Annotated in this window: 51 protein-coding genes (2 of these 51 cut by a window edge); 14 read left to right on the top strand and 37 right to left on the bottom strand. The window is 31.4% G+C overall.

Features of this window, described 5'->3' with window-relative positions:
- The 5 genes from FHK87_RS25040 to FHK87_RS25020 all read left to right on the top strand — a co-directional run.
- Positions 1-397: the 3' end of a M57 family metalloprotease gene (locus tag FHK87_RS25040; RefSeq protein ID WP_140597627.1), read on the top strand. The gene continues 458 nt to the left of window position 1, outside the view; only the last 397 of its 855 coding nucleotides appear in the window; its start codon lies beyond the left edge, outside the window; the stop codon is at positions 395-397.
- A gap of 593 nt (positions 398-990) precedes the next feature.
- Complete coding sequence (locus FHK87_RS25035; RefSeq protein ID WP_140597626.1) at positions 991-1665, top strand: TetR/AcrR family transcriptional regulator; 675 nt, start codon at positions 991-993, stop codon at positions 1663-1665.
- A gap of 3 nt (positions 1666-1668) precedes the next feature.
- A complete protein-coding gene (locus FHK87_RS25030; protein WP_140597625.1) occupies positions 1669-3339 on the top strand; it encodes a peptidase domain-containing ABC transporter in 1671 nt (556 codons plus the stop codon).
- Between the two features lie 5 nt (positions 3340-3344).
- Positions 3345-4700 (top strand): HlyD family secretion protein, encoded by a 1356-nt coding sequence (locus FHK87_RS25025; RefSeq protein WP_140597624.1) that lies wholly within the window; start codon positions 3345-3347, stop codon positions 4698-4700.
- Position 4701: 1 nt separating this feature from the next.
- The gene (locus tag FHK87_RS25020; protein WP_140597623.1) at positions 4702-6105 is read left to right on the top strand and encodes a TolC family protein; all 1404 of its coding nucleotides are present in this window, start codon (positions 4702-4704) and stop codon (positions 6103-6105) included.
- Between the two features lie 63 nt (positions 6106-6168).
- On the opposite strand, the gene FHK87_RS25015 is transcribed toward FHK87_RS25020, so the two are convergent.
- Both FHK87_RS25015 and FHK87_RS25010 read right to left on the bottom strand, forming a co-directional pair.
- Positions 6169-7296 carry an acyltransferase family protein gene (locus FHK87_RS25015; RefSeq protein WP_140597622.1) on the bottom strand — a complete coding sequence of 376 codons (1128 nt, stop codon included), beginning with the start codon at positions 7294-7296 and terminating at the stop codon, positions 6169-6171.
- 139 nt (positions 7297-7435) lie between these two features.
- Entirely contained in the window at positions 7436-8356 is a 921-nt protein-coding gene (locus tag FHK87_RS25010) for a helix-turn-helix domain-containing protein (protein ID WP_140597621.1), read from the bottom strand.
- A 354-nt stretch (positions 8357-8710) separates the two neighbouring features.
- Here FHK87_RS25010 and FHK87_RS25005 point away from each other — a divergent pair, with 354 nt between their 5' ends.
- Positions 8711-10522, top strand: coding sequence for a M61 family metallopeptidase (locus FHK87_RS25005; protein ID WP_140597620.1), 1812 nt, complete (start codon positions 8711-8713; stop codon positions 10520-10522).
- 64 nt (positions 10523-10586) lie between these two features.
- Here FHK87_RS25005 and tssO read toward each other — a convergent pair whose 3' ends face one another.
- The 6 genes from tssO to FHK87_RS24975 form a co-directional block, all read right to left on the bottom strand.
- The gene (gene tssO / locus FHK87_RS25000; protein ID WP_140597619.1) at positions 10587-11099 is read right to left on the bottom strand and encodes a type VI secretion system TssO; all 513 of its coding nucleotides are present in this window, start codon (positions 11097-11099) and stop codon (positions 10587-10589) included.
- A 22-nt stretch (positions 11100-11121) separates the two neighbouring features.
- The gene (locus FHK87_RS24995; protein WP_140597618.1) at positions 11122-12279 is read right to left on the bottom strand and encodes a hypothetical protein; all 1158 of its coding nucleotides are present in this window, start codon (positions 12277-12279) and stop codon (positions 11122-11124) included.
- Positions 12280-12392: 113 nt separating this feature from the next.
- Positions 12393-13382 carry a PKD domain-containing protein gene (locus FHK87_RS24990; protein WP_140597617.1) on the bottom strand — a complete coding sequence of 330 codons (990 nt, stop codon included), beginning with the start codon at positions 13380-13382 and terminating at the stop codon, positions 12393-12395.
- Positions 13383-13517: 135 nt separating this feature from the next.
- Positions 13518-14537, bottom strand: coding sequence for a PKD domain-containing protein (locus tag FHK87_RS24985; protein WP_140597616.1), 1020 nt, complete (start codon positions 14535-14537; stop codon positions 13518-13520).
- Between the two features lie 13 nt (positions 14538-14550).
- Positions 14551-16386: a type VI secretion system baseplate subunit TssF gene (locus FHK87_RS24980; protein WP_140597615.1), complete on the bottom strand. Its 1836-nt coding sequence runs from the start codon at positions 16384-16386 to the stop codon at positions 14551-14553.
- Positions 16387-16392: 6 nt separating this feature from the next.
- Entirely contained in the window at positions 16393-16824 is a 432-nt protein-coding gene (locus FHK87_RS24975) for a GPW/gp25 family protein (RefSeq protein WP_140597614.1), read from the bottom strand.
- Positions 16825-17311: 487 nt separating this feature from the next.
- On the opposite strand from FHK87_RS24975, the gene FHK87_RS24970 reads away from it, so the two are divergent.
- From FHK87_RS24970 to tssD (FHK87_RS24950), 5 genes are all read left to right on the top strand, one after another.
- Positions 17312-17917 carry an NlpC/P60 family protein gene (locus tag FHK87_RS24970; protein WP_140597613.1) on the top strand — a complete coding sequence of 202 codons (606 nt, stop codon included), beginning with the start codon at positions 17312-17314 and terminating at the stop codon, positions 17915-17917.
- A gap of 44 nt (positions 17918-17961) precedes the next feature.
- Positions 17962-18888, top strand: coding sequence for a hypothetical protein (locus FHK87_RS24965; protein WP_140597612.1), 927 nt, complete (start codon positions 17962-17964; stop codon positions 18886-18888).
- 1 nt (position 18889) lies between these two features.
- Positions 18890-19753, top strand: coding sequence for a TssN family type VI secretion system protein (locus tag FHK87_RS24960; RefSeq protein ID WP_140597611.1), 864 nt, complete (start codon positions 18890-18892; stop codon positions 19751-19753).
- 248 nt (positions 19754-20001) lie between these two features.
- Positions 20002-20388, top strand: a complete 387-nt coding sequence (gene tssD, locus FHK87_RS24955; protein WP_140597610.1) for a type VI secretion system tube protein TssD — start codon at positions 20002-20004, stop codon at positions 20386-20388.
- Between the two features lie 157 nt (positions 20389-20545).
- Positions 20546-20941, top strand: a complete 396-nt coding sequence (gene tssD, locus FHK87_RS24950; RefSeq protein ID WP_140597609.1) for a type VI secretion system tube protein TssD — start codon at positions 20546-20548, stop codon at positions 20939-20941.
- 215 nt (positions 20942-21156) lie between these two features.
- Here tssD (FHK87_RS24950) and FHK87_RS24945 read toward each other — a convergent pair whose 3' ends face one another.
- From FHK87_RS24945 to FHK87_RS24925, 5 genes are all read right to left on the bottom strand, one after another.
- Complete coding sequence (locus tag FHK87_RS24945; protein WP_140597608.1) at positions 21157-22509, bottom strand: DUF5458 family protein; 1353 nt, start codon at positions 22507-22509, stop codon at positions 21157-21159.
- Between the two features lie 15 nt (positions 22510-22524).
- Positions 22525-22974, bottom strand: coding sequence for a hypothetical protein (locus FHK87_RS24940; RefSeq protein ID WP_140597607.1), 450 nt, complete (start codon positions 22972-22974; stop codon positions 22525-22527).
- 67 nt (positions 22975-23041) lie between these two features.
- Positions 23042-25522, bottom strand: coding sequence for an ATP-dependent Clp protease ATP-binding subunit (locus FHK87_RS24935; RefSeq protein WP_140597606.1), 2481 nt, complete (start codon positions 25520-25522; stop codon positions 23042-23044).
- A gap of 316 nt (positions 25523-25838) precedes the next feature.
- Complete coding sequence (locus tag FHK87_RS24930; protein WP_226294420.1) at positions 25839-28019, bottom strand: TonB-dependent receptor; 2181 nt, start codon at positions 28017-28019, stop codon at positions 25839-25841.
- Positions 28020-28086: 67 nt separating this feature from the next.
- Positions 28087-28401: a DUF6660 family protein gene (locus FHK87_RS24925; RefSeq protein ID WP_317133562.1), complete on the bottom strand. Its 315-nt coding sequence runs from the start codon at positions 28399-28401 to the stop codon at positions 28087-28089.
- A gap of 153 nt (positions 28402-28554) precedes the next feature.
- Here FHK87_RS24925 and FHK87_RS26470 point away from each other — a divergent pair, with 153 nt between their 5' ends.
- Both FHK87_RS26470 and FHK87_RS24920 read left to right on the top strand, forming a co-directional pair.
- A complete protein-coding gene (locus tag FHK87_RS26470; RefSeq protein WP_226294419.1) occupies positions 28555-28722 on the top strand; it encodes a hypothetical protein in 168 nt (55 codons plus the stop codon).
- Positions 28723-28728: 6 nt separating this feature from the next.
- Entirely contained in the window at positions 28729-29232 is a 504-nt protein-coding gene (locus FHK87_RS24920) for a tetratricopeptide repeat protein (protein WP_140597604.1), read from the top strand.
- Positions 29233-29340: 108 nt separating this feature from the next.
- On the opposite strand, the gene FHK87_RS24915 is transcribed toward FHK87_RS24920, so the two are convergent.
- From FHK87_RS24915 to FHK87_RS24800, 24 genes are all read right to left on the bottom strand, one after another.
- Positions 29341-31005 carry a PD40 domain-containing protein gene (locus tag FHK87_RS24915; protein ID WP_140597603.1) on the bottom strand — a complete coding sequence of 555 codons (1665 nt, stop codon included), beginning with the start codon at positions 31003-31005 and terminating at the stop codon, positions 29341-29343.
- A gap of 111 nt (positions 31006-31116) precedes the next feature.
- Complete coding sequence (locus FHK87_RS24910) at positions 31117-31782, bottom strand: response regulator transcription factor (protein WP_140597602.1); 666 nt, start codon at positions 31780-31782, stop codon at positions 31117-31119.
- Entirely contained in the window at positions 31757-33757 is a 2001-nt protein-coding gene (locus FHK87_RS24905) for a tetratricopeptide repeat-containing sensor histidine kinase (protein ID WP_140597601.1), read from the bottom strand. The genes FHK87_RS24910 and FHK87_RS24905 overlap by 26 nt, the downstream gene beginning before the upstream one ends.
- A gap of 215 nt (positions 33758-33972) precedes the next feature.
- Positions 33973-35232, bottom strand: a complete 1260-nt coding sequence (locus tag FHK87_RS24900) for a DJ-1/PfpI family protein (protein WP_140597600.1) — start codon at positions 35230-35232, stop codon at positions 33973-33975.
- A gap of 11 nt (positions 35233-35243) precedes the next feature.
- Positions 35244-36314, bottom strand: coding sequence for a DJ-1/PfpI family protein (locus FHK87_RS24895; RefSeq protein WP_226294418.1), 1071 nt, complete (start codon positions 36312-36314; stop codon positions 35244-35246).
- A gap of 158 nt (positions 36315-36472) precedes the next feature.
- Positions 36473-37411 carry a GlxA family transcriptional regulator gene (locus FHK87_RS24890; RefSeq protein ID WP_140597598.1) on the bottom strand — a complete coding sequence of 313 codons (939 nt, stop codon included), beginning with the start codon at positions 37409-37411 and terminating at the stop codon, positions 36473-36475.
- Between the two features lie 155 nt (positions 37412-37566).
- Positions 37567-38607 (bottom strand): toxin-antitoxin system YwqK family antitoxin, encoded by a 1041-nt coding sequence (locus FHK87_RS24885; protein WP_140597597.1) that lies wholly within the window; start codon positions 38605-38607, stop codon positions 37567-37569.
- 18 nt (positions 38608-38625) lie between these two features.
- On the bottom strand, positions 38626-39054 hold the full coding sequence (locus FHK87_RS24880; RefSeq protein WP_140597596.1) for an FEKKY domain-containing protein: 429 nt from the start codon (positions 39052-39054) through the stop codon (positions 38626-38628).
- Positions 39055-39278: 224 nt separating this feature from the next.
- Positions 39279-39686, bottom strand: a complete 408-nt coding sequence (locus FHK87_RS24875) for a DUF3592 domain-containing protein (RefSeq protein ID WP_140597595.1) — start codon at positions 39684-39686, stop codon at positions 39279-39281.
- Positions 39687-39701: 15 nt separating this feature from the next.
- Positions 39702-40067, bottom strand: a complete 366-nt coding sequence (locus FHK87_RS24870; protein ID WP_140597594.1) for an Imm51 family immunity protein — start codon at positions 40065-40067, stop codon at positions 39702-39704.
- Positions 40068-40265: 198 nt separating this feature from the next.
- Positions 40266-40877 carry a hypothetical protein gene (locus FHK87_RS24865; protein WP_140597593.1) on the bottom strand — a complete coding sequence of 204 codons (612 nt, stop codon included), beginning with the start codon at positions 40875-40877 and terminating at the stop codon, positions 40266-40268.
- Between the two features lie 35 nt (positions 40878-40912).
- On the bottom strand, positions 40913-41269 hold the full coding sequence (locus FHK87_RS24860) for a hypothetical protein (RefSeq protein ID WP_140597592.1): 357 nt from the start codon (positions 41267-41269) through the stop codon (positions 40913-40915).
- A gap of 117 nt (positions 41270-41386) precedes the next feature.
- Positions 41387-42136: a DUF1266 domain-containing protein gene (locus FHK87_RS24855; protein ID WP_140597591.1), complete on the bottom strand. Its 750-nt coding sequence runs from the start codon at positions 42134-42136 to the stop codon at positions 41387-41389.
- Between the two features lie 213 nt (positions 42137-42349).
- Complete coding sequence (locus tag FHK87_RS24850) at positions 42350-42898, bottom strand: hypothetical protein (protein ID WP_140597590.1); 549 nt, start codon at positions 42896-42898, stop codon at positions 42350-42352.
- Between the two features lie 27 nt (positions 42899-42925).
- Positions 42926-43807 carry a hypothetical protein gene (locus FHK87_RS24845; RefSeq protein ID WP_140597589.1) on the bottom strand — a complete coding sequence of 294 codons (882 nt, stop codon included), beginning with the start codon at positions 43805-43807 and terminating at the stop codon, positions 42926-42928.
- A 136-nt stretch (positions 43808-43943) separates the two neighbouring features.
- Positions 43944-44459 (bottom strand): hypothetical protein, encoded by a 516-nt coding sequence (locus FHK87_RS24840; RefSeq protein WP_140597588.1) that lies wholly within the window; start codon positions 44457-44459, stop codon positions 43944-43946.
- A 334-nt stretch (positions 44460-44793) separates the two neighbouring features.
- Positions 44794-45546, bottom strand: a complete 753-nt coding sequence (locus FHK87_RS24835) for a hypothetical protein (RefSeq protein WP_140597587.1) — start codon at positions 45544-45546, stop codon at positions 44794-44796.
- 246 nt (positions 45547-45792) lie between these two features.
- Positions 45793-46521, bottom strand: coding sequence for a LytR/AlgR family response regulator transcription factor (locus FHK87_RS24830; protein ID WP_140597586.1), 729 nt, complete (start codon positions 46519-46521; stop codon positions 45793-45795).
- 249 nt (positions 46522-46770) lie between these two features.
- Positions 46771-50100, bottom strand: a complete 3330-nt coding sequence (locus FHK87_RS24825) for a starch-binding protein (RefSeq protein ID WP_140597585.1) — start codon at positions 50098-50100, stop codon at positions 46771-46773.
- Between the two features lie 335 nt (positions 50101-50435).
- Positions 50436-50984, bottom strand: a complete 549-nt coding sequence (locus tag FHK87_RS24820) for a YbhB/YbcL family Raf kinase inhibitor-like protein (RefSeq protein ID WP_140597584.1) — start codon at positions 50982-50984, stop codon at positions 50436-50438.
- An 82-nt stretch (positions 50985-51066) separates the two neighbouring features.
- The gene (locus tag FHK87_RS24815) at positions 51067-51912 is read right to left on the bottom strand and encodes a helix-turn-helix domain-containing protein (protein ID WP_140597583.1); all 846 of its coding nucleotides are present in this window, start codon (positions 51910-51912) and stop codon (positions 51067-51069) included.
- Positions 51913-52162: 250 nt separating this feature from the next.
- Positions 52163-53578, bottom strand: a complete 1416-nt coding sequence (locus tag FHK87_RS24810; protein ID WP_140597582.1) for a tagaturonate reductase — start codon at positions 53576-53578, stop codon at positions 52163-52165.
- A 14-nt stretch (positions 53579-53592) separates the two neighbouring features.
- Positions 53593-55050 (bottom strand): glucuronate isomerase, encoded by a 1458-nt coding sequence (uxaC, locus tag FHK87_RS24805; protein WP_226294417.1) that lies wholly within the window; start codon positions 55048-55050, stop codon positions 53593-53595.
- 4 nt (positions 55051-55054) lie between these two features.
- Positions 55055-56083, bottom strand: a complete 1029-nt coding sequence (locus FHK87_RS24800; RefSeq protein ID WP_140597581.1) for a LacI family DNA-binding transcriptional regulator — start codon at positions 56081-56083, stop codon at positions 55055-55057.
- Between the two features lie 346 nt (positions 56084-56429).
- Here FHK87_RS24800 and FHK87_RS24795 point away from each other — a divergent pair, with 346 nt between their 5' ends.
- Positions 56430-57671 carry the 5' portion of a TonB-dependent receptor gene (locus tag FHK87_RS24795; RefSeq protein WP_140597580.1) on the top strand. 1635 nt of this gene lie beyond the right edge of the window, so 1242 of the gene's 2877 nt are visible here — the first part of the coding sequence; the start codon lies at positions 56430-56432; the stop codon falls past the right edge of the window.

The following is a 57671-nucleotide window of genomic DNA, read 5'->3' as shown; positions in this document are numbered from 1 at the left end:
TGCAGCGACCACAAACGCTGATATGGTAGTTTATAATGCAGGAAGTTCTGATGCTGGTGGTCAGGCAGAATTCCCTAGTGGTGGAAGACCAGGTAAATTTATCCAGATATTTGGAGGTATGGATCGATTTAATAGTGATGTTAATGAACATGTTGCAGCTCATGAAATGGGGCATGCATTAGGTTTTAGACATACAGATTATGCCAGAAGAAGATGTGACAATATCAATGAAGGACAAAGTTCTTTTGGTGCAATAGCTATCCCGGGAACTCCAAGTGGTAATCAGTGGGGTGGTAGCAATATTGATTCAAATTCTATCATGATCTCTTGTTTCGATAGCGGAGAAGATGGAGAATTTAGTAATTTTGATATTGTAGCATTAGAATTCTTATATTAAAAAATATTTGAGCATAAACTTTTCTATATAATAGAAAACCATCCCAAATTGGGATGGTTTTTTCTTAGATATGGCACGTAATTATCTAATATACTAAAATTACCTCTCTCTTACCTAAAGCATTTTATAAGTCTACTTTTACCAGTGCGAGACTATAAAACAACTTTTTTCAGTCCTCTCAATTTAATGTGATTTTGGTATTTTCATTAGCATTTTTTCTAATGTTAGTAATTACTGCACGGTCTCCAATCAAGCTTTATAATTTGTTAATCTGCTTTTTGATGATAACATTTATTTTAGCAAAATAAATATGTCACTATTCTTTACTAGTAGACGTGTTTATTGTTAATAAACCTTCAATTTTTATATTTTCTTAATTTGTATTTAAAAGTTAATTACTCTTCTTTTAAATTATAAAATTGAATTAATGTTAATTTTTTAACAATAAAAGTAATTTATATTTAATTTAAAGACCAATTATGTATAAAATTATGAATTATTCACATAACTTAATAATTCGACTTGGTTAAATAAAAGTTAAACTATTAAAATATGATAGTATTACTTTTATTTTTGCTTCAAAGTTTTTTAGAATGAAATACATTTTACAAGATCTAAAAGTTAAAATAAACGATAAGATTTATATCAAAGATCCCGAATCATCTGCTTTGGGGAAAAGAATTATAGAAAATAGTATCATAATGATACAGGAGATAGGGTTTGAAAGTTTTACATTTAAAAAGCTTGGAGAGAAGATAAAATCTAATGAAAGTTCTATCTACCGTTATTTTGAAAATAAACACAAACTACTATTATATCTTACGTCTTGGTATTGGGGATGGTTAGAATATCAATTGGTTTTTGCAACGAATAGCATCTCTAATTCTGAAGATAAATTAAGAAAAGCAATAGAGATTATAACCAGAACTATCGAAGAAGATTCTTCATTTTCTCATATTAATGAAGTTCTTTTAAATAAAATTGTAATCAACGAATACTCAAAGTCGTATTTAACCAAAGAAGTTGATGAGGAGAATAAAGAAGGTTACTTTTCTTTTTATAAAAGATTGGTAATACGTCTTAATGATATGATCAAAGAAGTTGATACTACATATCCATATCCTTCGAGTTTGTCAAGTACTATTATCGAAGGGGCACTGCATCAACACTTCTTAAAAGATCATTTTCCTTCGTTAACAAATTGTAATGAAACTATAACTCCAACAACATACTTTACTGATCTTGTGTTTAATTCAATAAAGAAATAGCTCATGGCTAAAAACATACTTACAGCCTGGCAAAGGCTAATAGGTTTATTACGACTAGACCAAAAGGATATCTTACAAACATTTTACTATGCAATATTTGCAGGATTGGTAAATTTATCATTGCCTTTGGGAATCCAGGCAATTATTAACCTTATTCAAGGAGCTCAAATAAGTACCTCGTGGGTAGTTCTTGTTATTCTGGTAACTATGGGTGTGGCTTTTGTAGGGCTCTTGCAGCTCATGCAAATCAGGATTATAGAAAATGTACAGCAAAAAATATTTACAAGAGCTTCTTTTGAATTTTCTTATAGATTTCCAAAAATTAAAATGAGCGAATTGAGAAGTTACTACCCTCCTGAACTAGCCAATCGCTTTTTTGATACATTAACGGCTCAAAAAGGGTTAGCAAAAATATTAATAGATGTTCCAGCAGCTTTGATACAGATTATTTTTGGATTGATGCTATTATCATTCTACCATCCCTTTTTTATCATCTATGGTTTACTATTGATTGTGCTTATCTATGTGTTATTTAAATTTACGGCGCAAAAAGGTTTAGAGACGAGCTTAAAAGAGTCAAAAAGTAAATATAAAGTAGCACATTGGATACAAGAGGTAGCAAGAACAATAGTTAGTTTTAAACTTTCTGGCCAAACGAATCATGCATTAGATAAAAATGATATTTTGGTGACAGAGTATCTTTCGGCAAGAGAAAGCCATTTTAAGGTTTTAATTATGCAATTTATCCAAATGATAGGTTTCAAAGTGTTGGTTACTGCAGGATTATTACTAATAGGAGGTATTTTGGTATTAAATCAGGAAATGAACATTGGGCAATTTGTAGCAGCAGAAATTATAATAGTTTTAGTAATAGGTTCTGTAGAAAAACTTATTGTAAGTCTGGAATCATTCTATGATGTTTTGACTTCTATGGAAAAATTAGGTCAAGTAGTTGATAAAGATTTAGAACCACAAGAAGGAGAATTACCTTTTGCCGAAGGAGAAAATTATACAGTAGAACTATCAGACGTAACCTATACAATACCAGATCAGAATTATAAGAAAATTCTTGATAATATTTCGCTTACTATTAGTCCTGATTGTACTATATTAATTCAAGGGCCAAATGGATCCGGTAAAACCACTTTGTTACGTCTAATTGCCGGTTTAATTGAACCTACAGAAGGTAATATTTATGTGAATGATGTAAAACTGAAAGGAATAAATCTTAATTACTATAGATCACATTTGGGACAATCCTTAACTGAAGAATCTCCTTTTGAGGGTACTTTGTTAGAAAATATAACTTTTGGCGATACTACAGTCCCTCAAGAAGATATTAGATGGGCGGTAGAAAAAACAGGATTGACAGAATTTGTAAAAGAACAACCTAAGGGATTACAAACAGTTATCTATCCCGAAGGAAAACATATTTCTTATACGATTGCAAAAAAAATTGTCTTGGCTAGAAGTATTGTAAAAAAACCAAAACTATTAATCCTAAAAGATCCATTAGATCAATTTGACGAATCAGAAACCATTAGAATCATGGACTTTTTGACAGATGGATCAAATCCTTGGGCACTAGTTGTTGTGAGTCAAAATGAAAAATGGATAAAGCGTTGTGGTAGAATAATTAATCTAGCAGATGGTCGAATAATAAATGAAAAATAGGGAAGATGTTAAACATTGCAAATGATAAATCAGATATAAAAATAGATCTTTCTAAGTATAAAGCTACTCAGAAAATCTTTCATAAACGTCACTATAAATACTTTAATAGATTCCTTAAAGTATTTTCAGGAATTGTTCTAATAACATTGTTTTTGCCCTGGACTCAGATCATTTCTGGAAATGGATTTTTGACAACGCTCAAGCCTGATCAACGACCGCAAACAATACAATCTCCTATTCCCGGGCGTATTGAAAAATGGTATGTAAGAGAAGGAGATTTTGTAAAAAAAGGAGATACAATATTGTTCATTTCAGAAGTTAAAAATGAATATTTCGATCCGAATTTGGTAGAGCGTACTGGTCAACAAATCAAGGCAAAGTCAATGGCAGTAACGTCATATGAAGAAAAAGTAAAAGCTTTAGGAATTCAAGCAGATGCTTTGATGAATGAAAGAAACCTGAAACTAAAACAAGCAAGGAATAAATTGTTGCAGTCTAAGTTAAAAGTACAAAGTGATAGTATAGACCTAGAAGCTGCTAAAACAAATATTGCTATTGCTCAAAGACAATATGATCGGGTTGTTCAGCTAGAAAAAGAAGGACTAAAGGCAGTGACAGACCTCGAAGAAAAACGCCTTAAATTACAAGAAGGACAGGCCAAACTAATATCACAAGAAAATAAACTGCTTGCCAGTAAAAATGATGTTATCAATGCTCAAGTAGAGATCAATAGAGTTCAGGCAGAGTATACAGATAAAATTTCTAAATCCAGAAGTGATAGGTTTACGGCTCAATCGAATCAATTTGATGCAGAAGCCCAAGTAACAAAATTAGAAAATCAGTATACAAATTATGAGATGCGTAACGACATGTACTATATCAAGGCACCACAAAGTGGAGTTGTAAATAAAGCACTAAGGTCAGGAGTGGGAGAGACTTTTAAAGAAGGAGATCAACTGGTTAGTATAATGCCATCAGATTATGAATTAGCCGTAGAAACTTTTGTAAAACCATTAGATTTACCCCTGGTACATAAAGGAGAGAAGGTACGTATTCAATTTGATGGTTGGCCGGCAATTGTTTTTAGTGGTTGGCCTAATGTGTCTTATGGTACTTACGGTGGAGAAATAGTTGCTATAGAGACATTTATTAGTGATAATGGTATGTATAGAGTATTAATAGCGCCGGATCCAAATGATCATGAATGGCCAAAAGATATTCGAGTAGGATCAGGAGCAAATACATTAGCACTATTAGAAGATGTACCGATATGGTACGAATTATGGCGACAACTCAATGGTTTTCCACCTAATTATTATCAACCTGCTACTGCATCAGCAAAAAAAACTGAAAAGAAATAAAATGAAGAACCACTTACTGTATGTTTTAATCTTTGCAGCTACTTCTCTTTTTTCTCAACAGACAGATAGTATTCCTCTTAATTTTAAGGAATATTTGGGGTATGTGAAAAAATATCACCCTATCGCCAAGCAAGCAGAATTAAATATTGATATTGGGCAAGCTAATCTTATGAAGGCAAGAGGTGGATTTGACCCAAAATTAGAAGTTGATTATGATAGAAAAGAGTTTAAAGGCTTAGAATATTATGATTTGCTTAATGCAACCTTCAAAATACCAACTTGGTATGGTGTAGAGTTCAAAGGTGGGTTTGAGCAAAACGATGGAGAATTTCTTAACCCTCAAAACTCTGTGCCAGAAGATGGTCTCTTTAACGCAGGAGTATCGGTTTCTGTAGCGCAAGGATTATTGATCAATGAGCGAATGGCTACATTGAGAAAAGCCAAGTTTTTTAGAGAACAAACTAAGGCGGATAGAGATCTTTTGGTCAATCAAATTCTTTATGATGCTTCTTTAGCGTATTTTGATTGGTTACAGGCATATAATGAAAAAGAAATTTATGAGAATTTTCTATCTAATGCCCAAATACGTTTCGAGGGGATCAAAAGAAGTGCAATGGCAGGAGATAAAGCTGCTATAGATACCGTAGAAGCAAAAATTGCATTTCAAAACAGAGCATTGAGTCTCGAGCAAGCAAAAGTAAAGCTAACTAAAAGATCTTTGGATCTTTCAAATTTTTTATGGTTAGAAGGAGATATCCCAGTACAATTACGACCAAATGTGATTCCTGATAACAATGTTGAAGAAATTATTGATAGTACTCTAGAAATTCAAGGAAAACCCTTAGATAGCTTTAATATTGATAATCATCCTAAACTACAGTCTTTAAATTTTAAGATTGAAGGGCTTGAAGTCGACAGAAAACTAAAAGCAAATAAGTTGCTTCCTAAAATCAATTTAGAATATAATTTTTTGACAGAGACCCCAGATGTAGGTAACTCTTTTAATACCGCAGAGTATAAAGGAGGTGTTTATTTTAGCTTTCCTTTATTTTTAAGAAAAGAAAGAGGAGATCTTAAACTAGCAAAATTTAAGTTGCAAGACGCTCGATTTGAGTTTGCCAGTACTCAATTAGAAATCAGAAATAAAGTTACAGGAATATATGCAGAGTTGGATTCTTTCATAAATCAAAATGAATTGATAGAAAATATCGTAAAAGATTATGAAACTTTGCTTGCCGCAGAGGAACGTAAGTTTAGTTTTGGAGAAAGCTCTGTATTTCTTATAAACTCTAGAGAAAGAAGCCTTATTGATTCTAAGCTAAAGCAAGTCGAAGTACAAAATAAATTTTTTACAACAAAAGCAAAATTATTCAATAGCCTAGCTGTAAATCCTGAGAACTTATAATGAAATATTTATTTTGGTATGATGGGTTTTGATAAGCGTTTTTATATGCTATTAAGATAGTGTTCATACCTTGTTTTTAATGTAGCGTGACCTTATGCGTTGATTCATAGGTTCTGTAACCCATTTGTGCAGAAATTTAGCTAATAAAAAAGAGATAAAGATTACGGTGGCATATAATACATAAATCCACTCTTTTGAAAGTGCAGCTTCTTTATAAATTTTTACAAAAACGATGACTACAAACATGTGTGTTAAGTACATTTCATAACTTAATTCTCCCATTTTTTTAATTCCCTTCAGCACCCAAAAATCTTTTTGAGTATTTGTTTTTTCTTTATAATGTAGCCATAATACCAATAAGCTTACTCCTAATGATAATAGGGTTATGTTTAGTCCAATATCGGTGAGACCAGATCGATAAACAAAGCCTTTATAAAACATTATCAAAATGATAAAGCAACAACCAAGTATCATTAAAATGTTTATGATTTTTTTGGATATTTTGACTCTGTGGGCGATAATGGCAGTAATACATCCAAAAGCAATTGCATCTAGATAGGCTAAATGATTCCTGTCACCAAGTTCGTTATCAGGAAACATTCCTGTTCTTGCCCATGGAGAAATGATAAGAAACACAAAGATTAATGCTACAAAATGCCATTCTTTGCGTGCAAGTAAACATAAAATAGGAAATGTTAAGTAGAATATTTCTTCAATAGATATAGACCATAAAACATCCCAATTTGCAGGTAAATATCCGACCTGTATCTCTAACCAATTGATATGAAAGGTTAATGCTGCAAAAACAACTCTTATTAGAGAGGTTTTTTCTTCATTAATTATAAAACCAGGAATCTTTGCGATATGAAGTGTACTGAGTACAATTAATAATAAAATAAGCAATGGCGCTATCCTAGAAAATCTCATGATAAAAAAATCTTTAATTTTTATATCGGTAAGTGTTCCCCATTTTTTTATAGCTGAGCTTGTAATCAGATATCCTGATAATGTAAAAAAAATAATTACTCCATAAAATCCACTCCAAAAAAACAAACTATACCATCGCTTAGGTAATAAATCTCCTAATAAGGTTTCTTTGAAATTTACCTGTATATTGAGATGTAATAAGATGACAAATAGAATACAAAACCCACGAAGAATATCTATTCCTATATTCCGTCTTGGTAGCATATATTTCTAATTTTAAAAAAGAATAACTGATTGAAAGATAAAAGTATTCGAAAATAACGAGTTTTATTTGTCAAAAATTCTCTTTTTATATCTAGTTGTATACTTTTTTTACTGTTTTATGTGGATAAAAACGTATTGCTTATTCGTTAATGTTGAAGTTAGAAGGAGAAACTCCATAGGCTTTTTTGAATAATTTACTGAATGAAGGTAGGTCAGAAAATCCTAAAATTAAAGCTATTTCACTAGCTGTAAAATCTCCTTTTAAGATATAATGTTTTGCTTTGGATAAACGAAGCCAATTGATATATTGATGAGGAGTTTTACCAAAAACAGTTTTGAATGAGCTGTATAAATGAAATTTTGATAGAGAAGAGATATTGGATAATAAATCTAAGGATAATTTGTCACCAATATTGTCATGTATAAAATCTCTTACGATCAAAAGTCGCTTTAGTGTTTCTAGTTTTGTAGAGTTTTTTTTAGCTTTTATTTTATTGGCAATTTTATACCCATTTGTTTGTTCTTTGTATAATGATTGTAAAACTTCTATGGTAAGTTCTTCTGGGGATAAAAATTCATATTCTGCTTGACTACTTATGGTATGGATTTGATCTAATAATTTTCCAGAAGAATAATATTGGGTACTTAATGGACTTTCAATAAAAAAATATTCTTCCTTCAAAGTATCAAAAGGAGTGTCTAAAAGTTGAATTTGAGGAGAGTTTACATAAAAATTAAATTGTTTCCGAAAGTGATCCGAAATAGCAAAACTTAGTACATCAATGTATTTTTCTTCATTATTTATATACTCCCATCCCGAACTAGGGTTTGCAATGATAAATTTATCATCGTCAATTTTGGCATTTTTATCTCTCCAACATAATTGTCCTGATCCTTTTTTAAAATAGATAATGGTTAAACTGTTTTCGTCAAAAATATATCCCGGCAATGTTGTTACAAATCTCATCATAAAGTTTTGATCCTTAAATAAAAAGGGAACTTCTTTATCTTCTTTTTTAGAAAAGTGATTGTAATATTTGTCTTTATAAATAGATTTCATAATTTAAGTAGTTTGACATAATTATGAAGCATTTGTTACAATAGTTTGAAATATTTTTTCGATATTCATTTTAATTAGAGAGTTATCGAGGGTACATATCATTGTAAATTAAAATCTTTTAAAAAAATTATGAGGGTAGCATGAGCAGTATTTTTATTTGGTAAATAATGAAAACTTTCTCTCAAATATTAGAATATAAACCTATTAAATAATCTATAATTTGCACAGTAATCAGTTTATCGTATTTTTGGAATTCTTAAAATAAAAAATAAATCAACTATAATTGTGGGCGCTATTTTTGTCTGAATTATAATAAAAATAACACACTATTCACTTTAATTAAAAAAAATATAAATGAGATCTTTTTCAATAATCGCCTTTTTATTTTTTGTGACTCAACTTAGTTTTGCTCAAATTAGAAATAAGTATACTATTTCTTTTGATAATGCAGAACATCACGAAGCAAAAATCACTGCAAATTTTTCTAATCTTCAAAGTGGTACTGTTTCTTTAAAAATGAGCCGCACTTCTCCTGGTAGATATGCTATACATGACTTTGCAAAAAATGTTTATGATGTAAGAATTACAGATGGTAAAGGTAAAGAGGTAACTGTAACTAAGCCAAACCTTCATCAATGGGATATTTCTGGTCATGATGGTACTATTAATGTTTATTATACTTTATTTGCAAACAAGGGAGACGGTACGTATCCTCAATTTGATGAAACACATGCTATTGTAAATAACCCTGCTACTTTTATGTACGTACCTACTTTGAAGGACAGGCCGGTAGAAATCTTGTATGTTGTTAGAGACGACCTTCAATGGAGGGTTTCGACTCAAATGAAACCTCTTGGTAATAACTCATATATAGCAGAAAACCTTTATGATTTTATGGATAGTCCTGCATTAATCAGTAATCACTCGGTTAAGCAGTTTAAAATTGGTAACGGTAATGCTGAGTATACCATTAAAATGGCTTTAGATCATAATGGAACAGATGAAGAGGCTAATACTTTTTTAGAAGAGATTAAAAAAGTCGTAGAAGAGCAAAAACATATCTTTGGTGATTATCCTAGTTTTGATCATGATGAATATGTGTTCTTGGTAAGTTTTATGCCACAAGTTTCAAACGATGGGATGGAGCACCGTAATTCTACAGTAATTACAAAAACCAGAAGCCTTGCAGATGGAGGTATTAAAGGGAACATAAGTACTTTTGCACATGAGTTTTTTCACTCATGGAATATGGAACGTATAAGACCACTTTCGCTAGAACCGTTTGATTTTGAGAAAGAAAGTATGACTCAAGAATTATGGTTTGCAGAAGGATTTACAAGTTATTATACAAACCTTACCTTATGTAGAACGGGGATTATTTCAGAAGATGAGTATTTCAATAGAATTACAAATACATTTAATTCAGTTTGGAACTCTCCTGCTTTATCGACATACAATCCAAAAGACATGAGTCAAAAAGCTCCATTTTTTGATTGGGCAGTATATAATGATCCTATAAACGTAAATAACATATTTGTTTCGTATTATTCATATGGAAGTATGTTGGCATTAGCATTAGACTTATCCTTAAGAGATTATAAGGATGATTTGAGTTTAGATGATTTTATGAAATTATTCTGGACAAAATATGGTAAAACAGAAATACCTTATACTATCGAAAATGTATTTATAACACTAAGGGAATACGCAGGGGAATCATTTGCAGATAATTATTTTAAGGATTATATCAATAATAGTGAAAGACCTGATTTTAAGAAAATATTGGGGTCTGTTGCTATTTTCTTAAAGTCTGATAAAGCTCCTTATATTGGTGCAGAAATAGATTTTACAAAAAATGGGCTAGCAAAGATTTCAAATTATACAAAAAGAGGTACTCCCGCATATGAAGCTGGTTTAGAGAAAGGTGATATTATTGTTTCTATAGGAAATAAATCTTTTTCTGACATAGATCAATATAAAGAAGTTGTCAGTAAAAATAAAATAGGGAAGAAGGTTGCTGTAAAGTTCAAAAGACATGGTAAAGATAGAGAGGTCTTTGTGAAGATTGGAACTGACCCAAAGATAGAATTGGCAAAGTATACCAAACCTAATGAAAAAGCATTAGCATTGAGAGCACAGTGGTTAAGCTCTCAACAGAAAAAATAAATTCGCAATATTATTTTACACAAAAAAACCGATGCTTATGACATCGGTTTTTTTATTTATAAAATTATCTCCTGCTGTTTTGTAGCACTTGAATATATTCATTGGCTTTTAGCAAGTCTTCTTTTACCTTTTCTAATTCTTCTTTATAATCTTCTAGCTGTATCTCTACATCTTCAAGTTCTTTCAACTTATTTCTATAATCATGCAAGTCTGCATAAGAGTTTACGATATCATTATACATTTTAAATCTATATGTAGAGTCTTTTACAGGAATAGATTTTTGTAAATCTACAATCTTTGTATCAATCATTGCATTGTAATGCCTATAATTAAGGTCAGGAGTGTCTAAAGTGTCAATCAATGATTGTATCTCTGACATGTTATTAGAAAACTGCTCCTGAAACTCCATTTCTTTCTCAATTGCCTTTGAGCGTTCCATTAAATGATCTGCGATTTTTAAGGGAACTCTGTCAAAATCAAAAAAGAAGGCAAATACGATTAATCCAATAGTAAAAATAAATAATACTGAAAATTTCAGTATACTATTTCTTCTTTCTTTATTATTTTTTGGTTTCATCTAAAGGTTTTATGATTTTATGTTAGTCTAATAAGAAGCTTCGTCTGTTTTTTACATCTTCTTTTGCAATCACTTCTTCTTTTACAAATATATTAGAATCAGATTTTTTTCCAATATAATCTAATTCATTTAATTTTTTAAATAGTGATAACATCAATTTAGTAAAGCCCGAAACACTTTGTAGTGCTTTGTTAATATCTGTGTGTTGGTATTCTAGTTCGATCATTTCTACCAATACATTTTCAAAAGCCCCTTGGTTGAGGTCACACCATTCGGTTAAATAATTTAACAACTCCTCATTACCAGTGCCGATGTATACATCAAGATTATTTTTTATAATTCTTGCAGTAGATACTAATCTCGTAATCATATTAATAGGTGGAGCATGTCTGTCGTTAAATCTAAATTCAGGGATCATGCTTCCTAAATGCTGTAATAAATTTTGTGATAAAGTAAGTACCATTTTTGCTAAGTCATTTGACTGCTTTTTCTGATATATTTTTTGAATAATATTCATCGAATATTTTTCTAATGCATTAAAAAAGGTTGCAATTTCAGAATAAGTATACTTTAAATCTTGATGACTTTGAATTGAAGCACAAGGTGGTATAAAGTCTTCTGCCAAATAAGGAACACTGTCATTAAAAGCTATTTTTCCCAGAGTAATATGGTATTTTCCAAACTCTTCGGTATTGGTTTCGGTTTTGCCTACAATACTAAGATTGAATTCTGGAAGTACAAATGGATGCCTAGGAGGATCTTCATCCGGAAGAGAGTCTCCTACGGGTACTCTGCCATAAGGATTTACACTCAATACAATGTAGCACTCTTCGCCTATGTCGTTATTGACCTTGTATTCTGCTCTGATTACGCTTCCTTTGCCCTCTAGTAAAGAACTGGTTTCAGGAGATATATTAATTAAAAATCCTCCCGCAGTAATAGCTTTACATTTGGTCAGTTCTGCTTTTATAGTTTCCTGACCATCCATAGAAAGACTGATCTCAACAGCATCTTCTGATCCAAATAATGGAAGTAGCCCGTAATTAACAGAAGTTATATTCTGAGAACTTATTGCTTGAGAGAATTGAGTAAGGGCGTTTTCAGTTTGTATGAAATGATCTTTGTTAATTTTCATTCCATCGACCCAGTTAACTCTATGATGATGATCTTTTAGTTCCATATGTTATCAAATAAGCTTTTTAATACTTCTATGTTTTTTATTTTTAGAATATTCTATAGTTTAATATGTTTTTAGTTTGTATTGATCATTATTGAAAAACGTTCTATAATTTTTTAGTCAAATAACGATTGCAACCAACCTTTATAACCGATTTCTAAGTGTGTAATGCAATTATCTTTTTTGTCTCTGTATAATTTTATACTCTCTATCCTCTTTGCTTTTATTTTCTTATTTCGAATATGCTCGCAAAGTTTTTCGAAAGATATGGTTTTTCCTTTTATATAAACACTTCTATCAAATTCTCCACAAAAATAATCTGTAAAATCTTCTTTATACTTTTCTCGTGCTTCAACGAGATTTAATTTTTTCATGAAATCCGCCTCGCTAATATCCGGAGCTCTGAATTCTTCTCTTTTTTTATTGGGATTAAGAATAATTGGTGGAGGAGTTCTACCAACTCCTACAGTATCTTTTTTCTTACTAGCTTCTTTTTTTGGAAGTACCTCAATACGTTTACTTATACTTCGCTTTGAGTTTCCATCTACAATTAAAGTAACTGTTCTTACCCCTCTAGTACTATACGTATGTGTTGGATTTTTTTCTTTAGAGTCAACACCTGCTCGGTCACCAAATCGCCATTCCCATTTTTCTCCATATATAGTCTCATTAACAGGTTTTAGTTTTTCACCTACCCTTATTTTTGCCGGGATTGCAAAACTTACCAATTGTGTAGAATCAAAAACAGGTTTTTTTTCTGATATTTCAATTGTTTTAAACCCTTCGCATTGCCCGTTTACAATCAATTTTATATTATACTTACCAGGTTTTTCATAATAGTGGTTTGGCGAAATACCAGATTGTATTTGTGATCCATCACCAAAATCCCAGATTCTTTTGATTGCCCCTCTTGTATTATCTCTAAATCTAATAATTTCTCCCACTTCGTAATTATTAGAATCAGTTTTAAAATCAATAACTTCACATGGCGTATAATTGGTGTATTTGTAACCAAAAACAGAGGCAGTGATCAAAATCGCAGCGATAAAAAGAAAAATGACACTTTTATCAATGTGATTACTTTTTAAATTGTCTGAAGTTTCCATTTTTTTGTATTTAATTTAGTTATTCTTTATTGAGGGTACAAGAAGATTAGCTAAATGTGTTTTGTCATATTGTATATAAAGGTTTTAGGGTATGATTATGTTTTTTTAAGTAAATGAATATTAATTCATCAATGCTTAGTTCCATATTCTCTGGAATAATCCTTTTGGATATTCAATTTTGATATATTCTATACAATTATCTTTTTTTGCTCTATGAAATTTAAGACTTTGTATTTTTTTGACTTTGATCTTATTTTTCTGAATTTTTTCACAAAGTGTTTTAAATGAGATGCTTTTGTTTTTGATGTAAACAATCTTATTATCTAGTTTTCCGCATAGATAACTATTGAAGTTTTCTGCGAATTCTTTTTTCTCAGATACACGTTTTAATTTGTCTTTAAAAGCTGCTTCACTTATATCAGGAGCTCTGAATGTTTCTTCTTTTTCTTCATTAGGGTCAATTTCAATTATACCAGGGTCTCTCATTCCTGTAGATCCTCTACTTCCTCTACCTCTAGATCGTGTTGTTGTTGCTACAATTCGTCTTGGCAATACTCTGATGCGGTGACTGGTACTGTATTTTAATTCGCCATTAGCAATAAGTGTAACAGTTCTAGTTCCTTTTGTTCTGTATACATGTGTCGGACTTTTATCTTTAGAGTCTACGTCAGCATTATCACCAAATCGCCATTCCCACTTGTCTCCGTTTATTGTTTTATTAATTGGTTTTAATACTTCGCCAACTTTTATTGATGCAGGAATTGTAAATTGTGCGAGTTTGGTAGAGTCAAAGACACGTATTTTTTCTTTTATTACAATTGTCTTAAGACCTTCGCATTGCCCGTTAACTATTAATTTTACATTGTACTTGCCTGGTTTTTCATAATAGTGGTTTGGGGAAATACCTGATTGTATTTGTGATCCATCACCAAAATCCCAAATTCTTTTAATTGCTCCTTTTGTATTGTCTTTAAACCTTACAATCTCTCCAACTCTATAGTTATTAGAACTGGCTTTGAATTGAATCCCTTCACAAGGGATATGGTTTGCATATTTATAACCAAAAACAGATGCCGTAATCAAGATTGTTATTATAAAAAGAAAAATAACACTTTTGTCTATGTGATTACCTTTTAAATTGTCTGAAGTTTCCATTTTCTGTTTAATTTTATTTTGCTATTGTAATATGGTATGGAAAAACATTTAATGATTGTTCTTCTAATACGGATAATATATTTTTTTTAATAGAATTCCATTCTAATTCTGATGTCCTCACCTTTTTATTAGTATGAAGAATTATTTCTATTGAAGGGACTAACCCTTTTTGCAAATTTATTGCAGTTCTAAATCCTTTTTTTATTGTTATCTGCTCAATTTTATCACCACAAATCTCGTAACATAATGCTTTTATATCTTCTTTAGTTACAATTCTATTTCTTGTTAAAAGTGCTCTTCTGTATGCATACAAACGTTCTTCCATACTCAGGTCATTTTTTCCTTTGTATGTCGATGTAAGAAAGAAAGTTTCTTTTTGTTTAATCTCACTCCCTTTATAAACTTGTAATGAAGTGCCAGATTTTATTTGATTGGCTTCATCTCCATTAGTTGTCCAATAGTCTATCAAAAGAGTGTCTTTTTTTCTCAATGGCTTAACAGAAATATAATTTGTCTCTGCAGTAGCATTGTTCATGTCAGATAATTTTTTTTCTAACGCAGCGATATTTTGATTCAGTTCATTGATGTTAGATTGTAAAAAATCACTTCCAAAAATCGAAAAGGCAGCACTTTCATCTTTCAATAATTCTACTAAATGTAATAAATATTCTTTAGCTTTTCTAGAATCAAGCTTACCAACATTATCTCTTCTTATGACAAAAGTACCTTTTTGGTCTTGTTCAGAATCATTTTCGATAAGTTTATATGGCTTTCCAGAAGTATTTGTGATGGATTTAATATCCAAAAATAAATCCATTGTACTTATTGGGATTACATCTATATAGTCTTTTAATTGAAATGAGATGCTTTCTAGCTTTCTGTTAATGACAGGAAAAGAATTAAGAGATGTAAAAATATTTTTTAAAATGTCGGCATCAATAATTCTAGAGAAAACGACTTTTATCCATGTAAGATTTTCAAACTCTTCGTGATCTTTGAGATGTAAGAGCTTTTTAAAATCTGATGGGAGTGTATTTTCTGAGTCTAAAGAAACATTTGAGTTTATAGTAACAAAATGTTTTTGATACGTTTTATTTACCTCATTTTCTATTGTTATGGTTTTATTAGGTTTCAATGAAAAGATTGATTCTAATTGAATCAATTCTCCTTGTCTGCTATTTATGAAACCTCCATTTGTATCTAATGGTTGATCTTTAAAATAGAGTTCAGCATTTTGAAGATGATGATAAAACAAATCTTTGTCTTGAACGTCTAATAATTCAAAGAATAATGAAACACCTTTTAGATCTATTTCTTTATTCTCTGATTTTATCCCAAGGTATAATGTTGATGGGGGGAGTTTAGTATTCCCCTTCAATGATAATTTGCTACTGGACTTTGTTTTTCCTTCAACTTCATATGCTTCATCATCGCATACAATATGAGTTATTTTTGCATCTACAAGTTTATAGTCTTGTACAGGAGAGAAAAATATATTTTTGATCTCTTGCCCTGCATTACGGGTTTTGACTTTCTTTTTGAAATAAAATAAGTTCTCAGGTGCGATCAACATGTCTTTACTAGATGGTTCTGCATATGCTATTGCATGGGCAGGTCTGGCACCATAAAGCGTGTCCGGAGTCATTAATTGTATCAAGCGCTCTGTTATTCTCGTTTGAGAACTATTTATTTCGCCAGAAATTTTTGAGATTTCAGAGGCGCAAGCTCCTATGAGTAGTGAAATTATAGGATCAAAAGAATTTTCGATTTCGTTAGGCGGCACACCCCATAATGAAGCTGCCTTTTTGATCATTCTGTTCTTTATCTGTGTGTTGTTTTCTAAACTCATAAGTTTTTAATATGAAAGCGGGGCAATATAAAAACGTTCTGTAGAAATAAAAGGTTCATTTGTTTGACGAATTGTACCTTTTATTCTAATATTTACACGTTTTTTTACTCTATTTAAGTTTTTTTCTCCTTTGAACTCTTCTTGTTCTATAATTACATCAACAGACACATTTTTTAATCTCCGTTCTTGCAAAGTAATACTTTCAAAAAGCGAGTCTGTAATGATATCTCTCAATTTATTATTATTGGTTAAGTTGTCAAAATCTACATTCCATATTGAGCAGCCAAATGTTTCATCAAATGCACATTCTCCAAAATGAGAAGTCGTAATCAAATGAATGAAGTTTGAGATAGACTTTTTTATACCACATTGATCTATTTCATCATTGTCTACAAATTTCTTTGTTTGTAATGGTAAAGTGTAAAAAGAGGTTATCATTAATGAATTTTTTTAAAGGATACGCAATTTAATAAAGATTTTAGTTTCATTTACATTTTACATGTAAACAATAAATCAAAATCATATGATTTTATAGTTTTATGGCTAATGTTTTGTTTTTATATAATTATGTGTATGTTAAATTTATGATTTTAGAAGTTTAAAGGTCTACAGATAAAGAATATTTTTTTACCCTGAAAACAGGGTTTTTATTTCTTAATTATTTCTTTTTATTTGTCTTATTATACTAGGAATAAGTAATTGAAACATTTGTATTGATTACTAATGTTTTTGATTGGATAAGTTTCTATTTTCTTAGAAAGATTATATGGATTTTACATGTAAATATTACATTTTTGTGAATTCATTTATCAGTCTAAATATTTCACTTGGAAATTAATTTTTTATAGCTTATATTGAATAGATAAAGCTGTTATTAAGTAAAGAAAATAACTAGAAGTTTTTATATTTGCGTAAATGTTTGGGTATGAAAAAAAATCACATTAATACAATTTTAATATTAGGGTTTATAGTATTTTTTGGATGTAAAGGGGCAAAAATAGACGGTCCAATAATAAGTACACCGACTCAGGAAAAACTGGATCCTATTCAGGAAAAATATGCTCCTATTATTGGAGTGACTCCAAAGGAAATTGAAAATATTCCACTTTATGCTTTTATAGATTCTTGGATGGGAACTCCATATAGATTAGGAGGTGAGACCAAAAGAGGTATTGATTGTTCTTTTTTTACACAGTTTTTATATCATGATGTTTATGGAGGTTTGATAGAAAGAACCGCAGAAAAACAATTTATGGCACCTGATACTAAAAAATTTGTTGGGCAAGAATATTTGAAAGAGGGAGATTTGTTATTCTTTAATTCTAAAGGTTCTAAGTATGAAATTATATCACATGTAGGAGTTTATCTAGGCAATGATAAGTTTGTTCATTCTACTTCAAATAAAGATAGACTTACCGGTTCTAATGGTGTGCAAATAAGTAATTTTAGAGATCGATATTGGCAACGAATGTTTGTAGCTGCCGGTAGAAAACCTCTTAATTCTAAAAATGAGGTAAACAAAGACGACTAGCACAAATATTATTATCTTGATTTAAAAGAGTTTCCCCAAAATACATGAAGAAAAGTACACAAATAGAAGATATCCACGAAGAACTATTGTCTATTTTTAATAACCTGAAAGCAGAGGTTTTTGTAGCAGAGATCCTTGAAAAATCTGATTTGGATTTTCAGGATATAGATATTTTCAATAAAAGTACTTTTACGAGATCTTATCGTCGGGATGTTATTAATTTTTCAATAGATACAAATACGAATAATTCTGATGATAAGCTTCAGTTTAATCTAGCCCGTAACGGTCTTTATGATATTTTGCCAGAAGGTCTTTTTCATGCTCCTATCGATAGAAAGAAGTCTTTAGATTACAAACAATTAAGAAGAAAACATAAGCAAGACGAAAGTCATGCTCGTGATTTTTTTGCTCCATTAGAAAATGAGTTTTTTGTTCAAAAGGTAAAGGTTGAACAAAACGAACGTGTTCTAGTCGATAAATTTGTCAATTTAAAAAACGAGTTCTTGATAGATTTGTGGGGGTTAAATAAGAATATGCCTACAGAATATAATATCAAATTGCTCCAACTTTTACCATATACCCATAGAATTTCAGGGGATAAGGATTTAATTGCGCTATGTCTTGAAAAAATCATTGGAGAGACAGTAAGCATTAAACGATTATTAGAGCCATATTCTGAAATAATAGAACAAGAGAGTGAAAATAGACTTGGTATGGATCTTGTTTTAGCATTAGAAGAAACTCGTGTTCTATACCCTGTTTTTGAAATTACTATAGGCCCCGTTGAAAGAAAAAATATAGATAAATTTCTCGAAAATAGTATAACTAGACAATTTATTAGTATCTTTTGCGACTATTTTATCCCAATAGAAATTGATACTAGACTTAACATCACATATCTTGAAAAAGAAAGCATATTTGTTTTAAATGAAACCAACAGTCCCAGAATGGGGTTAACAACTATGATATAAAATGATCTTATTAACTGCTATGAACGCTGAATTTTTGAAAGTAGGTATATTATTACTCGCTGTGAGTGTATTGCTTATGGGTTTTGTGACTGGTCTTAAAAAACTATTTACAAAAAATAAAAAGAAATTCTTTATTTACATCTTAATTGTTTTATTATTATTTGGCTTAACAGCTTTGCTGAGTAACGAAAAAGTTTTAGATGACATTCCCCTAAATAGCTTTATCGGCTTTCAAATTATCTTTTTAATTTTTGGAGGCTTACATGTTTTAGCGCTCAGAAAATTTTTCCCTGATCTTAATGAAAAAACGACTTCTTTTTGGTCAGAGTTTTTGTATACCGTAGTAACAGTTTGTCTAGGTTTAATTTCTTTTATTTATGTGGTAGGCATTTTTAAACCGGAATATAAATACATATTTACAGCCTCTGCAATCTGTTTTGTAGTGCCATTTATGTTGGTAAAGTTGTATGAATTTTCAATTTCGATACCTGTACCGGTCTATAAAAAATGGTTCTATCCTGTTGATAAAAAGGTAAAAGATCCTAAAGATGAGGAACTGATTAACCCTCTAGTTATTTCTTTTGAATTTAATAAAGGGAAAAACCTTGATGAGATCAGTAATTTTAGACTGAAAGCACCTGAGAAAATGGAATTTGGTAAGTTATTTTACTTTTTTATCAATGATTATAACGAACGACATCCAGGAGGAGAGATCAAGTTTCTTGATGATCAAAACAACCCTTTTGGCTGGATTTTTCATACCAAACCGAATTGGTTTGGAATACAAAGACACATCGACTTTACCAGAACTGTAGACTCCAATAATATCAAAGAAAATGATGTTATTATTTGTAGAAGAGCTTAAATAATTTTGTTAAAATTTACTTAAAAATGGATTTGATTTTATAGGTCAAATCCATTTTTTTTTGCTTAAAAACATAGTCAAAAATAGTGAACTTCAAATTTGTAGTCTTTTTCTTATTTTTTTTGAAAATATGAAGAAATGCTTGATTTAAAATGAATTAAGGAACAAAAAAATGACTATATTTGATATGTGCAAGTCACGTTTATTATTATTTATATTTATTATTAATTTTTAAAAATTTATCCATTATGTCTTTTAAAGCAAAATTAAAAGTAGGAGGTAAAGAGTACAATGTATTAAGTACTGATTATTGTTTAACTCAACAAATTGATGCAACAGGTCGTCCATCTTCTGTTACTAGAGGAGGATTGATTAACATTGAGGTAGAATCTACAGCAGATACAAGTTTGTCTGACTGGATGTTTAATAACTTCGAAATGAGAAGTGGTAGTATCGTATTTTTGAAAAGAGATACAGAAGCAACTTCTAAAGAATTAAACTTTACGGACGCCTATGCGGTTAAATATTTAGAAAGTTTTGATTCCGATAGTAAAAACCCAATGACTGAGAAACTTACTATTTCAGCTAGAGAGATAGGAATAGGAAACGGAGAGCATGTTAATGAGTGGGTATAAAAAACCTATCAAAAAAAAATTTTCATCATTATATTCAATATAATAACGAAAATATAGAAGAGGGAGTGTATTTCACTCCCTTTTTTTAACAATGTTAGTTAATGTTTTTATAGCTAATTTGTAAAAAACTAATTTAACTTAATAAATTTATTTAGTTATGTCATTTTTATCAAAATTACATATAGATGGAGAAGAATTCAATGTACTAGAATTTGAATTTTCTGTAGAACAAAGTGTTGACGAATCGAATAGACCGTGTGCAAGACCTAAGGGAGGCGTAATAGAAATGCTTATAGAGTCTAATACTAAAGTTGATTTTTTTGAGTGGTCTAAATCAAGTTCAGCTACTAAAGATGGACGGATTGAATTTTACAGAAGAGATAACATCTCTAGTCTTAAAAAACTTCAATTTAATGAAGCGTATTGTATCAAATACACAGAAAAATTTAATAGCATAGATAATGAACCTCTTAAAATATTTTTGAAAATTTCTGCAAAAGAACTGACAATGAGAGGAACTACACTGACTAATAATTGGCCTCTTAAGGCTTAATTTTGGGATTAAGAAATTATTTTATAGGAATATAAAATATAAAAAAATAGAGGAGAGGTTTAAATAGATTATTTAAGTCTCTTTTTTATTGATGATCCTATCCAATAACTTTATAATTTGTTTATTGATTAATTTTTTTAAATTAAAGGTATAAAAAAAATCATCTAAAAAGTTTTAGATGATTTTTTAAGAAGTTTTTTGAAAATTTTAATTCTTTATTCTTGTTCGTATTCAGAATTCCATTCTGATCCATCGTCTCCTTTTTGACCGTCCATTTTAATCATAAAGTTTTTTGCAGGAAAATAGGGTTTCATATGGATGTCAAGATGTACTCTGTCTTTTTGTGTTGGATCTTGTTCAAAACGTTTAATAGAAAAATCTTCAATAAGTTTATCAGGGCCGGTAATATTGTCTAAAAATTTAACGATTTGTCCCATAAGTTCTTTACGAGTCCTTGCATTAAAATTTTCAAAAGCTCGTCGATTTAAGAAATCCATTAACACTTTGGTTACATAATCGAATACACGTACTACTGAGTATGTTTGTAATCCAAGATTGTCTCCATTAAATAACGTTTTAGCAGAGAATGCCATTACTTTACCATATTCGTTAACCATAGGTACCAAACCAAGTTTTTCTAACTGAGAAATTTCACCTTTCTTAAGATCGAAACGTACACCATCTACTTCGTTCATACCCCCGAATTTCTTACCTGCGGTAACTTGAGACATTAACGTCTTGTAGATTTTACCACCAAGTGCACTGGATGGTGGAACAAAAAGATCATCTTCTTCACCTACTTCATCATGTTTACCTCTTCCTACAAGCCAGTTACATGCCATAATTACGTTTGAACGATATTTGTCTCCACCGGTTAAATTTGCGGCTTCAAATAGCTCCATAACATCGTCTGGTTCGTCTAAATGTTCAAAATCGGTTACCATCATCACTTTGTTGTCATGCGCAATCTTTGCCCATTTTTCAATCACTTTGTTTGAACCAAGATACCCTGGTACGACTAATAAGCCATAGTTGTCTCTAAGATCTAAACGGTCATACCCTTGCACCAATTCTTCTTGTACAGCATCTATAAATCGAGTATTGTCAAGATCCTTTAATTGTTCTAGTTCTGCATTAAGGATATTAATGTTTTTGATTTTTTGAGATTCAGTATTTTTATAAAACAATGCTACAGAGCGATAGGATTGTTCTAGCTCTCTAGTTTGTTCTAGAGCAGCTCCAAGATTTTTTGCTAGAGAATTTGCGGCGATTTCAGATCTTTTTTCGGATTCGTCAGCCATTTCTGAAATATCATCAGAAGATGATAAGATATCATTCCAAATCTCTAGTGTTTTTTGTAGTTTTTGGCGCTCTAATTTTTTAGATGATTCAGTAAGAAATATCTTTTTTCTAGCTTTACGATCAGGATTTAGATTTTGCACATCATCAATACATGCTTCTATAAGATCAAATCCTCCGTACTTTGCTAATTTTTCTTCGTTAGCCTTAAGTTCTTTAGCAGGATTTTCTATCTTAATTTCCTGTTTTGCTTTTTGTTCTAATGCCATATAAAATTGTTTTTTTTATCCTTGTTGCTGTAATTCTGCAATTAATGACTGAATTGATTTTATAAGTGCTTCTTTAGCTTCAGGGTCTGCTAATGCGGATTTTAAAATTTTGTTAGATTTAAGTTGTTTTACAACTTTCAGGTATTGGTCTTTTTCTGTATCAAGATCACCAAGATACTTGCTTTGTTCAATAATACCTTTTTTACCAAAGTTGCCTAAATGACTAAACTTAAGGGTTTCTTTACTTTCTACACCATCAGCGTCTTCAAATTCTACATCTACTTCTGGCTTGTAGTGATCAAAAACATGATCAATAGAAGTTAGCCCTGTTGTAACTTGTGGTTTTAAAGGTTGGTCTTTTGTGAGTTTTTGTATAAGTAACGTTTTGTTTTGTCCAATTTCAATAATCGCTTCACTTGCGTCAGTTTTTACTTCCGTTCCTCCTAAGCCATATGAATTATCCATAAATCAGTGGTTTTTAATGTGTTTTTATAAAATATAAATATACTAAAATTTACTAGAGATCATAGTGTTAGCTATAATTCCATACTAATTTTTCTTCTTTAATATCTAAATTTACCAAATTTCCTTTACCAATCTTACCGGTAATCAACATTCTTGATAAAGGAGATCTAAGTTCTGTACGTATTACGCCACGCAAGGGTCTTGCTCCGTATTTTGGTGTAAATCCTTTGTGAGCAAGAAATTCTTTTGCCGTATCTGTTAATTCGAGTTTAATCTCTTGTTTTTCTAATGCCTTAAGCAAGTCTTTCATCTGAATATCAAAAATCTTAACGACATTTTCTTTTGTAATTGGTGCAAAAGGAACAATTTCTGTAAGTCTTCCTAGAAATTCCGGCCTAAAGTGTCTGGACATCAATTCGAGTAAGTCCGATGATTTTGGGATTTCTCCACCTGTAAAAGACTTTACGACATGTTCGCTACCAATATTCGATGTGAATAATACAACTGCGTTAGAAAAGTCTCCCGTTTTTCCGAGTCTGTCATTTAATTTTCCTTCATCTAGTATTTGTAAGAAAATATCGAATACAGAAGGGTGTGCTTTTTCAATTTCATCAAATAAGACAATAGAGTAAGGTTTTTGCCTGATTTTATTTACTAGCAAACCACCTTCTTCATACCCTACATATCCAGGAGGAGCACCGTATAATAATGCGGCAGAGTGTTCTTCTTTGAACTCAGACATATCAAATCGTATAATAGCTTCTTCTGTCTGAAATAAAAATTCTGCAAGGGATTTGGCAAGCTCTGTTTTTCCTGTTCCAGTAGGGCCTGTAAAAAAGAAAGAACCTATTGGTAATCCGGGTTTGCTTAATCCAGATCGTGATTCGAGAACAGCTTCTGTAATCGTTTTTACAGCATAATCTTGTCCGATAACACGTTTTTTGAGGTGTTCTTCCATGGTAAGTAAGCGTTCTTTTTCGTCCGCTTGAAGCTTACCAACAGGAATCCCGGTTTTATTTGCAATGGTAGAGGATACATCGTTTTTGTCGATATTTTCTTTTTCTTTTTGAGCTTTGGTTAGAAATCTTTCTAGTATATCTTCAATGATATCAATACCTTGTTTTGGAGTATCTACGCCCTCAAAAGTGTCTTCTTCACCAAGTTCTGTGAATAATAAGTAACTAAAATTGTTTTTTAGATTATCCCAGTGCCAGCGAATACTTTCTATTTTTTCTTCATCGGTTTTATCATTTTCTTCAATTGCTGATAAACTTTCTTTTACATCTTTTGTTTTTGCGTCTGTAGTTTCAAGCATATATCTCGAGGCAGACATGGTTCTATCGATAAGATCTATAGCCGCATCGGGTAAACTACGGTCTTTATTGAATCTTTTTGAAAGACGAATAGCTTCTGCAATAGTTTCATCATCTATACCCAGTTTATGATGTTCTTTGTATTTGTCAATAGTGTTAGAAATCATGGTAAGCGCATCTTTTTCTGATGGTTCTTCTAGAGCAACTTTTTCGAATCGTCTTACTAATCCTTCATCAGTTTCGATATGCTTTCTAAACGCATCATTGGTAGCAGTAGCAATAAATGTTACTTCTCCCTTGGCTAACTCTGATTTTAAAATATTTGTTAAACCTTGATTACCGTTATCTTTATTGGTTAGATTATTGATCTCGTCGATTAATAAAACAGGTTTTTCAAAGGTTTTGATTGCAGTGATAATTTTTTTGAATCGATCTTCTACTTCACTTTTATAACTAGCGCCAGATACCAGATGAATAAAATCAAGTTCATATATCTGAGCATTTTTTAAAGTATCAGGAACGGCACCGTTTATGATGGCATCAACAAAACCATCTAGCAAAACGGTCTTACCAACACCGGGATCACCGGTTATAAGTACATTAGGTTTAGAATGTCTACCTAATATTTCTACAATCATTTTAATTTCTGCATCTCTTCCAAAAATATTATCCAGATTACCATTTTTTGCCTCTAATGTTTTATCAAAACAATACTCATCAAGGATGCCGGCATCAATATTTTTTTGAGTTCCTGATTGAGCTTTCTTTTTTCCGGATACACTTCCGTTAGCCTGAGCCGAACCAGAAGTAGCACTAATCATGATTTCGTCTGCTTTTATAGGTAGTGTTTTAAGTTGTTCATAAGAAAAACCAACTCCCGGAGTACAAAGCGAAATTAATAAAGCTGTTGTAGTAATATCTTCATCTCCTAATTTAAGCTTTAAATTATCAGCTTCATTAAAAGTTGCTTCTATAGATTTATCACCTTCAATTTTGTCAGGGATGCTTCCCGCTCTTGGTAACGCTTCGATTCGTACTTCAGACCATTCTTCTATATAAAAGGTATCAGCATCTATTGCAAAAAGGAGATCCTTTAGACCGGCATCTTTATGTAATAGTGCTTTTAATAAGTGTGCAGCATTATATTGACCGTTATGATATTCTCTTGCAATTGATTGTGCAATATGAATTACATTTTTTACTTCTTGAGAAAGTGAGTATCCTAAAGTTTGCATGAAGTTATTTTATTCTATCATTTGTGAGTAACGAAATAACAAAAAATCATTGAGAAACAATATTTTTTTATCCAAGAAATCACAAAATCTAAATACTTTATTTTTTAATTATTTTCAAGATTTATCTTAGAAGAAACCAAAAATGAATAATCGTATTATTCATTTTTGTTTTCTGCATACAAATTGAATATTTCAAAAGTCCATAAAAAAAGAGTCTAATATTACCCTGAAAACAGGGTTTTTTATCCTAGTTTTATCTTCTTATAATCATTATATTATTATAAAAGCAGAGAAAACCGAATAATACGATAGTTTACTAATGATGAGGTTTATTACCAAAAGGTTTTAAGATAATTCCTAAGCTTAAAATAAATCCATCAGTTGGGGCATAGATTTCAGGGAAATTAGGAGCATTATGGGGTGGTAATACAAGAGGAGAAAATCTACTTTGTCTTCTATCTGTAAAGTTTTCAAAATTAGCAAACAAACTTCCCCACGTAAAATTACGAACCGCTAGTAATCCCATTGTAACAAAATCTGTGGTTTCTGTACCATTTGATAATAACTGAGTTCCTGTATAATACGTTTCAAAACCAACACGCCATTTTTCTGATTCATACATAAAAACACTCCCCGCATTATGTCTGGCTGTAAGTGGCTTCTGAGGATTGCCTTCTAAATAATTCAACCTTGTATCTATCAGAGCATAATTAAGAAACCATCTAAAATCCTTATATGTAAATTTAATATTGGTTTCTGCTCCTTTACTCACAATATCACCATTTGCATTTTCAAATTGAAATTGCCCATCGATATTATTAAGTAATAAACCATTTTGTATCATAGTAGTATAAAATAATTGATTAATAGATACACTGACTTCCTGAGATAATCTTGTTTGATAATTAAAGTCTAAATTGATACCATAAGAATGTTCGGCTTCTAAAATATCATTGTTAATAGGTACGATGCCTTGATAATTAATAAGTTCTGCTTCTTCAGTAAAAATATCCGGTATTTTATATCCTACACCACCACCAATTCTACTAGAGAAAGATTTTTTTGATTTATACAGTAAAGAAACTCGAGGTAGTGGAAAAAAGCCCCAATCTTTTGTATAGTCTGTTCTAAGTCCTGTTTCTAAAATCCATTGATCAGAAAGATCATAAATATTATTGACGAATACTCCATAAGTAATATCATTTTGATCTCGTTGTAGTGTTTCTGAATCTTCATCAAACGAAGTAGAGTAAAGGTTAGCACCCAGTATCCAGTCTGCTCGTTTCCCTAGTTTGTGATAAGTTGCTTCTGTAAAAGTATTCCATTGTATGCCTTCAAAAGTAAGATTCGGAATCTCAAGATTTCTATCAAAATAAGAGATGCTGTTTTTTATATTAAATGATTGTAAAGAGTCGATTTGAGTTTTGAAAACGGCTTGGCTGCTTAAACGTTTAGAGATATTTTCTTCGGTATATTGGTGGATTCCATTTTGTCCATCCTCAATTGTAGTTATATCTCCTCCTGTTCTATCATCATAAGTACCATTGATTCCCAGCCAAAAGGTTGTATTATCTGTTGGATAATAAAATAATTTTGGATTTATAGCAACGGATTTGGTTAATGGCAGATTACTAAATTCATCATCTTCGGGATCATAAGCTTTTTGATATTGCCCTGAACCGAAAATAGTCCAACCCCATTTTTGATTACGTTCAGCATAAAAAACATTGGCATTACTGCCTAATGCTTGTGTTTGGGTAAGCATAATATCAAGTTGAGGTTCTTCTTCGGGAGTTTTAGAAACCATATTTACCAGACCGGCAATTGCACCTCCTCCGTATAGTGTAGAAGAACTACCTTTGATCAGCTCAAATTGTTTAAGGTCGACTGGTGGAATTTGCAAAATACTCAATCCACTAGAGAACCCACCATAAAGGGGGAACCCATCTCTTAATAACTGGGTATACCTACCATCGAGTCCTTGAATTCTGATGCTTGTATTACCGCTACTTAATGAAGTTTGCTGCATTTGTATACCTGTACTTTCTCGTAGCACCATAGCTATGTTAGAGGCATTCATCATTGTTTTTTCACTTAATTCCTCAGATCCTATAAACTCAATACGTGTTGGTATGTTTTGTATGGTTCTAGTACTTCTTGTGGATTGCAGTACTACTGCATCAAGAGCGTTTTCTCCTTCTTGTAAAGAAAAAACTAAAGGTTCTGAGGTGGGTAAAATAATTGACCGTTCTTCACTTTTATATCCAACATAAGAAATAGAAATTATGTGGTTTCCATTAGGGATTTCATTAAACAAAGCGACACCATCAAGATCTGTAATAGTTCCTTTCTCAAGTGATTTTATATAAACTGTTGCTCCCAGTAAAGGCTTTTTGTCTTCTTGCGTAAGGACTTTTATGGTAATAGAGCTTGTTTGCGCATTTACAAGCGCACAAAACAATAGCATAAGCACTATGCTTATATTTTTAATATGCATTTGATTTTAAATTTTGTAATTGACTATAAATGTGGTTGTTTGAAAGTAAGGCTACTTTCTTTTGATACTAGCCAATATACCGGGGAGGTTGAAGAATGCCATAAACTAAATCTTCAATTGTATTTTCATGATAAGAAATAGATAATGTATTTGCTTCTCTTATTACAAAATGATGACTTTTCATTTCGAAATAGGTGGCATGAATATGACAACAATGACAATTACAAAAAGGCGAACATAATTCAAGACCACAATGATCATGTTCTGCATTATCACCAATTGAAATTTCTACAACAATATCATCATCAGGATGAGTATCATTACATGGAATAAAATTCAATGCAAGGAAGTAAATTGATAATATTACTGCAAAAAAGTTCATAATACAAAGATAAATGAAAAAGTATATTAATTTGAAATATAAATTAGTTAAAGCTATAACGTAATTTTGAAAAAATTGATTTAACTAATATTTTTTGTTAGTTTAAGCTAACTTTTTTAGTTTTGAAAAACTAATTTTTTAAATTAAGGTTTTATGGAAGAAGTAATTAAGATTTTGGAAGAAGAGAAAAAACATATAAATAATAAAGTTAGGGCTAATAATCTAATGAAAGAAGATATGAAAAAAGCTGTTGCTGAATTATCTAAGATTACTCAGATTAAAAAGGCTATAAAAATTCTAAAACTCAAAAAATATACCTGAGAAAGTATGAGTGTTTCAAATGAATTTTCAAACGTGTATTTAGACAAGGGATCTCGAGAGAATATAATTTATAAAACAGAACGTTTGTGGAAAACAATTACCGTAGATGCCAATACACTTTTTGAGCAACATAAATTTAAAGAAGCTTTAAATAACTATAAAAATGCTCTTAGACAAGCAGAAATTTTGAATAATTATAAGAGTGAATGTATTCAGGGTAAAATACCTTTTATACAACTCTACATCATATCTTGTAATAATATTGCCTATACTTATATAGAGCTAAAATTACTAGAAAAAGCAGGTGATATGTTCAAGAGAACTATTTACTATCTTTTATACTTGTTAGACTACGATTGCGCTGGGATAGAACGTGAACTTAAAAGAGCAGTAGCTACTTATTTGGATTATTCTGTGAAATATGAAAAGGATGACGATTCTCAGAATAAAATTCTTTCTGATATTAAAGAGCATTTTTCTCAAAAACAGTTATCTCAAAATATAATATGATTGTATTCACTCTTACTAGAAAAATTTTGAAGTTTTAGGTTTTATTATGATGATCAAAAAAACCTGCAATTCGATCGCAGGTTTTTTTTGAAGTTAAAAATTGTGATATTACTTTTTCCAATATCCGGAAAAAGCATTTATCGTATTGGTCAACGGCCCAGTTTTTTTGCTGGATACTTCAAACCACCATATTTCTGTTTTTTCAGAATTTTTGGTTAAAGAATATAATATGTAATTACCATCTGGTGACCAGGAAAGGTTTGTTCTAAGCTGACCGTGATCAATGGCTAATAGAGGAGTCACTTTATTCGTTTCAGTGTTTAATGTTTTTATAGTATAAAAAGTACTTAATTCACCATTATTGATGTTGGCACCATTCCCTTTTTCGGCAAAAAGAATTTCTTTTCCGTCTGGTGACCAGTCTACCTCTTGTAATAATCCACTTATAGAGGTATTTTCATAGACTTTGGTGACAGTAACGTCATTTCCATTAATGGTGGCTACAAAGATTGAATTTTCATAATAATAGGCAAGCCTTCCCGTAGAAGACCATACAGGGTTAAACCCTTTCTCTATTTTGGCAATTTCTTCAAAATTATTTGTATCAACGATTACGATATTGCAAATATCATCAGATGTAAAGAGGTCCAATCTACTTCTTCCGCAGATAGTAAGTGCACCTCTGTTTCTTGACGTATCCCAAGCATTTCTTCGTACTTCTATATCTATAGCTTCCTTATTTTCAGGATCGTTAGGAACTCTAAAAAATCCCGGATCACCTACAGTTTGATAGATCATTTCGTTTTGATCACTATTTATAGTATACTTAAAAACATCTGTTCCCGAAGCAGGAATTATATTTGTGCTTGATGGATTGGCTGGGTTAAATGTTTTTTGTTGTACTGTAATTTGATCATTATCAAGCCATTGCGGAATACCAACAAGAAATTCAGTTGGTATTTGAGTATGATTTATAACATTACTTCCATTAGGGTTCATAGAAGAAACAGCATCTGATGTTGTATTTAGAAATAAGATTTTACTATCTCCTTGATAGTTAACTAGTCCTTCTGGCATCTTATCTGGTTGTGTAAAACTTTCGGTACCATCTGATACTTTTATTTGATCGAGATAAATAGTTATATTTTCATTATATGATTTAGAGGGCTCTAATTGAAAAACAACAGATAATGTTCCTTGATTGCTTATAAAGAGTGGGTTGTCTTCTTTTTGATAGTACATTTTTATTCTAGACCACTCATTATTTATGCTTTCTTCGCTAAAATATTTTACTAAAGAATCCCCTCCTGCCAAACTATTGAAAAAACTATCTGGCTCATTAGTAATAAATAGTCTTAATGCATCTTCTGGAATTGTTGTGTCGCTTTTAATCCAAAATGAAACCGTAAGTAACTCTGGCAATTCTTGTATATCTAGTGTCTGTATGAGAATTGCAGTACGATTTGTAAAAAACGGTTGATCTGCTTGATCACAAATACTGGTATTGCTAAGTTTTACAACTCTTTGACCTTCTTTTGCATCAGGGAGCTCTTGTATTTTGGCATCTCCACATACTATCCAGGCATCATCACTTTCAAAACTAGCATTTTTTAATAAATTCGGCAATGGATTTGCTGGAGGAGGTACTAGATCAGGGTTGTAAGAAGATTCACCTGTGATTTCACCTCCATCAGGATTATTTGTATTCGTATCATCATCTGATTTACAGGCAAAAAACAAAGGTAGGAGTAAGATAATTACTAAATTTTTCATGATTTTTTGTTTAAGATTAAGCAAAGGTGTTGCTTGCAAAGTATACTGCTACACTTTGCTATTGATTTATGTTATAGATTTATTTTCCTGGCCTTGGAAGGTTTTTTTGAGTTAAATGAGCATTTTTTCGATAGCTATTTTGATTAATGAGGCAACATTAGAAACATTCATTTTTTTCATTATATTTCTACGATGTGTTTCGACCGTTAGCGGACTTATAAATAGTTCTTCGGCAATTTGATTTGTAGTTTTCCCTTCTGCAATATGTGTTATGATTTGTTTTTCTCTTTTTGTTAACCTAGGGGTATCATCTAGAGTACTAAAAATAGTATTCGCCATCGTTTTTTGTATTTCTATACCATAATAGTTTCCATTTTGATAAACAGTAGTAATTGCTTTTATTAACTCATCAGAGTTTACATTTTTTAATAAATAACCTTTAGCACCATTAGTGATCATTTGATTAATAATACTTCTATCATTATAAGTGCTTAAACCAATCACTTTTATATTATGATATTTTTGAAAAATAGTATGGCAAACATCAATTCCGCTAGTGTCGGATAAATTAATATCTAATAAAACAATATCTACCGTACTAGATGATAAAAATGCCAATGCTTCTTCACCGGTAGTAAAGCTTGCTACAACATCAATGTCTTGATTTGTGACTAATAATGACCTCAATCCTTCCAGAACTAAAGTATGATCATCTACAATCATTACTTTGATTTTAGACTGTTTTTCATCTTTAAATTGGTATTTCGATGTGCGCATTTGTTCCTTCATTTGGTGTTGAATAAAATTCGATACTTCCATTTAGGTAAGCTACTCTTGTTCTTACACTATTTAGCCCTATTCCTCTTGTTTTTACATTATCTTCGATAAAACCGATCCCATCGTCTTCAATTGTAATACTAATTTTTTCACTTTCTATAATGTATTGGATTAATACTTCGTTGGGATTAGCATGTTTTATTGCATTATTAATTAGTTCTTGTATGATTCTGTAGACAGTAAGTAACGTAGTGTCTTTTAATTCGATTTTAGACTCATAAAACTGTAGAATGAACTTGGTATTTTGCTTAGGATCGCTAATACTCAAACAATAATCTTCTACAGCAGCCTTTAATCCGTATTGAAATAAGGTTTCAGGCATGAGATGGCGTGCTATGTTTCGTAATTCGGATAGAGAATCATCAATATTTTTTGCTGCAACATGTACTTGATCAAAAATTATGTTTGTCGTCTCGCAAGATTTTGCTAATTCTTTTAATTGTATACTAGTTGCTGATAATCGACCTGCTAATCCATCATGTAAATCTACAGCCAATCTTTTTCTTTCTTTCTCTTGCCCTTCTAATATTGCAGCATAAACTTTGGATTCTTGTTGAAATTTTAACTTTTGGATTTGTTGGTCATATCGTTGCGTATTGATTTGTGTTTTGCGTTGCCGGTTTCGATACACAAAATATCCTATTATAATTACAAAAATCAAAGATCCAATCACTAGTATTAAGAAATAGCGTTGCGCTTTACTTTTTTGAAGTGAAAGTTCGGCGCTATTATTTTTATTTTTGAGTTCTAAAATTTCTCGTTCTTTTTTTTCTGTCCTGTATTGTGCTTCTAACTGATTAATTTTTTTAAGAACTTCTACAGTTTGTATACTATCATTTATTTTGATATGTTGGTTAAGGTAATAATTTGCTTGTTCAAAATTTCCTTCTTTGGTTTCATATGCAGCAAGATCTTTTAGAATATCAAGAGTCCTAAGGTTTTGATCATTTTTTTTAGATCTTTCTAGATATGAGATCAAAAACTTTTTGGCTTGTTTATCATCTTTTAACCCTTTATACGCTTCATAATAGCCTAGATAGAGTTGATCTAGATTTCCAAAAGTCTTGTTGTGTATAATACGTTTTTGCGATTGATCATAGTTCGCAATAGCCTTGCGATACTCTTTTTTTGCAGTATGATATTTGCCATTAATTAAATAATACATCTGCCACTCTAGAGCATTTGGAGTCTTTTTTAGATATGTTTTAGTAGTGTCTAATACTTTTTTCATAGCCGATAATGAATCCAATTCCTGAAGACAGGCCGCAAAAACCAATCGATCATATATCAATGCATTGTAGTCTCTAGTTTTTTTATAGTATGGTTCACTTTTGATAAAGTATTGATATGATTTTTCATATTGTCCTAAGTTTAAAAAAGCGATCCCCAAATTAGTGTTGGCTTTTCCTAAGATAGAATCAAATTCAAGCTTTTCGGCAAGAGGAGTTATTTCTTGAGTATGTTTTATTTGTTGTTCAAGCGACCCCTGGCGACTATATGTGACACCTATATTAAAAGTTGCTCTTACCCAAAGTCGTAAGTATTTGTCCAAAGAATCTGTAGCAATTAATTTTTCAAGCTGTTCCTTTGATTTTTGATAGTATTGTAATGCGTCTTGGGGTCTATCATAATCCAAATATATCCCTCCAAAAGCAAAATTTGCTTTACTTATATTATATAATTTATTTTCTTTTTGAGCTATCTGCAAAGCTTTTTGAGCATATTCTACAGCTTTTGAAGAATCTATACCCGAATATGTTATTGCTAATTCACTATAAATATCACTTTTGTAAATATCGTTTTCTACATTTTGTATGATACTGTGTAGACTGTCTAATCTTTTTTCTTTCGTTTGTTGCGCATATACAAAAGAACAAGCAAATATAAAAGGCAAACATTTTTTTAGAATAGACATTGATAAAAATGATATATTATTAAGAACTAAAGTATTAAGATTGTAAATGATCAAAAAATGTAGAATTAAAAATACCAAGAAACCAGTAGAAAAAGTAATACTTTTTTACTAAAAGATTTTTATAAAGATATCAGAAAAACAAAACACGATCTTATTTATAAGACCGTGTTTTATATTTTTTGAACATAAACCTATTAAAAATAATAAACTAGATGTTATATTTTACTAGTTTTTTCTAAGCTTTTGAGTTTATCTTTTGCCATCACAAAATTAGGATCTATTTGAAGCGCTTTTTTATACAAATCAATTGCTTTTGTAATGTCATTGTCTTTCTCATGATATACTCCCAAAACATATGTAACGTATGCATCATCCGGAAATATTTCTTTTGTGAAAGTTTGAATCTCTTTGGCTTCAGAAAGTTTACCTTTTAGGTAATAATCAGTGTATGCTAATGAGATCATATCTTCTGCATCTACAAACACCCAATCTATGAATTCTTTTTTAACTTCATTGTACATTTTTTTTGCCTTTTGTATTCCATTCTTTTTAATACTATCAATAAAGTCTGTACTAGTTATAGGAACGCTTTTTTGTTGTAGTTTATAGTTTTCTCTCAGATATTCATAAAGCTCTATACCAGGATTTTTAGATTGATTTATAACTATTTTGATTCCTCTTTCTGCCTCTTTGTAGTTTCCTGTTTTATTGAATTGTTCTGCCAAGTTTAGTATTTCTCCCGGATATAATATATCGTTATTTTTTTCTGTTAATATATGTTCAAATCCATACTTTTCAATTTTAGAAATAAAGTCATTTTTGATAATAAGCCCTTCTTCGGGGATCCACTTGTCGTACTCCATCAAACTTGCAACTTTGGTTGCATATTTCTCTCCTTTTAGCTTAGATACAAGGTGTAAAGCCCCATCAATTCCAGCAGAAATCCCAGCGGTTGTGATTACTTTTCCGTTATCTACAAAACGAATATTGTCTCTTACATCAATTTTTGGAAATGTATTTTTTAGGTGACTTATTGATTGGTGATATGTTGTTGCAACTTTATGATCAAGTGCGCCTATTTCTGCAAGAAAAAAAGCGCCTGTGCATACTGTAAGCTGTAATTCTGTTTTTTGTACTACTGTTTCTACCCAATCTTTTATACTCTTTTTTTTTGATAGTCCAATATCTCCTCCTCCAACAAAAACGACAATATCAGGTATGGGAGCATTCTCAATAGCATAATCAGGTATAACTTTGAGAGAATGCATTGCAAGTAGAGGATCGCTAGTTTCTGCAACAGTATAAACATTAAACCCAGCTACTAAAAATACTTCCAATGGTCCTGCAAAATCCAAGATTTCTACATTGTCTTGTAAAAAAATAGCAATATTATTAATATTATTTTTTTTACTTATTTTTTGAGCCGTTACTATGGGTTGCGATAATATACATAAGATAAGAAGTAATTTTTTCATTTTGACTTATACTATTGTTTGATAAATAAATTGCTGTGTGCGGTGTTTTTGAGTCCCGTGATCACATCGTTTTTGTCTCTTTCGAATACTAAAAAATTAGCTGTAAAGGGTAAAAAAAACCGATTTTTTTCGATGTAGAAAACAGGATGTTTTTCGTTATTTATGATTATAAATAATGTATTGATTATCGGATCTAATACTAGTTCGTATGTTTGATTTTGATTTGATTTGAACTTGCCTTTGTAGTCTTTTAAGATGCTGACATTATTAATGTTATGATACGGATTGTCTGATCCCAGAATGATTCCTTTATTAGGCGTCCATTCATATTCCATATAAAATGCAGTTTCTACTGCAGCGGTTAAGCCTTCTAATTTTGCAATCATGTGTAAAGCGCCATCTATGCCTGCAGAAACTCCTGCGGTAGTGATTGTTTTACCATTATCAACATATCTAACATTTGGTAACACGTTTATCTTTTTGAAATTTTTTAATGCTTCTATGGTATATCTAAATGTGGTTGCTTTTTGGTTGTCTAATATTCCTGCTTCTGCTAGTATTAAAGCACCACTACAGACAGAGAAGTAATATTTGGTATTGTTTTGAGATCTAATCCATGTAATAAGTTCTTTGTCTTTGGAAGGAAGTACGGCATTACCACCAAAAAATACTAAGATATCAGCTTGTGGAGCATCTGATAAATCATAATCAGGTATTACTGTAAGAATTCCTTGTGCATAAATAGGTTCTTTGGTTTTAGAGATTGTAAATACATCATAACCGGCATATGCAAATACTTCCATGGGTCCTGCAAAATCAAGAATTTCTACTCCGGATTGTAGGTAGAAGCCTACTTTTGTTCTATTAGGCTTAGGGTGGTCTTTTAGTGTGGATTTATCAACTAATTTCATATTACAATGCATACAGATACCAGGTTTATCAAAAGTTAGATGGTCGCACTTTCTGTTACATGGAGGACATACATAGGTTATTTGTGAGGCGATCTTTTTTTGTGAAACAGCATTTTCTACTTTTATGAAACACAATAGCGTAAATATCGATAGCAAAAAATAGCTTTTCATCTCATACATATTTTATTGTATAAAATTAAATTTGATGCTTGTATAAAGAAAGGACAGAATTATACTGTTTTGAGACAAAAATGTATCAATAAGTAGTTTTTAATTGAGATTTAAACGCTCTGAGGTTTTTACTTTGAAAAAGTGTTGCGAAGTAATTCTTATAACGATTTTTTATGTTTACCAATGATTTGCCTAAGTTGATTAGAGCTCTTAAACCCACATTCTGAAGCAACCATTTCAATTTTATTTTTGTCGGCTAATAATTGTAAAGCTCTTTCTATTCTTAGGTTTTGAGTGTAATTATGAATTGTGATGCCTGTAGTCTTTTTAAATAATCGTGTGAGATTCCTAGTACTCATATGAACATGTTCTGCAATATCTGCTTGGTTAAACTGCTTCCCAATATTATCAATGATAAATTCTTGTGCTCGATGGATACGTTCTTCTAAGTGATTTCTATATTTTAGATATATACTAAGTTGAGGGTCTGATTCACTTCTCCTAAAATAGATTACGGCTTCTTTGGCAACATCTACAGCTAGTTTGGTGCTGAATTTTTTTTCTAAAATGTATAAGGCCAAGTCTATACCCGAAGACACACCGGCGCTGGTTAAAATATTATCGTCGATTACAAATAGTCTATTCTCTTTAATATTAATGTTAGGGTATTTTTCTTTGAAAGTAACGATACGTTTCCAGTGTGTAGTACAGCTTTTATTTTTTAGCACACCTGATTCTGCTAACAAAAATGTGCCTGTGCAGACTGAGCATATGGTTACACCGATTTCATTTTGTAGCCGTAACCATTCAAAAAATGATTTAAAACCATTTAATAAATCACGATCTAACAAATATGAGAAAGATATTCCCGGTACAATGATAAAATCTTCGTCTGTTAACGTATAGTCATGATAAGAATTAAGATCATAAAATTTGAGACCGGCACTACTTACGATCATATCATTATCTATAGGACTCACAAAATGTAAATCGATATTAGCACCATATTCTTTTGCTTCATAAAAAATATGAGCAGGTCCGTTGATATCTAATAAATGCACACCTGGCGGGGTAACGAATATTATTTTTTGATTCATTTGTGAGAAGTATATTTTTTGATCATATCATTTATATGATCGAAAAATAACTAATTAATACTATTTTGTAAAATTATATAGGGTAGTAAAAACAGTAGTATAGTTCTTGCTAATACTATTACGAGATGTTAAAGTTGCCTAATCTTGTCTTTTGGTTAGTAAGATTGCTTAAAATAGGTTGGAGTTTGATACTTGTTTGAACAATCAGAACTAATATTTTGATTATCAAAAAAACACCTATACTGAGAGAAAATATTATTTTGATATATGTAGATATATATTTCTTCAAAAGGATATGAAAACAACATCGACTGAAAAAAAGAATCAATATCAGAAACAAGATGATCACTAATTATATACTTTGATATGTCTTTTATACTAGAAAAGCTTACTAATTGTTCATTATAGTAAAAAGAGATAGATTGTTTAGTTCTTTCTTTGTCATAAAAATTTGAAGTAAAGATTTTGTCATATTTTCCGGATCGGGTAGTGTCTTTTGTTATGCATATTTCTCTTTCGTATAAGAGTTCATTATTTTTATAAAACTTACTTCTCACCGGTCTTTCTTTATGAAAATAAATACTATCGATAGATCGAATATCTTTTTTTTCTGTCATCCGTTCTTCTATGGTTAGTGTGTCATTTACATAGGTGAAGGTTCGTTTTTCGATAATATTCAAAAAATCGTCAAACTTATGTTCGTATAGTTTTTTTCCTTTATGATATGATTCTTTGGATTCAATGTCCCCAAAATACCCGTACTTTATTTTTGTTCCATGTAGACTATCATTCTCATAAGTACAGATAAACTTTCCACCCATAATTCTTTTGCCAAATTCTTTTCCGTGCTTTAAACCGTTTTTGTATTCTGAAGTAATATCGGTTTCGTAATTTTTCCAAGTTCCGTGTTTGCGTCCGTTTACATAATCCCCTTCTCTAAGCACTGTATTTGACCTCATTACTTTTGAAGAACCATAACGATAGCCATTTTTGAAACGAGATACTTCAACTTCATTACGGTCCAAAAAACCTACATATTTGATTTTGTAATACCCATTTACAGGCATGCTGTCATTAGAAAATACTTGATGTTGGACAACATATATTTCGTCTGATTTTATCTTTTGAGGACGTTTTTGACAAAATAATGTAAAACATGAAGAAACGGATATAATTAAAAAGATATACAATCTCATTAGTAAGTAATTAAATCATTAGCTTTTATTCTTTTTCCAATCCTTAAAACCAATACTATCTTCACGAATTTTTGAGATCCATTTTGTATCAAATTGTCCTGTTAGATACTCAAATACTTGATGATTATATTTCGCAATACATTTTTGCTCCGGTGCCTCACAACCTAAATTAAAATAATACACGCCAAACTCTTTTTCAAAAGCAATGTTAATTTCACTCTTATCATCTGATTCGGCTTCGGTTTGTAAAAATAAGAAGATAGTACACATGTTAAAATCTTCTTGGAACCAGCCATCTATCTCTTGACAAGTTTCAGAATTGACAAAGTATATTTTTTCTGCTGTACTGTTTTTGTAATCTTCGTATGTCAATTTTCGGTATTGACCAAAGTTTAGCATGGGTAACATGATTACAACATATAAAATGGCTTTATGTACTAATTTCATGACTGATTGATTTAGAGATTATAATTTAACTCATCTTGACTTTTTCTATTTCCTAAAAAATGATTGAAATTCACTCATATTTTGTTACTTTTTTTATTTGTAGCCCTACTATAATTTTCAAAAAGTGCCTCATCTGATTAAATTTCAACTCATTTTCGGTTAAAAATAAAAAGTCAAGATGAGTTCATTACAAAAAAATACTATTCAAAATGTTATCAAAAAAATCAAGTATTTTGTCCATTAATATTTTTGAACTTAATTGCTCTCAAAACATTTTTTAATGAAAATATGATGCCAAGACCAATTAAGATATAAAGCCCGTATTGCGATATAAATTTACCTGTATCTGTTTGAGCAATTGCAGGATTATTTTTATCATAATTTACGTTTATAGTATCGCCTTTTGATTTCAAACTTCCTAAGAGGGGAATTCTGTTAAGTTGTACGTATGTGGTCATGGATTCTCCATTTTTGGTTTGAAATGCCACCAAAGCCATTTCTCTAACCCTTCTTCCTGATCGTTTGATCTCGATATCTTTTATGATCCCCTCAGTAGATATCCATTCTGTCGAATCTTGAGCGAATATGATACATGGTAATAGTAATATTATGTAAATAAGAGTATTTTTCATCAGATAATTATTTTTTTAATCCCATTCGATATGGTCACCTTCATTTTTTAAAATGGAATATAATTTTTCTTCATTTTCTATCAAATCACAAATAATTTCTACAAATTTTTTTGCTCTTTTCTCATTTTCAGGATTCATTTCATAATAAGCGATATAACTTCCTGCTTCGGGATCGGTATTCATATTAGCAGTAATATCGGGATAGTATTTTGGTAGGTAATAATTAAAAAATGCTTCCCAATTATACCCATTCATGTATGCTTCACTATGGATCTCATACATTTTTTCTCCTATCACAAATGGTTTTTCTTTTTCTATCCAAAAACACACAGATAGTTTTTTTGAGTCTTCATGCTCTACAATAGCTACATATTTGTCCATGATTTGTCTTTTTAAAATACTTATACTGTTATTGAGAACTTTAATTTTTTTAATGATTTTGAAAACCAAATAGCGGCGCCTATACTATGAAACTCAACTTCATCTTTTTGACTGGTTAGACGATGACACATTAGTATTATGACACCACTATTATAGGTTTTCAAAACGTAATAACCCCACGTTATTTAGAAATTTATATTATTTTATTTGATTTTGCCCGTCAACAGACCATTCATAAGATCTACTTATAGAACTAGCAAATTTATTTTGCTCAATTCGTATTGATAGTATAGGTTGTTCTCCTTTTTTCTCTATTCTTACCATTGAGCAAATGGCATCTTGAACATTTGCATCCTCTTTGAACAATTCTGTAGATTTTGAAATAGCATTATTGATGTTAGTAAGATTGATGAGATCAGAAGAGAAAAGAAAAGGTTTGTAGGTCTCATAACTATTCGATAGTTTTTGGTTAAATGCCTCTCCTACACTTATATCAACATTATTATTTGTCAATAAACGATTGCTATCAATTCGGTAGTTTACAATTCTGTCTTTGTCATCACCTCTTACAAAATCCAATGAGATACTACTTTCTACTAAGTCTTTATGAGAAGATACCAAACCTGCAGAATAACTAAACTCTAATACCTCTATATTATCTTCAAGTTCGGGGTAATGCGAGTATATATATTCGGATAATTCTGTATATCCTTGTTCATCTTGTATAAGTTCACTAGGTAATGTATTTTGAGAACAAGAGGTAAACAAAATACCGATTATTAGTAATAGATGTAATTGTATTGATTTCATTTTTATTGTATTATTTAATTATTTATTTCTTGTTTTTAGTTTGCTTGTATGTCGAGCAAAAGGTTTTTTACATCTTTTGCTATTTTTTCTTGTGATCCTAATAGTATTGCATGCATAATTATTGCCAGTATACCTCTTTGTGTAGCACGATTTACAAAACTACTTGGCGGTATAGGATGAATCTCGATAGTACTTGAATCTATTATGTTGATTTTAGCTCCTGCCGTAGCGCTTTTTTTGACAACAATACATTTTTTACCGGGAGTGAGCATTAGAGAACCATCTGTAATCCATTCGTCTGGTTTTATGGATATTTCTAAATCTGTTTTACTTTTTAAATAAGACATGATTTTTTCTAGAGAATCATATTCACGTTGTAAATGCTTTTTCATTTTTAAATACGTTTAGCTCTTTTTAGATTAGAAGTTTAGTGAGTTTTTCTTATTTATTAAATAGAAACTCAGGTCTTGTAATAATTTATAGTTTTGTTATGGTGATTTATTTTTTAATTACCATGTTATAGTATTCCAGGGACTTCCGTTTTTAGAATTTAAATAGCCGATATTCTTTTTTAATATCGAGTTTCCAACAAAATTATTTAACCCTACTTCAGTTTGTCCTTCAATAAAACTAGTACCGTATTCACTCCAACTATTATGATACTTTTTTACAAAGGGGATGATTCTATCCAATATGTCTAGAGCATCTTTCTTGTTGAGGTACCCTACATCTGTTGCAGATGTTACGATATATGAAATGATACAAGGTAATACCGCAGAGATTTTAATTTCAGATAAACTAGAGTAGGGGATACCTACTTGTGTTCCTTCTATATTTTCTAAGCGTGTATTGTTTTTTGAAACTGATAGTATGTCAAAAAATGAGCTTAACACCACAAAGCATGAATGCTCATTTACAATCTTAAAATCTCTTTTCAGTAATTTTGTAAAATCCTTTTGATGCTCTTTAAGTTTTGGGTACTCTCCAAACGCATGTAGATGAATAGGGTAGTAATTATCTTCGGCTCCTTCTTTACTTTTGAAAAGCGTAAACCAATCTCCAAAAATCACAGTTCTAAAAGGAGCTCCCAAAGCGTTACCAAAAGCTTCGTTGTATGGTATTTTTTGTATATCTTCTATCGAGGTTTCTTCAAGATTAGCATTCTCATTTTCAAGCTTTTTCTCTTCTTCTAATTCTTGTTTGGCCTCTTCTACACCTTCTTTGATTGAAGCGATGATTTCTTTAAAAAATTTTATCATTTGTACAGATTATTTTCATTATGGACAATAGTTAGGTGAACCACTAATTACAATAATTTGTATAAGGGTTGTCTTAGCAGCGTAAACTTATAGTCGTATTCGTGGGTAATCTACTCGATAATTGAGTTTTAAATGCTCCAAGGCTCGTCTCAAAAACTTCAGAGATATTTATTTACCTATATTTTGTAGGCTAGCCTTGGAGTGTAGTTACTCTTAGTAGGTAAAATCTTTTAAATTACCATCAAGATCATAACTAAAATGGAATGAAGTACCTCCATTTTTTGGTTCTAAAGTTAAATTATATCCCAATTTGGATTTATCACCATCGTTTGGCGAATCTATTCTGGCAACTGTAACGATAGCTTCATCGATTTCTTTTTCGTCTTTTAGTTTTTTCTTTGCTGTTTCAGCCAATTCTCCAAGTTTTGAGATGCTTATCTTATCACCAAGAGTAAACATAAAATCTTTTGCCTCTCCTCCTGTAATCTCTAAGGTGACATCAGATTTTTGTGTCCAGTTGTTTTGCACCCAGTTCCATTCTTCTAATTTAAGCGATTCAGGATCATCTGTTCCGGTAGCATCTACCAACATCCCTATTTGTTCTGTATAGGCAACCATGATACTGGTATAAAAGGCATCATCGCCGAATTTATCATTTAATTTGCTCTCGATTTCCTGAAAACCGGCTTTGTCATCAGAAAGTTTACCTCCACAAGAGCAAAGTAGTAGACCTGTTGCAATTACTAATATTAATTTTCTCATTTTTAATTGGGTTTTTATGTTAGTGTTCTATAATTTATAAAATTTTCCTGATACGAATTCAAAATTTTCAAATTCAAAGTCTCTGTTAGTACCAAAAGCAATCATAGGGATAATACCATCTGTTGGGAAATATCCATTTGGCAATTTTTTCTCTTTTTGAGAATTGATTATTCCACCTGTTTTTACTCTAATTTTTTGTGAGTTTACCTTTCTTCCTTCAAAACTAAAACCATATGAGTCTAACAGGGTTTGATCGATTTTAACATCAAAAATAGAATCAGGATTATTTAAGTCATCGTATAATTGTATCATTGCTGATGATAATCCTTGTGGGCAGTACGCTTTGTCTCTAAAATCGTTTAACATATGGCTCAAAGATTTTAGAAAAGTTACATTGTTTTTGTATTCCCCTTTTTCTACCAATACATATACAGCAACGGCATATCCTATTTCGCCTTTCTCCCAAAGGATTGGAGCAGCTTGTACTACAGATGTAAAAATGACTTTTCCTTTTCTTACTTCTTCACGCCATTTGTTTCTGCCGATATAAGGACCGGAACCGATACTCTTTTTGATAAAATCCGAATTAATATCAAGAGTATTCAAATATGGAGTAAGTTTACTTAGGTCTGTAGGATTAGGAATATCATGTACAGCAATGTTGATGTCTTCAAAACGCAATTGCTCTAATAATTCTTCTTTTTGTGCTATTTTAATTTGCTCCTGTTGTGCTATTTGTTCTTGTATTTGTGAAGGATGCTCTCCTTTTTCATATACTTCTAAATATTGATCTACATCACAGCCTTGCTTCTTCAAATTAAGAAGCTGCTCATAAGTAAGGTTTTCAGTTTTATATTCTGAAGGAATCGCCTTCTCTATGATTTTTGAAAATAAATTTTTAAGACTCATGACGTTGTATTTTTAATATTGAAATACGTTAACAAAAGTATAGGTAAAGCGCTAATGATGATATGCTGAACATAGATTCGTAGAAGATGAATTTATATTTGTGTGACCTGCTCTATATTTAGTAATTATCAGCGTTTTACTTTGAAGGATCTATTCTAACTTGTTTATATCTCCATGAATATTCACCAGTTTCCGGATTTTTTTCAGGAATAGCATTTTTTATCCTTTCTAAGGTAAAAGAAACAACTACATCTTCATTATATGGATACACTTTTCCTTCATTATCATATAAAACCAAATCTTCCGGTGTAAATGTTGAAGGTAAGTAACACGAATTTTTTCCATCTTGGTCTAATGGAAAAGGGATATGAGCAATATAATCATCATCAGGAGTACTAAAAATTAATTCTAGTGGCGCTCCTATGGTATAGGTTATATCATGACTTCCTACGCTTGCATGTCCTATAAAAGCAATTCTTTTGCCATCGCTAGAGGTTTCTTTTCTAAGGGCCTCGAATTGCTCTATACTAATGATTTCACCTTTTTCTCCCGGTCCTTGAAAAGGATTGTCCCCCGTTTGAAAGAAAAAATAAATACCTGCTGCCAGAAATGCTACAACATATCCTAACTTACTTTTTATACTCTTATTCATTTTTTATGTCTTTTAGTCGTTATTGTTTTGTTCAAAATTAGCTGTTAGGGTGGTATCGTGTATTGCTGAATATAGATTCGTAGGAAATGAATATATTTTTGTATTGTTTTTAGAAATTAAAAATACAACGTCATGAGGCTTAAAAAGAAATAGAGTAGAGAAGAGGTGTTCTTATAAATGGTATCCGAATTAGATTACAAAAAGAAACCCCGGATTTTTTTAAAATCCGAGGCTCACTTCAACATGTGTTAAAAAACCCAACACTTTAATGAAAAGATTGATTTTGTTTAAATACTTCTATTTGTATAATAGTATTTTATATTTTGTGATGTTACTATCTCTTCCAACGGCTACCGCCAAATCCACCGCTTACACGAATTCTGGATAATTGATTAGCATCATCAACTGTTAATGTTAATTGTCCTGATCCACCATTACGGCCTTTTGGTACATCTGCCCACTCTAGAGTAATAGTATCTTCGACTCTGGTTCCAAATGCTACGTTAGACCAAACAGGTCTTCCTGAAGTATAGTCCTGTTCTCCAAACCATACAACTCTATCTCCAATTTGTCTGATATAGTACGTACCTCTGTCATTGGCTTTCCATTTACCTGTAAGATCATTGATGTTATCCTTGGTGCCAAATCCCTGAGGACGCTCACCGGGAAGATCATTTGGTTTTACCGATTTTGTTAATACATTACCTCCAAATCCCGGACCATAGGTTTTGTTGATGACATTGCCGTTTACAACGAACTCTAATTCTCTAAACCCTCTATTTCGTCCTTTGGGCACATCATAAAATATACCCGAAATCTTATTGCCAACAAGAGTTCCTCTGAATATGTTTACCCAAATCCCTGTAGGGTCTTCTCCCATCCAGAAAATATTGTTGTCAATCTGTTTAATATAATAATGCCCTTTATCACTACCGGTGTAATATCCACTTATATTAGGGATACTAACACTTTTGATAGTGTTTTCAGGTATTATTTCTTCATCTCTTTCGCAATTCGTAAAAAATAAAATGGTTCCTATTAGTAATAATGAAACTTGTAATGTTGATAAAAGCTTTGTTACTTTCATGTCTGAATTTTTTTGTGATTAAATTTTTTTTTGAAGTATTTAAATTGGTTTTTTAATTACATATCTCTTCAAAAATAGACATGAGGTATCCCTTATCGAACAGAGAATCTATATTCGTCATATAGTAATCAATATTCGTTTTGGATATATAGAAAGTATTTTCTTTATGCTAACTTTTTAGAATATATTTTAGGTTTATAAGCTTGTACTTTTTTCAAAGGATGTCTTTGTTGCGTATATTTATGATTAATCGCGTGCAAGCAACTTAGAAAGAAATTCTTCTTTTTTACGAATAGATACGGGAATTTGTTGGTTGTCTTTTAATATGATCATTCCGCTTTTATCGTATCTATCTACATAATCTAGATTGACCATACAAGATTGGTGTGTTCTCACAAATTTTGAAGCAGGTAATTTGTCTATAAAATGCTTTAAAGGTTTTGAAGCGATAATTGGCTTTTTGTTAGAGAGATAAAATGTTGTATATCCTTTATCAGATTTACAAAATTGGAGTTCATTAATATTAATGACCTGATATCCGTCTTGTAGACTTAATACCAATCTGTTTGTATCTAGTTCGTTTTTGACGATTTGTATTTTCTCTTTTTGAGCGCTGTGTGTTGCTGCTATAGCTTTATCAATTGCTATTTCTAACTCTTCTATATCTACTGGTTTTAAGATATAGTCAATAGCTCCTAGTTTTAAAGCTTTTAATGCAAATTCATCATAAGCAGTAACAAAAATTACTTTAAAATTGAGTTCTTCAGTTTGTGCTAAAAAATCAAAAGCATTACCATCTGGTAAATTAATATCAAGAAAAATTAAATCCGGTTTGCAAGCTTTGACTACGGTTACCGCTTCTTCTACAGATCCGCACTCTCCTACAATTGTAAGATCTTTATCTAAGGTATCAATAAGGGCAATTAATCCTTTTCTTATGTAGGACTCATCTTCAATAAGTATAGTTTTAATCATATTTATTTCTTTTGTAAGGGGAGCATTAATGTAACTATTGTTCTTTTCTCTTCAAAATATTTTCTGTCTTCTTGCTTAATATTAATTTCTACCCTGAATTCTTTCAACAGTATTTATGTAATATCTGATATGCAAAAGTAAAGGATTAAAATAACTCATCTGCTGTCTAAAAAGAATTTGAGACAAAGCATCAAAAAAACCTGCTATTGTATATTAATAGCAGGCTTTTTCTAGATTTTTGGCTGTAAGCTATTTCACTAGTTTCATGATTTTTGAAGTATTATTTGATGTTACTTTGATCATATAAATACCTTTTGGAAGTTCTGAGGTATTGAACGTCATAGTTTTGGTCTTTATTTTTTCTTGAGGAATTAATTGGGTTTTATATCCTGATAGGTCATACATTTCTACAGACACAGGATTTTTCTTTACATCTTCAGAAAAAGTAAGTGTGACCGTTTCGTTAAATGGATTTGGAAATGCTTTTACTAATGTTTCTGTTTGATCAGCTATTGATCTGATACCGGAAGAAGGACAATCAGATGGGCAATTATCAAACCATTGATTATCATACCAACCCTCACTATTTCTAAATAAATCATCGGTTTGTGATCCTCCGTTATCATTAAAAACAATACCTACTTCTACAGATTGGTCGATTGTGTATGCAAACCATGGGGTATTATTTATAGCAGACATAGCTATCCCAGGCCATGTAGGGAACCCAGAAAGAGGAGTATTGGCATTTTTATCAAACAAATAGATAAATGCAGTACCCCAATTTGTAGGTTTTTTAAAGTATACTTCAAATCCGGGAGCTGTATTCTGAGGACAATCAGATGGGCAATTATCAAACCATTGATTATCATACCAACCCTCACTATTTCTGAATAAATCATCGGTTTGTGCTCCTCCGTTATCATTAAACACAATACCTACTTCTACAGATTGATCGATTGTATAGGTAAACCAAGGTGTATTATCAATAGTTGACATGGCTACTCCCGGCCATGCAGGAAAACCAGAAATTGGACCACCGGCATTTTTATCAAATAAATAGATGTATGCCGTATTCCAGCTATTTGGTTTTTTAAAGTTTACCACATAACTCCCTGTATTTTGTTCTATAGTATATGTTTTTGTGATGACAGAAGAACTGCCGGCAGTATTAACAGCAATAGCTTTAAGCTCTGTAACGCCAATTGTTGAAATGGTAAATGAGCTGTTATAAGGAATGCTGTTTACACTTGGAGTTGACCCATCTAATGTATAGAATATTGATCCAGAATTTGTGGCACTTATTGATACAGTAACATTTTGATCAAATGTACCTGAATCAGGTGATACGGTAAGCTCTGGTACTTGTGTAAGTAAAGGACAGTCAGATGGGCAATCATCAAACCATTGATTATCATACCATCCTTCTTTTGTTCTTGTAAGATCATCGGTTTGTGCTCCTCCATTATCATTAAACACAATACCTACCTGAACATTTTGATTTACATTGTAAGTAAACCATGGTGTACCCTCTACCGAATCCATAGCAACTCCCGGCCAAGCAGGAAAGCCTGATAATACTTCTCCTGTGTTCTGATTGAATAGATATACAAAGGCAGAAGACCAATTTGATGGCTTCTTAAAATAAATATCAAAAGGATTACCGTCAAAAATCGAATACTCTCTTGTGATTACAGAAGATTGGTTTCCGGCAGAATCAATGGCAACTGCTTTTATTGTAGTCGTTGTATTTATGTTGAATGGTGCTGTGTACGGAATACTAGCTGAAGAAGGTTCTGAACCATCTGTAGTATAAAAAATATTTACGCTGCCTCCTGGTGTTGTCGTAGATGCTGTCATCTCTACAGTAAAAGAATTATTAGAGGATCCTGATGCCGGTGTTACTGATAAGTTTACAGAATCTGATATACTAAGAGGTTCTGCAATCAATACCAAACCAAAATTGGTACCAAAAGAAACAGATCCATTAGAAACTGTTGCTGTAAGATCAGAAAAATAATCTTTTAGTTGTGTGCCATCAGGCCAGATGCCAAAAACATTAAGAGCTCCTATAAAATCTCCATCATTACCGGTATATACCAAAGATTTATCATTAATACCATTTTGATTATATTCTCTTTTGAACGTATATGGGGTATCTTGTAATTTACTATGTTTTCCTGCACCTACTGAAACATGTTCTCTTCTAAATTTTCCTAGTTTCTGAAAATGTATCAGCGTTAATGAAGCCTTAGAGTTTGGATTATTTAACTCGTTAAAGTTCATGTTAGACCGTAAGGTCGCATCACCTGAGGCTCCACCTCCGGGGGTTAATGTTCTAGAAGTTTCATCACCGTAGTAGATTTGTGCAGGACCGGGAGTTAATAATAACTTTGTACCTGCTTCAAATGTTCTGGTACGATTTCTATCAAATACTTCCTCTGTATCATGATTTGCCAAAAAATTTAAAGAACTTTTACCATTACCCAATTGATTTTGTAATAAGTTGTCATATCTGCTAAAAATGCTTTCGAGACCGTCATTTGCATTAAATCTAAATTCAAAATTAATTAGGTTAGCAAATCCATTATCATAGTAATCAACATTAAAGCCATCTCCTGTAAATCTTCTCCCCATACTTGGCGCTGAGTAGCCAAATACTTCTCCTGTCATCCAAAAATCTAGATCATCAAGTTTTTTAGATGGATTATTATCTTTCCATTCTCTTAATGCAATTAAACCTTCTCTTTCTAACTCTTTCCATACAAATTCTTCAACATGCTTTACAGTATCAACTCTAAAACCATCAACTCCATATTGTCTAACATAGTCTGTTAACCATTTTATGATATAATATCTAGGAGCTCTAGGATAACCTGTTCTGTTAAAAAAATCATTTAATTCATTTTCTTCTTGCTGTCTTCTTCCTTCTTGATTCCATTTATTGAGTAACCAACCGGGTAGTGATACATTGCTGTTAGATTCTGTTCTAATATCGGGTAGATTGTCGACCAATTCACAAGGGATGTTGCCTCCCGGACCTTGAAAATTACAAGTAGGCTCTCTTCGTACCCATTCTGATGGCCAGGAATCATCTCTAGAATTATCTGGCCCGACATGATTGAGTACTACATCCATAATTACTCGAATACCATGATCATGTGCTCGATCAACAAAAGTTTGAAATAGCGCATCTGTTCCAAGATTACGGTCTATAGTTGTCCAATCTTTTGCCCAGTACCCATGAAATGCATAGCCGGCACCACCAATAGAACCATGTATGTTTTCATAAGGAGGTGTGATCCAAATTGCATTCACTCCTAAGTCATCAAAATATCCACTATCGATTTTATTGATTAATCCTTGCAAATCACCTCCTTCATAACTTCTTAGGGGAGGGCCATTTCTTTGTCTTCCATAAGAGAAATCATTAGAGGTATCTCCATTTTCAAAACGATCTGTTAATACAAAATATACGGTGGCATTCTCCCATGCAAAAGGTATATTTCTGTTTGATTGGGCTACACTGATTTTTAATGAGAATAAAATCAGTATTATTCCTAAATAGAGTGATTTTTTCATAAATAAAAAGTTTGGTTTGTGTTTTGTTTAACTATTTGAAAATCTTTTTCTTACAAGATTTTTCAAACGTTATAGTAAAGGTTTGTAAAAAAATAATCTTTAACAATTTTTGGGCTTCCGAATATTTTACGAAAACGTTTGAGTGTTGATATTTAATTTTTATTTATGTTAAAAAAGTATATTTTATGTAATAAAAACGTACTTATTTTGATGAATTTATTATTTGTAGGGGATTGCATTTCTAATATGAAGAAATCTTAGTTTGTTAACATATAAAAAATCAAAAATGAGGGATTGCAATCCCTCATTTTTGAAATGTTAAAGCGAATACGATATTATCTTTGATAGTATGCTACGATACTTGATTTTGCAAGGATATTATTTGATAGATAATATCCAACCACAGCTGCATTCGTATTCTCATCAAGTCCAAGCTTTTCCGTCTTTAAGGCATAAACAGTTATGATATATTGATGTAAACCATGCTCTTTAGGAGGACAAGGACCTCCATATCCTTTTGTACCATAATCAGTAATACTTTGTATCGCTGTTTTTGGAGCAATATTCAAATCAATATTACCTGCATTCGAAACAAGTTCGTTTACATTTGCTGGAATATCAAATACCAACCAATGCCACCAACCACTTCCGGTTGGTGCATCTGGATCATACATTGTAACTGCAAAACTCTTTGTTCCTGCAGGTGCATTGGTCCATGATAATTGAGGAGATTCATTTTTTCCTGAGCAACCAAAACCATTAAACTCTTGTATTTGCGTTGCTTGCCCGCCTAGATCTTTACTTGTAAGTGTAAATGTATTTTGTGCTAATGTGGTTACTGATATTGTAAGCATTAGCCCTAACATCAAATGTATTTTTTTCATGTTCTCAATGATTTAATTATTCGAAACAAAATTACGTTGCGAGACGTATTCGAAAAGATAGAGAACAGTTCAAAAAATGTTGCTAAAAGTTCAAATTGTTTTGATGCTGTTTGGGAGTTAAACCATATTTTGCTTTGTATGCTTGGATAAAGCTAGATAAGTTTTCATACCCTACATCAGAATAAATATCAGAAGGCCTTTTTTGTTCGTCTTTTATTAAGTGGAAAGCATATTCTAATCTTTTATTCTGAAACCACTTTATAGGCGATATGAGATAATGTTTTTTGAATTCTCTTTTGAAAGAAGAAATACTCATGTTGCATAAAAACGAAAGTTCTTGTAATGTTAACTTATTGTATTTATTGCGTTCAACAGTGTGAATGAATTTTTGAGATGGATTCCCTGGATCAGTAATTAGAGGATATAAAAAATCAGTTCCTTTGGATTCAATTAAGTAAAGCATCAACTCTTCAAACTTAATCTTTAAAATATTGTGCTGTATTTCTTTTGAAAATTTGGTAATATCTAGTAAGCTGTCTACAAAACGAGTAATAAATATATCGTATTCAAAAGCATGAATAGACTGATTAATTTTTGGTTTAGATGTACGGATCTCAAATTTTCTTATAAATTCTGAAATTACTTCATTAGAGAAAAATAATAAAATACTTCTGTAATTATTAGTTTGCGAGAGCTTTTCAGTCATCAGACATTTTCCCGATTTCATCAGTAGAAACTGAGAATTATCAATGGCAAAAGACGAATTTTCTGAGAAAACTTCTTTAGTTCCTTCTCTTAAGAAACTGATAGTATTTTTGTTGAGAACAATATGTTGTTTAGAAATTTCTTGATTACTAATATAATCAAAAACACCAACTGACAAAGAGGGTTCTCGTACCAACTCATCAGGAAGTGTAATCGCTTTCATATATTCTATGACTTACATTAATTGCTTTTTTTTTAAAACAAAAATAAATATCCAGAATAAAGAATTTCATAAATGTCTCTTTTTTCTAGTATCGATAATTTTCAAAAAGATGTATACATCTTACTTTTTTAGGTTTGATAATTAATTATTTTATGATACAAAATTGAATTCATCCTAATGATGTCTCATTTTGATGTATCAAACTATAAATTTAAACATCGTTTTGTTGATCAGTGTTGTTTTAATGGGGTTAAAATACAGTTTTTAGCAAGATATTTTTTATCTCATGAGATAAAGTAGCATGTAATAAAGGAACTTTGTTTAAGTTGGTATCCCATAACATCGTATTTTCTAGTATTTTCTCAATAATAGTGTCTAAGTCTTCATTTTTCCAAATTTCCTGGAAGAAAGAGATGACACTTTGATCGTCTTTTAAAGGAATTGTTTTATCATCATAATACCCTCTATAAAAAACAAGAAGCCATGCAAAGGATTGTACTAGTTTTTCAGGTAATTTCCCTTTTCTTTCGAGATACGAAAGAATTGTAGGTAATACACGTACTTTGAATTTAGAAATAGAATTTAAAGCAATACTTATAAGTAAATGATCTATAAAAGGATTTTTGAAACGTTCTATAACTGCTTCAGCAAAATATTCTAATTCCTCTTTTGGTAAATCAAGTGTAGGTATGATCTCATCAAAAATTATTTGATGTAAAAAAGATATTGTCAACTCATTTTCTACAGCTTCTCTAACGAATCTTATGCCGTTTAAATATCCAAAAGGTACAAGAGCAGTATGAGCCCCATTTAATATCCTAACTTTTCGGGTTCGATAAGGAGTCTTATCCGTAACATATTTTATATTTAATCCTGTTCCTTCAATAGGTAATTTTTGATGAATGTTGTCATTTGGAGTTTCAATGACCCAAAGATGAAAAGGTTCTGCTTTTACAACCAAATGATCCTCATAACCTATGTTTTTTTGAACAGTTTTGATAGTATCTCTAGGAAATCCCGGAACGATTCTATCTACCAGTGTATTGCAAAAACTTACATTCTTGTCGAGCCATATTTTGAATCCATCAGGTAACCTCCATATCCATGCATAACGAAGAATATTTTCTTTAAGTTTATCCCCATTTCGATCAATTAATTCACAAGGAATTATAGTTATAGGTTTGATATTGTCACCTTTTAGGTGCAAAAAACGATAAAATAATAGTGCGGTAAGTTTTCCCGGGAAAGAATTGGGAAGTGTATTAAAATCTTTATCTCTTTCGTCTAAAGCTATACCTGATTCGGTAGTGTTTGATATTATAAATTCTAAATCAGGATTTTTTCCTAATTTTAAAAATGCTTTGTAATCTTTGTAGGGGTTTAATACACCTCTAACACTTGTAATGAGTCTTGTTTTTTGTGTTTTTTTGTGATCCAAAAGACCTTCTAGAAGTACATGGTACAAACCCTCTTGTTGATTAATCAGCATTTCCATACCGTTTTCAATTGGTTGTACGATTTGGATGTCTCCATTAAAATCTGTTTTTTCATTTAGAATATCAAATATCCAATCTACAAACCCTCTCAAAAAATTACCTTCACCAAATTGAAGCACTTTAATAGGTCTTTTTTGGACAGATACTGTATTTCGATTTAACTGCTTCATCCTGTTATGGCATTTTAAAATTGAAAATATTCTTTGGCGTTATAATAGCAAATATCAGTAATGATTTTACCTAACCAGGATTCATCGGCAGGTAGTTCTCCATTCTCGACATCTTTCCCGATAAGGTTGCAAAGTATTCGGCGGAAATATTCGTGCCTAGGAAATGATAAAAAACTTCGTGAATCGGTCAACATTCCTACAAAACAGCTTAATAACCCCAGATTAGATAGCGTATTAAGCTGTTTTTCCATACCATCTTTTTGATCTAGAAACCACCATGCAGATCCGAATTGTATTTTTCCTTTTACACTCCCGTCATTAAAGTTTCCTGTCATTGTAGCCATGACTTCGTTGTCTCTCGGGTTGAGGTTGTAGAGTATGGTTTTGGCTAATTGATCTTTGGTATCCAGAAGATTTAAAAATTTACTTAGCGCCAGTGCCTGAGAAAAATCTCCGATAGAATCAAAACCGGTATCAGGACCAAGTAAAGAAAGCATTCTATGATTTGTGTTACGTAAAGCGCCTAAATGGAATTGTTGAACCCACCCTTGTGTATGATACATTTGGCAAAGATGCCATAGGGTTTCAAATTTGAAATATTGGATTTCTTCTAAAGTTATATCTTGTTTGGATTTTAGTTTTTTGAAGATTTTTTCACAATTATAAGTCCCAAGTTCAAAAAAATAAAATTGCTCCAGACCATGATCTGCAAGTCTTGCTCCATGTTCATGAAAATAAACGACCCTGTCATTAAGAGTGTCGATTAAATCGGTATAGGTATCAATAGTTGTTTTACAAGATTCGCCTAGGGTATTAATATAATCTAAGTAAGATACAGGCTCTTCAATAGCGTATGCCTTGTCAGGTCTAAAAGTGGGTAATAACGATGTATTGATTTCATTTTTTTGTGCTATTCGATGATGTTGCAAAGTATCAGTAGGATCATCTGTAGTGCAAACAACTTCTACTTTCATCTGTTTCAAGAGCCCTTGTGTCGCATGGCTTTTATGTTGTAGAATATCAGTAGTTTTTTTGTAGACCTCTAAACTATTGGTATCAGTTAAAAGCTCATCGATATCAAAATATCTTTTAAGTTCAAGATGTGTCCAATGATAAAGAGGGTTTCTTATGGTATATGGAACTGTCTCTGCCCATTTTAAGAATTTTTGTTCATCAGGAGCATTCCCCGTGATGAATTCTTCTTTGATTCCTAAAGTACGCATAGCTCTCCATTTATAATGATCTCCGGCAAGCCACACTTGAGCACAATTTTGAAATTGAGTGTTCTCTGCTATGTCTTTAGGTGAAAGATGACAATGATAATCAATGATAGGTAAACTTTTGGCATATCCGTGATATAACCTTCGAGAAAACTCATTTTGTAATAAAAAATCCTCATCAATAAAACTCTTCTTAGAATCATGCAATCGATTGCTCTTTGTGTCAAACATTAAATTTTTATTCTCATTCATAGTGTTACTTATCTAATTTAAGTGAGGATGCTCTGATAATTAACTCAGGTTGCAGTACTGTTTTTTGTGGAATAAACTTTTTCTTTTTAGAATTCAATATTTCAAAAAAAGATTCTGCCGCAGCCTGTCCCATCTCAATAGGAAATTGACTAACGGTAGTTAATGCGGGATCAGTGAATGAGGTAAAAGGCTCATTACTAAACCCAACAAGAGCTACATCATCAGGGACCTTGATTTTATTTTCTTTAAGAACTTGCATAGCACCTACCACAGCATAATCACTTGCAGAGAAAATAGCATCAAAGGCTGTTTTGGATGCCAATAGTTTTTCTGCGCATTCGCGGCCATCTGCTAATTGCATATTGCTTTTGTACACAAGGGATTCATCAAAAGGGATATCGTATTCTTTTAGGGCTTCTCGATATCCTCTATACCTTTCTTTATAAATGTTGACCTGATTGACATTAGTAAAATGCACTATTTTTCTACAACCTTGTTTTATAAGATGTTGCGTTGCTTGAAAACCACCTAAATAATCATCTATAATGACCTGACTAGTACTTATTTCGTTGGTCGTACGATCAAAAAGTACCAAAGGTATCCCTTTTTTAATCAATTCTTGGTAATGCTCAAAACGGTCCATGTTTTTACCGATCGACACAAGAATTCCATCTACTCGAGCATTTAGTAACGCATTTAGTGTAACGATTTCATTATCAACATCTTCATTAGATTGACTTACAATTACCCTATAGTTTAACTTATTAGCTACTTCTTCAACCCCTCTAATTACAGAAGAAAAGAAAGACCTATTGATAGTAGGAACAATAATACCAATGAGTTGACTTTTACCTTTTCTAAGTGCAGCAGCTAGATTATTAGGCTGATAATTAAGGTCTTTGGCCATTCCTAAAACTGCTTTTTTGGTAGCTTCACTAATCCTGGGATTATTGTTCAGGGCTCTAGAAACTGTCGAAGCAGTAATGTTTAGCTCTTTAGCAATATCATGTATGGTTGTTTTTTTTGTTTTCATTAGGCATAAATGACAAAGAAAATCTTTGAAATCTAAATAGGCAAAACTTAATTGACTTAATTTTAAAATATTAACGATTCAAATATACAATCGATTGCGCAATATATATAAAATTATGTAATTAAATTGTTGTTTCATGGGCTAATTATATGAATTTAATGAATATTAATGTTAAAAAATGAATTTTTAAACAAAATTTAATCTAAAATTTGCTGAATTCATTAATATTTTATAATATGCAATCGATTGCATTAAATTTTACACTTTTATATTAAAAATGACAGTGTAAAATGTATTTCATCAAAAAAGGAAAACAAACAATTCTCAAATTTAATCTATATAAAGTATGAATAGGAATACGAGATTTTGCAAAAAAGTATTGATGTTACTGATTGGTTTTGGACTGATGCAGTCGGCTATTGCGGTAGAAAACAAATCAAAAGAAGACATTATTACCATAGTACAACAAGATGATATGGTGATTACTGGTAAGGTTCTCAGCGATACTCAAGATCCTCTACCAGGGGTTAATGTGTTTATTAGAGCACTCAACTTAGGTAATTCTACAAATTGGGATGGTTATTTTACTTTAGATCAAGTTCCAATAGGAACACATACGGTAGAAATTTCTTATTTAGGATTCGATACGTTTACCAAAATTATCGAAGTGACTGGTTCTACAAATATGATCAATTTGGGAGATATCGTATTAACACCTTCGACCAATGAGTTAGGAGAAGTCTTAGTGACTGGAAGTGCCGAAGGGCAGCAAAGAGCATATAATCTACAACGAACATCTGATAATATCAAAACAGTCGTATCTGCAGATTTGGTAAATAGGTTTCCTGATATAAATGTAGGAGAAGCGATGCAACGCGTTTCTGGTGTTACTATAGATAGAGATAATGGAGAAGGAGCTGTGGTAAAGATTAGAGGCACTCCACAAAATTTTACAACCGTATCGATCAACGGAGAGCAAATCCCTTCAACAGATGAATCAGGAGGAAGATCAGAATCACTTGATCTGATATCAGCAGATCAATTGGCAGCTATGGAGATTAGCAAGGCTATAACACCTGACATGGATGGAGATGCGGTAGGAGGTGCTATCAATTTGATAACTCCAACAGCGAGAAGTAGTAAAGCAAGATTTAAAGGATCTATTGGCGGTGGTTATAATGATTTATTCGAAAGAGGAAGTCAAATATATAAGTTAAAGTATGATCAACGTTTTGCAGAGGACAAGTTTGGAGTCTTATTCGGGGCTAGTTATTATAATACTGTTAACGGAGAAGAACGATATGAGGCTTCTTACAGAAATAGAAGAATAGGGGATTCTGATGATCCAAACTCTTTTACAGCTGATGTTATCGACGATTTTAGATTGAGACCAAAGGAAAATGAAAGACAACGTATTGGGGTAAACATTACTTTTGATTATAAGTTTAGTCCAACATCAAAGATTGTTTTAAAAGGGATTTATAATGACCTTAGAGATGAATCTTTACGTAGAAGAACAAGATTTAGACCCCGTAATAATTATCAAGATCCCAGTAATCCTAATCTGGCAGGAAGCATAGATAATGGA

Origin of the sequence: Aquimarina algicola (assembly GCF_006443095.1) — a bacterium.
GTDB classification, from domain to species: Bacteria; Bacteroidota; Bacteroidia; order Flavobacteriales; family Flavobacteriaceae; genus Aquimarina; species Aquimarina algicola.
The sequence above is the reverse complement of the archived record's forward strand: the minus strand, read 5'-3'. Positions and strand labels throughout refer to the sequence as shown.

Coding starts and splice junctions, on each gene's coding strand:
- FHK87_RS25035 (WP_140597626.1), top strand. CDS start 991: ATGAAATACATTTTACAAGATCTAAAAGTTAAAATAAACGATAAGATT.
- FHK87_RS25030 (WP_140597625.1), top strand. CDS start 1,669: ATGGCTAAAAACATACTTACAGCCTGGCAAAGGCTAATAGGTTTATTA.
- FHK87_RS25025 (WP_140597624.1), top strand. CDS start 3,345: ATGTTAAACATTGCAAATGATAAATCAGATATAAAAATAGATCTTTCT.
- FHK87_RS25020 (WP_140597623.1), top strand. CDS start 4,702: ATGAAGAACCACTTACTGTATGTTTTAATCTTTGCAGCTACTTCTCTT.
- FHK87_RS25015 (WP_140597622.1), bottom strand. CDS start 7,296: ATGCTACCAAGACGGAATATAGGAATAGATATTCTTCGTGGGTTTTGT.
- FHK87_RS25010 (WP_140597621.1), bottom strand. CDS start 8,356: ATGAAATCTATTTATAAAGACAAATATTACAATCACTTTTCTAAAAAA.
- FHK87_RS25005 (WP_140597620.1), top strand. CDS start 8,711: ATGAGATCTTTTTCAATAATCGCCTTTTTATTTTTTGTGACTCAACTT.
- tssO (WP_140597619.1), bottom strand. CDS start 11,099: ATGAAACCAAAAAATAATAAAGAAAGAAGAAATAGTATACTGAAATTT.
- FHK87_RS24995 (WP_140597618.1), bottom strand. CDS start 12,279: ATGGAACTAAAAGATCATCATCATAGAGTTAACTGGGTCGATGGAATG.
- FHK87_RS24990 (WP_140597617.1), bottom strand. CDS start 13,382: ATGGAAACTTCAGACAATTTAAAAAGTAATCACATTGATAAAAGTGTC.
- FHK87_RS24985 (WP_140597616.1), bottom strand. CDS start 14,537: ATGGAAACTTCAGACAATTTAAAAGGTAATCACATAGACAAAAGTGTT.
- FHK87_RS24980 (WP_140597615.1), bottom strand. CDS start 16,386: ATGAGTTTAGAAAACAACACACAGATAAAGAACAGAATGATCAAAAAG.
- FHK87_RS24975 (WP_140597614.1), bottom strand. CDS start 16,824: ATGATAACCTCTTTTTACACTTTACCATTACAAACAAAGAAATTTGTA.
- FHK87_RS24970 (WP_140597613.1), top strand. CDS start 17,312: ATGAAAAAAAATCACATTAATACAATTTTAATATTAGGGTTTATAGTA.
- FHK87_RS24965 (WP_140597612.1), top strand. CDS start 17,962: ATGAAGAAAAGTACACAAATAGAAGATATCCACGAAGAACTATTGTCT.
- FHK87_RS24960 (WP_140597611.1), top strand. CDS start 18,890: ATGATCTTATTAACTGCTATGAACGCTGAATTTTTGAAAGTAGGTATA.
- tssD (WP_140597610.1), top strand. CDS start 20,002: ATGTCTTTTAAAGCAAAATTAAAAGTAGGAGGTAAAGAGTACAATGTA.
- tssD (WP_140597609.1), top strand. CDS start 20,546: ATGTCATTTTTATCAAAATTACATATAGATGGAGAAGAATTCAATGTA.
- FHK87_RS24945 (WP_140597608.1), bottom strand. CDS start 22,509: ATGGCATTAGAACAAAAAGCAAAACAGGAAATTAAGATAGAAAATCCT.
- FHK87_RS24940 (WP_140597607.1), bottom strand. CDS start 22,974: ATGGATAATTCATATGGCTTAGGAGGAACGGAAGTAAAAACTGACGCA.
- FHK87_RS24935 (WP_140597606.1), bottom strand. CDS start 25,522: ATGCAAACTTTAGGATACTCACTTTCTCAAGAAGTAAAAAATGTAATT.
- FHK87_RS24930 (WP_226294420.1), bottom strand. CDS start 28,019: ATGCATATTAAAAATATAAGCATAGTGCTTATGCTATTGTTTTGTGCG.
- FHK87_RS24925 (WP_317133562.1), bottom strand. CDS start 28,401: ATGAACTTTTTTGCAGTAATATTATCAATTTACTTCCTTGCATTGAAT.
- FHK87_RS26470 (WP_226294419.1), top strand. CDS start 28,555: ATGGAAGAAGTAATTAAGATTTTGGAAGAAGAGAAAAAACATATAAAT.
- FHK87_RS24920 (WP_140597604.1), top strand. CDS start 28,729: ATGAGTGTTTCAAATGAATTTTCAAACGTGTATTTAGACAAGGGATCT.
- FHK87_RS24915 (WP_140597603.1), bottom strand. CDS start 31,005: ATGAAAAATTTAGTAATTATCTTACTCCTACCTTTGTTTTTTGCCTGT.
- FHK87_RS24910 (WP_140597602.1), bottom strand. CDS start 31,782: ATGCGCACATCGAAATACCAATTTAAAGATGAAAAACAGTCTAAAATC.
- FHK87_RS24905 (WP_140597601.1), bottom strand. CDS start 33,757: ATGTCTATTCTAAAAAAATGTTTGCCTTTTATATTTGCTTGTTCTTTT.
- FHK87_RS24900 (WP_140597600.1), bottom strand. CDS start 35,232: ATGAAAAAATTACTTCTTATCTTATGTATATTATCGCAACCCATAGTA.
- FHK87_RS24895 (WP_226294418.1), bottom strand. CDS start 36,314: ATGAAAAGCTATTTTTTGCTATCGATATTTACGCTATTGTGTTTCATA.
- FHK87_RS24890 (WP_140597598.1), bottom strand. CDS start 37,411: ATGAATCAAAAAATAATATTCGTTACCCCGCCAGGTGTGCATTTATTA.
- FHK87_RS24885 (WP_140597597.1), bottom strand. CDS start 38,607: ATGAGATTGTATATCTTTTTAATTATATCCGTTTCTTCATGTTTTACA.
- FHK87_RS24880 (WP_140597596.1), bottom strand. CDS start 39,054: ATGAAATTAGTACATAAAGCCATTTTATATGTTGTAATCATGTTACCC.
- FHK87_RS24875 (WP_140597595.1), bottom strand. CDS start 39,686: ATGAAAAATACTCTTATTTACATAATATTACTATTACCATGTATCATA.
- FHK87_RS24870 (WP_140597594.1), bottom strand. CDS start 40,067: ATGGACAAATATGTAGCTATTGTAGAGCATGAAGACTCAAAAAAACTA.
- FHK87_RS24865 (WP_140597593.1), bottom strand. CDS start 40,877: ATGAAATCAATACAATTACATCTATTACTAATAATCGGTATTTTGTTT.
- FHK87_RS24860 (WP_140597592.1), bottom strand. CDS start 41,269: ATGAAAAAGCATTTACAACGTGAATATGATTCTCTAGAAAAAATCATG.
- FHK87_RS24855 (WP_140597591.1), bottom strand. CDS start 42,136: ATGATAAAATTTTTTAAAGAAATCATCGCTTCAATCAAAGAAGGTGTA.
- FHK87_RS24850 (WP_140597590.1), bottom strand. CDS start 42,898: ATGAGAAAATTAATATTAGTAATTGCAACAGGTCTACTACTTTGCTCT.
- FHK87_RS24845 (WP_140597589.1), bottom strand. CDS start 43,807: ATGAGTCTTAAAAATTTATTTTCAAAAATCATAGAGAAGGCGATTCCT.
- FHK87_RS24840 (WP_140597588.1), bottom strand. CDS start 44,459: ATGAATAAGAGTATAAAAAGTAAGTTAGGATATGTTGTAGCATTTCTG.
- FHK87_RS24835 (WP_140597587.1), bottom strand. CDS start 45,546: ATGAAAGTAACAAAGCTTTTATCAACATTACAAGTTTCATTATTACTA.
- FHK87_RS24830 (WP_140597586.1), bottom strand. CDS start 46,521: ATGATTAAAACTATACTTATTGAAGATGAGTCCTACATAAGAAAAGGA.
- FHK87_RS24825 (WP_140597585.1), bottom strand. CDS start 50,100: ATGAAAAAATCACTCTATTTAGGAATAATACTGATTTTATTCTCATTA.
- FHK87_RS24820 (WP_140597584.1), bottom strand. CDS start 50,984: ATGAAAAAAATACATTTGATGTTAGGGCTAATGCTTACAATATCAGTA.
- FHK87_RS24815 (WP_140597583.1), bottom strand. CDS start 51,912: ATGAAAGCGATTACACTTCCTGATGAGTTGGTACGAGAACCCTCTTTG.
- FHK87_RS24810 (WP_140597582.1), bottom strand. CDS start 53,578: ATGAAGCAGTTAAATCGAAATACAGTATCTGTCCAAAAAAGACCTATT.
- uxaC (WP_226294417.1), bottom strand. CDS start 55,050: ATGAATGAGAATAAAAATTTAATGTTTGACACAAAGAGCAATCGATTG.
- FHK87_RS24800 (WP_140597581.1), bottom strand. CDS start 56,083: ATGAAAACAAAAAAAACAACCATACATGATATTGCTAAAGAGCTAAAC.